Genomic DNA, 57671 nt, shown 5'->3' with positions numbered 1-57671 from the left:
TATTGGGGTTCAATAGAAATGCCGTTGCTATTCCTGATTAAAGGATATACTGCCGCACTTATTGCTGGCATTTTGGGTAGCTTTCTTCTTAACTCAGTAACTGGTGCGAGATTCCTTACTCGTCTCAAGGTCTTTTAGTGAATAAGAAATTAACGTTGCCCAATAGCTTTGCCGTTTCCGTATTTCTGGTTGTGTTGGCTGCATGCCTGAATCTTATATTATGGCGCGCTGATATCTTAGAAATGGCACATAGCATCCCGCTGAAGGGGTTAATGATTATTTGGTATATTTTGGGATGGGGTTTTGCTCCGGGCTGCCTGACCGTGCTCACCATCAATTCAATCAGAGGAAGATTACCTCAGAGGGTGGGTGCGGTAGTTGCCATGCTTATAAGCTTTCTGTTGGTTACAGGGATTTGCGGCTTGGTTTATGCTTACCTGACAAACTCCGCTTTTATGCAAATTGCTATGGGGGGCATGGCTGGTCATCATTCTCCGGTGAATCACGGCACTATTCTTGGTTTTATTACGCAACTACTGCCCAGTTTATGTGCAACGGTTATTTCAATCATGAATGCTTTTTCGATAAAAATGGGAAAGCAGTTTAGGTGATAAAATCTGAATAAATTCTTGGTGGCTAAACCGCTATTATTATGTTGACAGTTTATTACTTGTGAATTAGCGTCCAAAATGTAGCTAGTCGATGGTTCTTCTCCCATCCTGTCATGATGCTCCTTACCCTCTCTGTGTGCTGGATGCAGAGTTCACTGGCGTCGATTCCTCTACCGTCTGATATTGTTAGATTTATTCCTCCAATTACCCTAGTTTTTCGTTACAGTTGTGCCCTTAAGCCCAAAGGGAAAGTTTTGGCTGATGTGTAAGAACGTCAGAAATCGGCAAATAGACGGAAATGAAACCAGCAAATAGACGCTATCAAAACCAGCATTTGGACGATGGAATAGCCGGCAAATAGACGCTGTACAAACCAGCATTTAGACGATAGCATAGCCAACAAATAGACGCAGCAATTTAAGCTTCATTCGCTACATTGAACATAAAAGAACAACCTTGAATAATACACTACACCCAAGATACATAGCACCACAGCTCAAGGCTGCATTGGCGGATACACCAGTGGTGTGTCTGCTTGGTCCTCGCCAAGTCGGCAAAACAACGTTGGCGAAATCTCTAGAGCCTAGGCGGGCTTACCTAACTTTCGATGACAGTACTCTGCTTAACACAGCTAAAGCCGATCCCACTGGTTTTGTACAAAGCTTGCCAGAATGTGTCACTCTGGATGAAGTACAGTGTGTGCCAGAGATCCTGCCCGCCTTAAAAGCAACTATAGACATTCATCGTCGACCAGGACGGTTCATACTAACCGGTTCAGCTAATTTGCTACTTCTGCCTGGAGTACAGGAATCCCTAGCAGGTCGCGTCGAAGTGATCTTTTTGCAGCCACTTTCTGAACAAGAAAAGCAGCATAGTCCAACATCGCTACTCGAACAGCTGATCACTAATAAAATTTCTCCTTCAATCAAAGGGGAACAAATCCTCATTGAAGGCGTATCAGAAGCTGTAGTACAAGGAGGTTATCCAGAGCCGAATACGCGCAGTGAGGCGCGAGCTCGTCAGTGGCATAAACAGTACCTCAACGCCATTATTCAACGTGATGTGAAAGACATTGCAGCGATTCGAGATGAAGACGAATTACTGAGACTCATTAAGATCCTCGCATTGCGTACTGGTAACCTTTTGAACATCAGTGGATTAGCGAAAGATGTAGGTCTTCAGCGAGAAACCGTTGACAAATACATCACCATTCTGGAGCGCTTGTTCTTAGTGAGGCGCTTACCAGCTTGGCATAAAAACCAAGCCAAACGTTTAATAAAAGCTCCTAAAGTTCATGTAGTAGACTCCGGTTTAGCTTGTGCTTTAAATAATCTGAGAGTCGAAGATTGGCAGAACCTTAGTAATGACTTTGGTGCAGTACTTGAAAGCTTTGTGGTACAACAATTGATCTGTCAATCGGGTTGGAGCGAACATGAACTACACTTCTCCCACTATCGTGATAAAGATCAGGTTGAAGTTGATCTGGTTATTGAAGATGGTCGAAGAATCTGGGGGGTTGAAGTTAAAAAAGCGGCCAGCATACAGCCGAAAGACGGTATGGGGTTGGCAAGATTAGCTTCATTGGCTGACAGAGATTGGCAGGGTGGCATCTTACTTTACACAGGTAACAATTGCCTGCCAATTAGCCACATACCGAACACATTTGCAGTACCAATGAATGCTCTTTGGGGGTATTGATATCTACCACGTCCTAAAGGACGTGGTAGATATCTTCAATAGGTTCCTGTTTCTCTTAGTTTCACAGCAGCTTATTTAGTATGTTACTGCACCAGTCACAACGCCTGAGCACATGCCCAGGCGGAACTCCATGCCCACTGGAAGTTATAGCCACCAAGCCAGCCGGTGACGTCCACCACCTCACCAATAAAGTAGAGTCTTTTTACCTGATTAGCTTCCATCGTTTTGGATGAAAGCTGATGAGTATCAATACCGCCCATCGTCACTTCGGCGGTGCGATAGCCTTCCGTACCGTTGGGTTGTACCCGCCATGATTGGAGGTTTACAGCCAACTGTTTTTGCTGATTTGGGGTTAGTTGTTTAAGAGCAATATCTGGGATTTGGCCGAGCGTTTGCAGGCACTCTGTCAGCCGCTTTGGTAATAATTTTGCCAAAGTATTTTTTACGCTTTGGTTTGGATGAGAACTCCGTTCTTCCTCCAGAAAGACTTCCAAATCACTATCTGGAAGTAAGTTAATACTCACAAACTCTCCTGATTGCCAGTAACTGGAAATTTGTAAGATTGCTGGGCCAGAGAGTCCTCGGTGGGTAAACAGGATATTTTCTTTGAACAGAACGCCATTTTCGGCGGTGACAATGGCGGGAACGGACACACCAGAGAGCATATGAAGTTGCTCCAGTAGTGGTTTATGCAGAGTAAAAGGTACAAGGGCGGCGCGGGTTGGCAAGATTTTCATGCCGAACTGTTCTGCAATCCGATAACCAAAAGGCGTTGCCCCAAGACCAGGCATAGATAACCCACCGGAAGCGATAACAAGTGAGCGTGTACTTACTTCTTTTCCGTTAACGATGATAACGAAACCTTGCTCATTTTTTTCTACATGGCTAACTTCGCTGCGCAGACGAATAGTGACCTGACCGGCTTCACACTCTTTCAGTAACATGTCAACTATCTGTTGGGCGGAATCATCACAGAAAAGCTGCCCCAGTGTTTTTTCATGGTAAGCAATGCCATGACGCTGAACCAGTTCGATAAAATCCCATTGTGTATAACGGGCCAGAGCAGATTTGCAAAAATGGGGATTAGTAGAAAGATAAGCTGATGGTTCTGTGTACATATTAGTGAAGTTGCAACGTCCACCACCGGACATCAAAATCTTACGCCCGGCTTTTTTACCGTTATCCAGAACAAGTATCCGTAAACCGAGCTGTCCAGCCTGAGCTGCACAGAACAAACCTGCTGCACCGGCACCAATAATCACCGCATCAAATTTTTCCACTGTTTTTCTCTTTATGACTAAATAATTTAGTGGGGAATTTCCCCTAATATGTTGTATTTTTGATAAGTTTGTAGGGAAAAGTCCTTTATAACTTAAAATTGTCAATTTTTTAAAAGATATGTAATTTAATGATATATAAGGAGTATTCCTATTTCTTATTGTTATCTAGTTGTCATGAAATCAAAAAAAGTTCATATTTCACTTCCCCCGCTAGCATTTGTCACTGATAATGCGCCGCGTTCATGTCCAACTAACTGGCTTAACGTTTATGCTACATCTTTTTACTGGCCTGGATTTTCACACCAGCTTAATGTTAGTACTGGCACTACTGTTTGTGCTATTTTATGAAGCCATTAATGGCTTTCATGATACCGCGAATGCGGTAGCAACAGTTATTTATACCCGTGCTATGCGAGCACAGTTCGCCGTTGTTATGGCTGGGGTATTTAACTTCTTTGGTGTTCTTCTTGGTGGATTAAGTGTCGCTTACGCGATTGTACATTTACTTCCAACCGATCTTCTTCTCAATGTCAGTTCTGCTCATGGCCTTGCTATGGTGTTTTCCATGTTGCTGGCTGCGATTGTCTGGAACCTTGGGACCTGGTATTTCGGTTTACCTGCATCCAGTTCTCATACCCTGATTGGTTCTATCATTGGTATCGGTTTGACCAATGCGATCGTAACCGGTTCTTCTGTGGTTGATGCGTTGAATGTGCCGAAGATGATACAGATTTTCCTGTCGTTGATCCTCTCTCCTTTAATCGGATTGATCATTGCGGGGGCAATCGTGTTTCTACTGCGCCGTTACTGGAGTAGCACCAAGAAACGTAAACGTGTTCATCTGACTCCCGCTGAACGTGAAAAGAAGGATGGTAAGCGTAAACCGCCTTTCTGGACCCGCACTGCGCTGATTTTATCTGCGGTAGGTGTCAGCTTCTCTCATGGGGCGAATGATGGTCAGAAAGGTATCGGTTTGATTATGCTGGTGCTGATTGGTGTAGCTCCAGCGGGATTTGTCGTAAACATGAATGCCAATGGTTATGACATTGCCCGTACCTACGATGCCATTACTCACTTGCAGCAATATTATCAGCAGCATGGCGCAGCGTTATCCCATGCAATTGAACTGACGCCATCGGTCGCTGTTGCGGAAGATGAACCGGAAGGGCGATTCCATTGTGATATTTCGCGTGCTGTCGTTGTTCTTGACCAAACAGAAAGCCTATTAAAGGGCATTCAGAGCTACAGTGAGCTGAGTGCTGAACAGCGTAACAATATGCGTCGCATGTTGATGTGTATTGCTGATACGGCTGAGTCTCTGGCTAAACTGCCGGAAACCCGTGCTGAAGACGCCCGTTTCCTGAATAAATTGCGGAAAGACTTATTACACACCGTTGAGTATGCACCAGTCTGGATCATCATTGCGGTAGCACTGGCTCTGTCTTTGGGGACACTGGTTGGTTGGAAACGTGTTGCAGTCACTATTGGTGAGAAGATTGGTAAAAAAGGTATGACCTACGCACAGGGTGTTTCAGCTCAGATGACTGCTGCTGTTTCAATCGGTGTGGCGAGTTATACCGGGATGCCGGTTTCAACTACACAGGTTCTTTCCTCTGCGGTAGCGGGGACGATGTTGGTTGATGGCGGTGGTGTTCAGGGTAAAACTATCCAGAATATCATGTTGGCTTGGATACTGACGCTGCCGGTTTCAATCGGGTTGTCTGGTACGCTTTACTGGTTCGCGTTGAAACTAATTTAATTGTTTTAATGAATAATTTGAAGGCGGTATGGGTTAACTATACCGCCTTTCTATTTAATACCAAATCAACATAGAAATCAGGCAAATAACAACTAGTCCACTCAGTGCACTGGTCAAAATAAATTGTCTTCTCAACCTTTCACAACGAAGAACAACTTCTGGATCATGATGATCAAGGTAACGTTGTGAATTGATATAGTTCACTAGCCGTATTTGCTTATTAAGTTGCCCATGAGTAGTGAAAAAGCCGTTACCGTCTACTGATTGATAAAGCAAGGGATCAGACTGACGAAGAATGGACAGCAATGCTCGTAGTGAAGAGAAGTAGCGCATCATATTGATAATGCAGACAAGACACAGTGCCCAAAACAGTGCGATTGTACTGAACATAATCCCCTCCTTAGAATGGTTAGCTAGAGCTGTCACAAAAAAGAAAAAATCAAAATTGCAGGTGGTAACACCTTTATATTTATTGTAGGAAAGATAGTCAGATAGTACAAAAAACCTATTCTGGGTAAGTTGGGATAAAACTAGTAGAAAAACGTCATAAACACTCATCTAGTCAGTTTTATCCAACTATGCAACCCTAGAAAGACTGGTTAGTTGTTCGCGTAAATCTATTGAGTTCCAAGAAAGGCCATAAATTCAGAGTAGGATTTTGTTATCCAACAAGTGGCAGGAAGGGCAATTGTGGTATATGTTGTTTGTTTGGTGGATGTTCTTTGCTCAGTCGCTAAATACGATGAGCTGTGATCGAAACAGTACTGGAAGAACATTCTCAGTAGTAATATACCCTATGGATTTCAAGATGCATCGCGACGGCAAGGGAGCGAATCCTCGGGAGCATAGATAACTATGAGACCGGGGTGAGTGAGTGCAGCCAACAAAGAGGCAACTTGAAAGATGACGGGTATAAACACAGGATAGTGGCAATTTGCCCTGCCAACTCACTAACTCGGCATTATGGAAGGAGTTCGCTTATGGCTTACAAACATATTCTTGTTGCGGTTGATTTATCCCCGGAAAGTCAGGTTTTGGTGAGAAAAGCTGTTTCTATGGCTAAACCGGACAATGCCAAAGTCTCCCTGATCCATGTTGATGTTAACTATTCCGATCTCTACACCGGTTTGATTGATGTTAATCTCGGTGATATGCAGCAACGTATCACTGATGAGACCCGCAGTGCGCTGAAAGCTCTCTCCGCAGATTCAGACTATGACATTCAGGAGACCTTGAGTGGTAGCGGTGATCTGGGGCAAGTACTCGTTGATGCAATTAAGAAATATGGCATAGATATGGTTGTTTGTGGTCATCATCAGGATTTTTGGAGCAAATTGATGTCTTCTGCTCGTCAGTTAATTAACACGGTACATGTTGATATGCTGATTGTTCCCCTGCGTGATGATGAATGACAACAGATTGAAAAGTTATTCGATAAAATCGCCTGCTTATGCAGGCGTTTTTTTGGGTGAAATGGAGTGTTGTTTGGTTTATGCCCGGTGCAATCCAGAAATTTTTTTTACCTTTCTGCAAAAAAACTTCTTGAAAGATGAATATAGAACAGTGATATATTCAAAGGGCAAACACAACTTACCTCACATTTTCGACAAAAATAATTATTAGAAAATGACTGGGGTTCCATCACAACTGAAATAGAAATAAGGAATAACTAAATGAGCTGTTTACTATCTTTGTCTTCATTTCTTGGATCGATTCAACGCAGGGATGAATATCAACCAGAATATCTCCAGGCTGTTCGGGAAGTATTCACCTCTCTTTGGCCGTTTCTTGAACAAAACCCAAAATACCGTGAACACAGCTTACTGGAGCGTATGGTGGAGCCAGAAAGGGTTATCCAGTTCCGGGTTTGTTGGGTAGATGATCAAGGTAAAGTTCAGGTAAACCGTGCATGGCGAGTGCAGTTCAACTCAGCCATTGGGCCATATAAAGGTGGTATGCGTTTTCATCCATCGGTGAACCTCTCTATTCTGAAATTCCTGGGCTTTGAGCAAACCTTGAAAAATGCACTGACAACTTTACCAATGGGTGGTGGTAAAGGCGGTTCAGATTTTGATCCTAAAGGAAAAAGCCAGGGTGAAGTTATGCGTTTTTGTCAGGCATTAATGACAGAACTGTACCGCCATTTGGGGCCAGATACTGATGTTCCCGCAGGTGATATTGGTGTGGGGGGCCGTGAAGTGGCTTTTATGTCAGGGATGATGAAAAAGCTTTCTAACAACACGGCTTGTGTATTTACGGGTAAAGGTCTCTCTTTTGGCGGTAGTTTGATTCGCCCGGAAGCAACCGGTTATGGTCTGGTCTATTTCGTCAATGCCATGTTGAAATGTCATGGCATGGGCTTTGAAGGTATGCGCGTATCGGTTTCCGGTGCTGGTAATGTCGCGCAATATACGATTGAAAAATGCATGGCATTGGGAGCGAAAGTGGTAACCGCTTCGGATTCCGGCGGTACCTTAATTGATGAGGATGGGTTCACACCAGAGAAGCTGGCTCATTTTGAAGAGATAAAAAACCAACGCTATGGCCGAGTGGAAGAATATGCCAGAGAGCGGGGTCTGACTTTCTTGAAAGGGTTACAACCGTGGTCTGTGCCGGTTGATATCGCTTTGCCATGTGCCACCCAGAATGAGCTGGATTTGGATGCGGCTAAGGTCCTTATTAAGAATGGCGTTAAAGCTGTTGCTGAGGGGGCGAATATGCCAGCAACTATTTCAGCGACTGAGGCCTTTATTGAAGCAGGTGTGCTATTCGCGCCAGGTAAAGCAGCCAATGCGGGTGGCGTGGCAACATCTGGTCTGGAAATGGCACAAAATGCGGCCCGTTTAGGCTGGAAGGCTGAAAAAGTGGATGCACGTTTGCACCACATCATGCTAGATATTCACCACGCCTGTGTTGAGTATGGTGGCGAGGGCAAACAGATCAATTATGTTCAGGGGGCGAATATTGCTGGATTTGTGAAAGTTGCCGACGCCATGCTTGCTCAAGGTATTCTGTAGGTTAAAAGATATCAGCCGCAATATACGGCTGATGTTTTTAACAAGGATAAATGTCAAAACGGTGGTTTTTCGTGGTGATAGCTGCTGATGCAGCGACGCCAGCTAAGGGTTCTGCATAATCAGGCCGCTTTACCACGACGCGGCGTTTTGCCAAAGCGCGTGCAGGGGATAGCAAACTATCAGCATCTTCATCAGCGCCAACCAGAGATTGGAACACTCGCATCTCTTTTTTCACCAGCGCACTTTTTTGCTTATGTGGATACATAGGATCAAGATAAACGACATCGGGCTGTGACGTAATATCAGCCAGCGCTGTGATGCTAGAGGCATGGAGCAGTGTCATGCGTTCTTGCAACCAGCCACCAATTTCTTTGTCCTGATAACCACGTTGCAGTCCATCATCCAGCAATGCCGCGACCACTGGATGGCGCTCCAGCATTCTTACATGACAACCCAGTGATGCCAGTACAAAGGCATCACGTCCTAGACCTGCGGTAGCATCTACGACTGTTGGCAGATAATCTTTTTTGATCCCTATGGCCTTAGCGATAGCTTCACCGCGTCCGCCGCCAAAGCGGCGACGATGGGCCATTGTACCTGATACAAAATCGACATAGATGCCACCTAGCTTTGGTTCATCTCGTTTGCGAAGTTCAAGGCGTTGAGAGGTAAGGACCAACGCCATAATCGCGCTTTCGTCATGCACCAACCGCCAGCGCTCCGCGAGTTGAGATAAGGCGCTGTTATCAGCGCCTTGTTCACAGATTAAACAGATTTCCACCTTAAATTACCCTTTAATACCGGCCTTGCGCAGCATTGCATCCAGTTTTGGTTCACGGCCACGGAAGCGTTTGAACAGCTCCATGGGCTCTTCGGAACCACCACGGGACAAAATGTTATCAAGGAAAGATTGCCCGGTTTCGCGATTAAAAATACCTTCTTCTTCGAAGCGGGAGTAAGCATCGGCTGCCAACACATCAGCCCACAGATAACTGTAGTAGCCCGCGGCATAACCACCGGAGAAGATGTGGGTGAATGAATGTGGGAAACGACCCCATTCAGGTGAAGGCACTACGGAGACCAATTTCTTCACTTCCTTTAAGGTCTTCATGGTTTGAGGGCCTTTCTTTGGATCGTAGTTAACATGCAGACGGAAATCGAACTGACCAAACTCAAGCTGACGCAAGATCCGCATAGCAGCTTGATAGTTTTTCGCTGCTAACAGATTATCCAACATGGCTTGTGGTAGCGGTTCTTTAGTTTCGTAGTGACCAGAGATAAATGCCAGTGCTTCTGGCTCCCAGCACCAGTTTTCCATGAATTGGCTTGGCATTTCAACCGCATCCCATGGTACACCATTGGTACCGGAGACACCGGCAGTTTCAATCTGAGTCAGCATCAGGTGTAGACAGTGACCAAACTCGTGGAACAGCGTGTTGACTTCATTGTGGGTGAATAGCGCGGGTTTATCGCCAACAGGTTTGTTGAAGTTGCAGTTCAGATAAGCGGCAGGTTTTTGCAGTTCGCCGTTGGAACGACGCATTTTGCTAATACACTCATCCATCCAGGCGCCACCACGTTTATTCTCACGTGCGTACAGATCCATATAGAAGCTACCGCGCAGCTCATTGGTGTCATCGTACAGATCAAAGAAACGGACCTCTGGATGCCAAGTTTCTACATCATGGCGCTCTTTGGCAGTAATACCATAGATACGGCGAACAACCTCGAATAGCCCTTCAACAGCCTTTTGTTCAGGGAAATAAGGACGTAACTGCTCATCGTTGATAGAAAACTCATACTGTTTTTGTTTCTCGCCATAATAAGTCATATCCCAAGCTTCCAGCTTGTGGGCGCAATGATGCCATTTAGCAAAACCTTTTAATTCATCGACTTCTTCTTCGCCCTGTGGGTGCGCGCGTTTTGTCAAATCATTCAGAAAATCCAACACTTCCTTAGGGGTTTGTGCCATCTTGGTTGCAAGGGATTGTTCAGCATAATTTTTGAAACCAAGCAATTGAGCTTGTTCGTGACGCAATGCAAGGATTTCGGCGATCACCTCGCTGTTATCCCATTTACCTGCATTTGGACCTTGATCGGATGCGCGGGTATTGTAGGCGTGGTAAATTTCCCGACGCAGTTCACGGTTATCTGCATAAGTGATAACTGGCTGGTAGCTTGGTGCTTCTAAAGTCAGTAGCCAGCCTTTTTGACCTTTAGCTTCTGCTTGAGCTTTAGCGGCGGCAATCGCGCTTTCAGGCAGACCAGACAGATCTTTCACATTAGTAATTAATTTGGTCCAGCCCATAGTGGCATCAAGCACATTATTGTTGAATTGCGAACTTAAATCTGACAAACGTGCGCTAATCTCGCCATAACGTTTCTGCTTCTCTTCGGGCAGACCAATACCGGATAGTTTAAAATCACGCAGAGCATTTTCGACAACTTTGCGTTGAGGCACAGAAAGCTTCTCGAACTCAGCACTTTCACGTAATGACTTATAGGCTTGATATAGTCCCTTGTGTTGACCTAACCAGGTACTGAATTCGGACAGTAATGGCAAACTTTCTTCATAGACGGCGCGTAATTCTGGGCTGTTTTTAACCGAATTCAGATGATTGACTGGTGACCATGCACGGGACTGTTTATCACCTGCTTCGGCCAGTGGTTGACACAGATTATCCCAGGTAAAAACGGTATTCTCGGCCAATATTTTCTCGACGGTTTGGCGATAATTGGCAATGACTTCCTTTACAGCCGGAACAACATGTTCTGGTTTAATAGAAGAAAATTTTGGTAAACCGGATGGAACGAGTAACGGGTTAGTCATATAAAGCGTCCTTTTATGTGTTGGATACATTGCTGAGCGGAGCAACGCTGTATCGTAATGGGTATCGGCTAATAAGATGTAGGTAAAATTCGACAAACTCAACGTGAATGTTGAGCTTATGAACAATAAAATTTAATGCTTTTTAGGAAATTGAGAATGATTTCAGCAAACGGATTCAGAAGCCAGATAATATGCGCTATGATGAATTGCTTTTCATAATTCTTAGTATTCATATGGAAGATCATCGTCCCCGGTGGGGCGGCTGGACTTCAAATCCAGATGGGGCCGCCAGCGGTCTCTGGCAGGTTCGACTCCTGTGATCTTCCGCCATCCAGACCTTGCAGGCATATTTGGTCAAAGGGTTTGTGATGGATGATGAGCGGTTGAAAAAGATTTTCACGATGGCAGCAGACTATGAACCATCTAATAAAGAAACAACACGTTTCTTTAAGACAATTCAAAACAAATTACATTTTGCTTGTTCTGCGGAAACTTTTTCATTTTGAGAGAACCTTTAAATACTTCCCTTGATCGCGAAAGTAAAATATATACCCAATGGATTTCAAGATGCATCGCGGCGGCAAGGGAGCGAATCCCCGGGAGCATAGATAACTATGTGACCGGGGTGAGGGAGTGCAGCCAACAAAGAAGCAACTTGAAAGATGACGGGTATAAACAATGTTGTTCCTGACAAGGTGATCTCGTCATGATGACTCGCTCTGCATTGAAAAAAGACAAGCAGGTTCCTGAATACCCTCAAAAATTGATGAACTGGGCGATCCGTTGCTTGCGCTTGATCTCGCATATCCAGCAGCACTGATGTCAGTGCTGCATCTCCGGCGAAGGTATGGTCACACAGGCAGACGGTCATAGATGCATTTGGCGGCCTGACGCAGGCTGGGCAGAATTTTTTCCAGCAATACGGATTCGGATGTGCGTGTTGGCTGTGTGGATACATTAATGGCTGCAATAACTTGATCACGTTGATTCATAATGGGAACCGCGATGGATCTTAAGCCCAGTTCAAGCTCCTGATTGACTATCGCATATCCCTGAGCCTGCACCTGTGTCAGAATCCCCAGTAATGCATTACGCTCTACCAACGTATAGGGAGTGTAGCGTTCCAGTGTATAGTTTGCCAGAAAGGCTTGCTGCTCCTCAGGTGTTTTATAGGCTAATAAAACGCGTCCCATCGAGGTGGCAACAGCAGGCAGGCGTGTTCCAATTCCCAGATTGACTGACATAATATGATGTGTCATATATCTGGCTACATAGACGATTTCAGAACCATCCAAGACTGAAACCGAGCAGGACTCCCCGGTTTCGTTACTGACCTGTTCAATAAACGGTTGAACAATGTTCACGATTGGCTGTGACGCTAAATAGGAATACCCCAGTTGCAGCACTTTTGGCGATAGCCAAAAAAGTTTCCCGTCACTCTCTGTATACCCCAACGCGCTGAGTGTAAATAAAAAGCGTCGGGCAGTTGCCCTGCTCAGCCCGGAAAGCTTGGCCACTTCACTTAAAGACAGTTTGTTTGTCGCTCGATTAAAGACCTGGATCACAGAAAGACCACGTGCCAGTGACGTAACGAACTCTTTTGACTCTTCAGGTATTGACATTTTATTAACACGTTCCCAATATCTAATTGGTGTTCGCATGGTGATTTTTTTGTTCTCTATGCGAACACGGAGTGACTTGATGATATAAAAATAAAATCCATTTCAAGGCCTCAATCCATACTTTCGTTAAGGAGATAAAACATCATGTTAGTGCAATATAAAACCGCATTCGCATCAATCGATAATTATCACAAAGGTGGTATCCAGGCTCTGGTTGAAGATCCCAAACGTTACGTTTTTTCCAACATGTATGAAATCGCGGCAACAAGTGCACCCTACGACCGTATCGTTGCTGCGATCAATTTAGACTATACCATTGAGATCGCTCGTGCCGAAGGGACATCGCCCTGGTTTGCCTGTGCGCACGACGAGTTTGTGGTTGCTATGGATTATGATGTTGAGGTGCATTTTGTCAAGCTGACTGATGAATCGGTCGTTGATGAAGAGAAAGAGGGCGCTGTTAAGCTGAATGGCACTCCCGATGGGCAAAAAATGGGATGTATCTACCTCAAACGTGGCCACCAGGCCCTCCTGCCTGAAAAAGTGGCTTATCGCTTCCATGCTGATAAGCCTGCAACTCTGATGATCCAGTCAATTCTCGGTGATGTTTCAGTCCAGAAATGGGCTGATATTTGCCTGAGTTAATTGAATTTGGTGGTTTTTCCCAGCATAACTAAGAGCTGAAAAAATGAATACGAATTTAAAATGTACAATAGATAATTCTGTAACGGGCTATCAAACTTTTACTGCTGGCCATTTTACGTTTGATCGCTGTGAGTACTTTGCCTACATCAGTTGCCCGACAGGGGAACATATGATACCGATCGATGACTACCTCAAGGCTTTGATGCGTGATATTGCCTGGGGATTTTTTTATGGCACTGTTGCGTTTGATGATGTACTGGGCACGACTAATCATTACGGTAACGTCGATTTGTACATGGGGTCATTCCATAAAGAATGGACCCGTGCTGGCCGTGATTATAAAGAGAATTTCAAATCTGACGAGCTGATGGCGATTTTCAAAGCCATGATTTCTGACTGGACCAACACCGGGTTTGATCCCTTCGCTGCACCTCAGGAAACAGGAGTGGCGTGGGGACGCAAAAATGGCAATGAAGATCGTTTAATCGGGCGTAAGCGTGAAGTGGCTAAACGCATGGTTGGCATTCCGGGTGATGCGCCGCTGCGTTCAGATGATAATGGTCATCCGGTTAACCGGGCTTTCATGGATGTGAATCAGGAGCAGCCAGTCGTGAAAGCTGAACCGGGCTTTGAAGGCGAACTGCATGCGTTCAACCTGTTTGGTTATCTCTCCCGTTCGGATATGACCTGGAATCCGTCAGTGGTTTCCGTGGTGCGTCAGAGTCTGTTTTGCCCGACTACCGAAGAGTTTATTCTTCCTATTGACCACGGTAATGACCGTGCCGAATGGTTCATCCAGCTGTCTGATGAAATTGCCTGGGATATCAAGGATGGCAAGAGCAGCAGCCCACTGGCGAAAGTCACCATGCGGGCCGGGGATATTGCTGCCATGCCAGGCGATATTCGCCATCAGGGAATGTCGCCCAAGCGCTCCATGTTACTGGTGTGGGAAAATGGTTCGTCTGAAATCATGGACATGATCAAGGATGGTACCATTCCGATGGTTCCGGTGACGTTCTAATCAGGGTGAGGATATACCCATGCGTATACAGAACAAAATGCTGATAAACGGTGACTGGATAGATGCATCCGACGGTCAGACTATTGAAGTAATGAATCCTCATGATGGCTCACTTATTACCCAGGTTGCTGAAGCAAAAGAAGCCGATGTGGATCGTGCTGTGGCTGCTGCAAAAGCCGCCTACCCCGCATGGGGTAGGTTGCAGGCATCTGAAAGAGGGGCTTTGTTGCTGAAACTGGCTGATAAAATTGAAGAGCATGCAGCAGAACTCGCTCAACTGGAAACTATGGATACAGGACATCCGATCCGCGATACGCTGAATATAGATGTTCCCCGCACGGCATACTGTTTCCGCTATTTTGGTGGAATGGCAGATAAACTTGAAGGCAGCGTAATTCCGGTAGAAGAAGGTTTTCTGAACTATACCACACGAGAGCCCATTGGCGTGGTAGGTCAAATCGTTCCCTGGAACTTCCCTTTGATGTTTACCAGTTGGAAGATGGCGCCAGCTCTTGCGGCCGGTAACACGATTGTGATCAAGCCTTCGGAAATCACGCCTCTGAGTACGCTGCGTATTGCTGAACTAATGATGGAAGTGGGCTTTCCTCCTGGCGTGATTAACGTGGTGGTGGGATATGGGAATAGTGCCGGAGCAAGATTATCGGAGCATGAAGATGTGGGCAAAATTGCTTTTACCGGATCGACAACGACTGGGCAGAGAATTGTTGCCGCCTCAGCGGGCAATCTAAAGAAAGTACAGCTGGAGTTGGGCGGCAAAGGGGCCAATATCATTTTTGAAGATGCCGATCTGACCAAAGCCGTTGGCGGCAGTGCTTGGGCCATCTTTCATAATCAGGGGCAGGCGTGTATTGCCGGATCGCGCATTATCCTGCATGAAAGTATTGCTGATGCTTTCCTGGAGAAGTTCCTGACGCTGGCCGGTTCCATCCGTCTGGGCGATCCTTTGTTACCGGAGACAGAAATGGGACCGGTGACCTCTTTGCAACACAGGGAGCGCGTGTTGGCTTACTGCGATATTGCCCGTTCACAAGGGTGTGAGATTCTGCTGGGCGGTAAGCCGCCAGCGGATCCTGCTCTTGCCAATGGCTGTTACATTGAACCAACCGTCGTCAGGGCGAAATATTCCGATCGCATTGCACAGGAGGAGGTGTTCGGCCCCTTTGTGACGGTCATTACCTTCAAGAACGATGAAGAAGCGCTGGCGATTGCCAACAGCACCGAATATGGGCTGGGTTCGGGGCTATGGACCAAAGACATCAGTCGTGCTCACAGGTTTGCCCGTGATATGCATGCTGGCATGGTGTGGATCAATTGCTACAAGCGCGTCAACCCGGCCAGTCCGTTTGGTGGCGTGGGGCGTTCAGGCTATGGTCGTGAGATGGGGTTTGAAGTGATGCGTGAATATACCCAGGTGAAATCTGTGTGGGTCAATGTTGATGCAAAAATACCGCCTTTTTACCAGAGATAAATTCGCATCGGGGGGAACGCTATGGCAAAAATAATGACACTGAAACAGGCTGTCTGCGAACTGGTACAGGACGGTAATATCCTTGCGCTGGAAGGATTTACTCACCTGATCCCCTTTGCTGCGGGACATGAGATTATCCGGCAACGCAAAAAAGATCTGACATTGATCCGCATGACGCCGGATGTGATTTACGACCAGCTTATTGGCATGGGGTGTGCCAGAAAGATGATTTTCTCCTGGGGCGGAAACCCCGGCGTGGGATCGCTGCACCGCTTGCGCGATGCAGTGGAAAAGGGCTGGCCTCATATGCTGGAGATCGAAGAGCATGCCCATGCGGATATGGCCAATGCTTATGATGCGGGAGCGGCAAATCTGCCGTTTGCCGTTCTGCGTGGCTATCTCGGCTCTGATATTCCCAAGTACACGACGACGATTAAACAGATAAATTGTCCGTTTACGGGGCAGAGGCTGACAGCAGTACCCGCGATCCGTCCTGATGTCACGATGATTCATGCCCAACAGGCTGATAGAAAGGGCAATGTTCTGTTATGGGGCATCATTGGGGTACAGAAAGAGGCCGTACTGGCGGCCCAAAAAGTCATCGTGACGGTGGAAGAAGTGGTTGACGTCCTCAAGCCCGCGATGAACCAGGTGGTACTTCCCGGATGGGTGATTGACGCGATCTGCGTGATCCCCGGCGGGGCGTTTCCTTCATATGCGCAGGGTTACTATAAGCGTAACAATGCGTTCTACCAGAACTGGGACAGCATTGCCCGTGACCGCCGAACTTTCAGCGACTGGATGGAGAAACACGTACTAGGGACGGCAGATTTCGCCGCCTTCAAACTGAGCCTGGAGAAAGAGCAAAAAGGAGAGGTAGCGTGAGCAATACCTATACACCTTCTGAAATGATGACGGTTTGTGCTTCCCGGATGCTCAAAGAGGGTCAAGTGTGTTTTGTGGGGATCGGTATGCCCAGCGCAGCGGCCAATCTGGCGCGCCTGACCCGTACGCCCGATATTGTCCTGATCTATGAATCCGGCACCATCGGCACGAAACCTGACGTTCTGCCGCTGTCCATCGGTGATGGGGAACTGGCAGAAACGGCTGATGTGGTGGTTTCGGTGCCTGAGATGTTTCGTTACTGGCTACAGGGTGAACACATCGATGTTGGTTTTCTCGGGGCCGCTCAGATTGATAAATACGCCAATATCAACACCACTGTGATCGGCGATTATCACTCGCCGACAGTCCGTTTGCCCGGTGCGGGCGGCGCGCCGGAAATCAGCACTAACTGCAAGGAAGTGTTGATCATTCTGAAGCAAAACAGCCGTTCTTTTGTTGAACACGTGGATTTCATCACCTCACCAGGCTACCTGCAAGGCGGAGATTCGCGTGAAAAGCTTGACCTGACCAATGGAGGGCCTCGGGCTGTTATTACCGATTTGGGGATTCTGGAGCCCGATCCGGTGACCAAAGAGCTGGTTATGACTTACCTTCACCCCGGCGTCACGACAGAACAGGTTCTGGAGAATACTGGCTGGCCGTTGCGGATAGCCTCAGTATTAAACACGACGCAACCGCCCACAGAACAGGAACTGAAAGTCTTACGGGATCTCAATGAGCGTACAGAGCGTGCGCATACAGAAGTGGCATCATGATGAATTTTATTTACCAAGCTTTGCCCGGCAGAGTTATCTTCGGTGCCGGTAAAATCGCTGAAACAAAAGCGGAGGCGCAATTGCTGGGGATCACTCGGGCTCTGGTGATCTCAACGCCACAGCAGCTTAATCTGGCAACTGATGTGCAGTCGATATTAGGCGATATTACTGCGGGTATTTATGATAAAGCTGTCATGCACGTCCCGGCAGAAACAGTAGCGGATGTCATGCGCGTTGTGGACGAATTGCGCGTTGACGGTTGCGTGGCAATTGGTGGCGGCTCGACAGTTGGATTGGCAAAGGCGATAGCCCTGCAAACCGCACTACCGATTCTGACAATCCCTACGACTTATGCTGGCTCAGAAATGACGCCGGTCTGGGGTATAACCCGGGACGGGATTAAAACCACCGGGCGCGATGTGAATGTATTGCCAAAGACCGTGATTTATGATCCTCAATTGACCCTCAGCCTGCCAGCTTTTATCTCCGGTCCCAGCGGCATGAATGCGATTGCCCACTGTGTGGAAGGATTGTATTCACAAAATCACAATCCGATCACATCCATGATGGCGGAAGAAGGGATCAGGGCATTGCGCTTAAGCCTGCCTGAGGTTGTGATGCGCCCGGAAGATATCAATGCACGCGCGCAGGCATTGTATGGAGCATGGCTGTCCGGCAGCGTACTGGCTTCTGTAGGGATGGCTATTCACCACAAGCTCTGCCATACGCTGGGAGGCAGTTTCAATCTGCCGCATGCGCAAGTCCATACCGTGATTATTCCTCAGGCAACCGGGTTCAACCAAGCGTATGCCCCGCAGGCAATGCAGGCTATAGGGCGTGCGCTGGGGGTAAAAGCGCAGGATGCAGCCGCTGGATTGTATGATTTGGCAAAAGCAATTGGCGCGCCCGTGGCACTGAAAGATATCGGGATGCAGGAAAAAGATCTGGATAAAGCGGCGAAGATTGCCACAACTCATCCTTATTATAATCCGCGTCCGGTTGACTGCGTGGCAGTCAGGGAATTATTAGAAAAAGCGTTCTGGGGGATTCGCCCAGAATAAAGCCAATTACTGCGGCACTTATTTCTGTCAGAAAGAAATCTTCATTTAGGAACCATGATGAGAGAAGTCTTTATTTGTGATGCGATTCGTACGCCGATCGGGCGCTATGGCGGCGCATTGTCCAAGATTCGTGCAGATGACTTGGGGGCAGTGCCGCTGAAATATTTTCTGCAAAAATACCAAGAGCTGGATTGGTCGGCTGTGGATGAAGTGATTTATGGCTGTGCCAACCAGGCAGGAGAAGATAACCGTAATGTTGCCCGTATGTCGGCACTGTTGGCCGGACTGCCGGTGACGGTTGCGGCGACCACGGTCAACCGCCTGTGCGGCTCTGGCATGGATGCCATCAGCATCGGTGCCCGGGCGATTAAAGCCGGTGAAGCTGATCTCATCATTGCAGGTGGCGTTGAATCAATGTCCCGTGCTCCTTTTGTGATGGGAAAAGCTGAAACCCCATTCAGCCGGGAAGCTAACGGACTGCACGATACGACGATTGGCTGGCGCTTTATCAATCCGCAAATGGCCGAGCTGTATGGTGTGGATTCCATGCCGGAAACAGCAGAAAACGTTGCTGAAACGTTTGGTATCTCCCGTCAGGATCAGGATCTATTTGCTTTTCGCAGCCAGCAAAAAGCCAGAGCGGCCCAGTTATCAGGGCGTTTCAGTTTGGAGATCGTTTCGGTCAGCATGCCACAGAAGCGGGGAGAGTCTCTGGTGGTCGATCAGGATGAGCACTTGCGGCCTGAGACAACGCTGGAAGGACTGGCAAAACTGCGTGCTCCCTTTCGTGCAGGAGGCTCAGTGACGGCCGGGAATGCTTCGGGGGTGAATGACGGAGCCTGTGCGCTGATTCTGGCTTCTGCTGAGGCCGTGCAACGGCATGGATTGACACCACGCGGCAAAGTTATCGCAGCAGCGACGGCGGGAGTGGAACCACACATTATGGGCTTTGGTCCGGCTCCGGCCACGCAAAAACTTTTGCAGAAAACGGGGATTAGCCTTGATGAAGTAGACCTGCTGGAACTCAATGAAGCTTTCGCCTCGCAGGCGCTGGCGACACTGCGTGCTTTGGGGGTGAGGGACGACGATGAGCGAGTGAATCCTAATGGAGGCGCAATAGCTTTGGGACATCCGCTGGGCATGAGTGGTGCCCGACTGGTTACCACCGCCTTGCTGGAACTGTCGTTGAGGCAAAAGCGATATGCCATTTGCACCATGTGCATTGGCGTGGGACAAGGGATAGCTATCCTGATTGAGCGCGTCTGAAAGGAAAAGGAACCGTGTATTTTGTCGTTTTGGCTACTGACAGACCTGCTCGGGAGACGCTGCGTGCCTGCATCTGCCCGGCACACCGGGTATCTGCATTTTTAAAGGATGACCCTTACATGCTGGCGAGGGTATGGAGAAATTATCGTTCGCCCTTGGCTGTTGGGGATTGGTGCTCCATGGGAGGAGTAAAATGAAAGTCTGGTATCAGGAAAAAAATGCGCCTCTGCCAGGAACATACTTGTGTTCTGTTTTTGATATTACACGCGGCGGAGTGATGGAATTTTGCTTTGGGGAACACAGAAAAACGCAGTTTCGCATGTTTATCTACAATGATGCAGGTCGACTGCGGGCATATATGAATGTTTGCCCACATTTTGGTGTGCCTTTGAATGTTCGCCCCGGCGAGATATTTACCTCGGACCGCCGCCAGTTTATGTGTTCGATTCATTATGCCAGATTTAATTTTCATGATGGCCATTGTACAGAAGGACCGTGTGAGGGTATTGGCCTAAAATCGATCCCGCTGACTATTACCGGAGAAAGTGTATTTATTGCGAAATATGATTTACATAAATAACCTGAACTCTGGATAAAAGATGTAACTCAATGCCTGTTCCAAGATCAAAAATTTCGACCAAGAAAAAAGAGAATTTATGAGGAACAGGCATGGATCAATTTGATGATTTAAATGCAACAGGCGTACCATCAATTCGGTGTAGTTACGTAACTTCACCAGACAGCTTTCCGGGTCGGAGTGAACCTAGCATTCCGCCATACATGCCAATTCCGCCAGCTCCGGCTACTGGCTGCGCAACATTTCAAAATTGAGAGACTGCTCCATCAATCATCGCCTTATGTTGTGGATACAATTAGGATTTCTGGAAAGAATATCACACTAATTTGGCTGACAAAGTGAGTCTGATGACATACAGCGAATATGAATTTACTGCTGTAGCCGCTTTAAATTGGGGGGGGGGGTTATGCGGGAAAAGTGAATCTTTTCAACGCAGCCTCCCGACAGAGGCTAAAGGGCTTCCTCTTTCACTCGTTGTTGCCGTAGCAAACACTCACGATATCAAACTCGTTGCAGAGACGCTCGATGCGCTTCAGACAGGCAAGCCGGGTAAAAAGGTTAATCGTTCGATAGCAACAATACGCCATACCAGCAAAAGAAACGAAAATTAACAACAACATCAATATCCTGCTGTTTTAGGCGTTCACTAAAACTTTGTTCCTAGAACAGGATTCCCGTCAATTTCTTATCCAGAATTCGGGTTATTATTAGATAATTAAATTATTCATAGGATTATATACTGTGAAATATTATTGTGTTTTCATTGAAATAGATAGCGTAAATGAAACAATTAGGAAAAAATGAAAAGTAATTTATTGAGCGACCAAGTTATAAATTTCGTGCTATTAGTCAAGATTTTGTCCATACTACATAGACTATTTTGCATGAATATGGGTTTAATAGTGATTATATAATTGGTAGAGTAAAAGGAATATGTATGTCTTATTTTTTTGATACAGCAGTTAATATTGAGGGAAATAAGAAATTAAGAACGCCTCAGATTGAGGCATACATCAAGATTAGAGAGTATTTTAATCAGCCAGATAATAAAGAAGCATTAGTAGTACTACCGACAGGTACAGGGAAAAGTAGTTTAATTTCTATTGCGCCATATGGAGTTTCAAATAAAAGAGTTCTCATCATAACTCCTGGGCTTGTTACTAAAGATAGTATACGAAAAACTCAAGAGGTGTTAGAGGACAATTTCTGGGTGAATTGTGATGTTATATTTAATAGCAAAGATATTCCTGTGGTGAATGAATATCTTCAAGATATCAGTGATGAGCATTTATTTGCTAGTCATATTGTTTACTCTAATATACATCGAATATCAAGTAAGCGTGAGACAAGTCTAATAAGTAGAGTTCCACAGGATTTTTTTGATTTTATTATTATTGATGAGGCTCACCATGCTCCTGCCCAAAGTTGGCGTGAAGTTTTGGGATATTTCCGCGAGGCTAAGATACTTCATGTAACAGGAACACCATATCGAGGTGATAATCAAGAAATTCCTGGAGAAAAAATACATGAAACTCCTCTTTCAGAGGTTATGAAAAATAATTATGTGAAGTGGTTAAGAAAAGAGACGGTTAATGCACATGAGTTGTATTTTTCTATAAAAGAAAATGAGGAAGTTAAATTATCAAAGGAAGAGGTATTGGCATTTAAAGATAAAGAATGGATAGAGAAAAGTGTCGCTCTGTCTGAGGAATGCTCAAAAGATGTTATTGAATATAGCATATTAAAATTAAATGAGTTAAAGAAATTATCTAGTAAAGTTCCCCATAAAATATTAGCTGTAGGTTGTAGTATTTCTCACGCAGAAGATTTATATCATTGGTATAAAGAAAAGGGATTAAATTCTATTATTGTTCATAGTGAAATGTCCTTAGATGAATTACGTAGAGATTTTAGAAATATTGAAAATCATCAATGTGATGTCGTAATTTCAGTTAACATGTTGATGGAGGGTTATGATCATAAATACTTAAGTATTCTGGCTATATTTAGGCCATATATACCCAATGGATTTCAAGATGCATCGCGGCGGTAAGGGAGCGAATCCCCGGGAGCATAGATAACTATGTGACCGGGGTGAGAGAGTGCAGCCAACAAAGAAGCAACTTGAAAGATGACGGGTATAAACACTCAAATAGATGAACAGGCTGTAGAAGCCCTAGCATGTGCGATGCTAAAGCAGATAAGCGTTCATCGGAGCCTGTTGTGTCACCATCAATCTTAAGTTGTATATGTGCGGTTTTTGCATTAATCGCTATGGTTAATTCCGCAGGTTTGTCATCCCACATCATCTCTTTTTGAACTTTATTCTGTTCCACAATTTCAGCGATATTTTGTTTATCCCTTTGATGAAGAGCGAAAAAATCGTGGGTATGATAATTATCGGGTAATGCGATTTTTGTGGATAAAGTGGTTTGCATTTCTTCTCTCCAAAGGTATGGGTGTTTTAGTTAGCACTTTGGATAAAAAAGCACTGAACCTTGTTTTTAAATTTTTTCTGACAGGAACAATATCGTCAATTTGTGGTCTTTGTATATGTCAGTTTAAAGGAGAGATTAATGAAAGCATATTGTTTTAATTTACGACAGAAAATTTTGACATCTGTTCTGCTTTTTTCATGTTATATAGGTTTTGCTTACTCAAATATAAATACGCATAAACAGTTTTTCCGTCATGATGGTAGTGAAATAACTTACTATCTTAAGCAAAGAGGTGGTAAGAATTTATTAGTGCTGATACAGGGCTCTGATTGTAATAGTATCGATAATAATAAGTTTGTGAATAATGCATTCAGTGATATTTATCCCGATAGTGATGTTCTGACTGTGGAAAAATATGGCATTAATGCATCACTCCTTTGGTCTGATGTTGTTGAACGTTCAGATTGTCCTAAGGATTATATGAGTTCGGATACACCGGAACAAAGGGTTAAGGATTATATTCAGATCATTGATTATCTGAAACATCAGAATAAATATAACAAGATCATTATTTTGGGTGGAAGTGAGGGGGCAGTGGTTGCTAATTTAATTACATCACAAGTCAATTATATTGATAGAACTGTGTCACTGAATGGTGGAGGTCGGTATTTCTCTGATGATGTTATTCATAGTATAAAGAGTGAAGCGCTACCAGAATATCTCAATGAAGAGATTAAAGGAATACGAACATGTTTACTTCCGGATTAACGATGTTGCACTTATTATATGAATCCAAGTTTTAATCAACTAGATAATAAAAAGGCATTAGCGCGAATACTTGAAGAAGTTAAGAGGATGATACAATGATCGACTTATTAAAAGTAAACGAGATTATAGAAAGAATGGTAGCTTTTTTTAGTGAGAGGTGTTCAGCCTGATGAACTCATAACTGCTGTTTTTGAGAGTGAATACGATAACATTAAAATCATTAATAAATCTAATGAGTTATTTTTTAATAAAGAAAGTTATTTTATAGTATAGGCAAAATTATTTTCACTTATTATGCTAATGCAATGCAGTATGCAAATTTTAATTTACGCTGAGAAAATTAGGTAATAAATTTTCGTATCCGGTAAAAGATTTCATTAAATTTAAAAGTAAAATTAAAGAGAGATAGTTTTTTATGAGTAATAATGACAAACCTAATGTTGCAGTTGGTGGTTCAATGAATACTAAAATAGGTCCATATGATGTTCATATTGAAGGTGTTCATCCAATTTCATATTATGAAGGTAGTACTCCTTTTGATTCTAATGATCAAGAAATTGAAATTCAGGATAAATTACAATTGCATTCAGAAACAAGTTTTTTGCCAAATTTTTCAGCAACTGGTGGTTACATGAGTTCTGGGCAAATGGTAAAGGCACTAACAGATGGTGCTAAATATGCTCCGATGGGAGGGATTGGCTTTGCTGATATAGTTAATACTTATAAGGATAAATATAACAAAGAGAATTGCCCTATTTGTGAAAAAAAAGATTGCCCGGTTTTAAAAAGAGATTGTGAGAATATATTGAGGGGGATAAAAAAATTTGGCTCAGAGAAAAAAGCATTTTTGATGGGTAATCCAAATATCACCAGACCAATTATGGCTAATAGGTATGTTTTTAATTCAACATTACCTGTTGTAATGAGTTATGTATCTAAGTTTGAAGGAAGAGTTAATTCAAATGTAAATACTCTGAGAGAATTTTTTGATGATCGATTCTTTTTAGAGCAGAAGATAAATTCATTTAGATTACTACCAGTTAAAATTCAAGCTGTTTTACAAATATTTGTTTATGGAAGGGATGCAAGAGATTCAAAATATGATAGATTTTATAATAATCTTAAAGGATCTATAGGAGAAGTAAATTATAATAAAGCCATAAAAGAGCTACATGATAATATGCCGCTGACAGAAAGAAATCTTTTTGTTTTAAATGAATTAATAAAAGCAAATGGTAATATTAATAATGAGGTAGGGAAAATAAAAAAATTAACTACATACCTGGCTGATTTTGATAAAAAATATGGGTATGGAACAGGAGAAGATGCTAGCTATTCTGAAGACTGGTATGGTGCTTATACTGGTGAGAGCAATAACTTGCCTCAGAAAATGAAGGAAATCTTATTTGCGATGCGGCACCCTATTGCAGCCTATGATATTGGGTTCTACGAAAGAGGAGCTACCAATATCACGACTAATGCGGTGCGTTTTTCAACCCAGGGGAATAGTAAAACGAACCCCAATGGTACGTTACTGGATAATAAATATAAGGAAGGCTCCCAGGTCAATGCTTTTCGGCATACACTATGGCAAGCTGCCATTGCTGCTCGGTATGGTGAGGAAGTCGCACTCCATGCAGGCAATGCTCATGAAAGTAATCCTAAAATAGATCTTAACATCCGGCAGTTTGCTGCCCTTAAGGACGCAGATCAGACAATTGATTTACTCAATAACCAGATAGGGCGTAGGATTGGCCTACAGAGCAGGAACTCGTCAATGAAAGCGCAGGCCAAGGCAGTGTTGAATCGCTTTCATAAAGAGGGATTGTATGTTGCCAAGAAAAATGCGATGGGGTTTGAGATTGTCAAAGAAAAAATCACCGATGAGCAGTTTTCTTATATGAACTCGGTATTTGAAAGAGGAAATGAAGATGGCTTTTCACCTGAGTAACTATTGGCGATGCAATTGGAACAGCAGAAAAAATAAAATCATTTTTTTTTCATGCACGTTGCTGATAGTTTTTTTTATGTTCAATAGTAACCGACAGTTTAGCATTGTTAAGAGTATGTTTGATTATGCTGATAAACATTGCCAGCAAAACACAGACTGCTTGGTTAACATCAGCAAAATTACGCCGTTTAAATGGGACACTTTGTATGTTATTGATAGTGGTTGGAATATTGACGAAATTAAGTCTGTCATTGGCGCGGAGTTAAAGGAAAGGACTGATATCTTTTCCAAGATTATCTTTGTTAAGGATGGGCAAGTGGTTTATTTCGAAGAGTATCATTATTATCCGGATTCAGGAGATGAAAAAATCTTGGTTCTCGATTTTGATTATGAAAATCAGGAAAAAGGGCTTATAGCTTATTATCGTGTTCCCAGAGAGGCTCCCAAAATTGTCATAAAAATGAAAGGAGACCCATCAGTAGAAGACAAAATTTACTATTTATTTTCTTCCGTTAATGAGCAGCAGGTTCAGAGGAACCCTTCATCATTCCGAAAACCATCATGATGCCTTGATGTTAAAAAAACGCATCATAATACCCGGTGATATTTGCCGGGTTTACTAAATAATAGCAACAATACACCATACCAATAAAAGAAATGAAAATTAGCAATAACATCAATATTCTGCACTTGATTCTTGTCGCGATGCAATGAGCCATTTAAATAGTTGAATCCCCGTAACAGGGAATAATTAATTGTCTACATACCAATGCCTTTTATAGCGAGTAAATTATCTGCTAATTGCTGAATATCTTGCTCATCTGAGATTGCTAATGTTAATTCACCAGATTCAATTAATTGGCTTAAGCGGAGTAATGCTTTGGCTTTGCTGACAGAAAATCCGCATTGGTGTAATTCATCTTCTGAACGGTTGATGATTTGTCTGGCGGTTGGAAAGCGCCATAGCCCGGAGGAGTGCTGGACTCCCATTGCCTGAATAAATCTCCTGCGAATAGAGATGGCTGCACTGACGCTGATCTGCTGGCCGATAACCGCCCAACTTAATGCTTCAAACGGTGTGGCTGATTGATAAACTCTTAAACCTGATTGTCTGGCAATAAGTGAACCAATAACTGGGTGCCCTTTATATATGCCCTATGGATTTAATTCGATATCTCATTTGGCAATGAAAAATATATATAAATATATCCGTCATCTTTCAAGTTGCCTCTTTGTTGGCTGCACTCTCTCACCCCAGTCACATAGTTACCTATGCTCCCGGGGATTCGCTCCCTTGCCGTCGCGATGCATCTTGAAATCTATTAGGTATAACAAGTTGATGATTAATGATTTGTAATAAATTTAATAATATAATTGCTTGAGATTTATTTTATATTCTTGTTATTATAATAGATGAATGGGATGTAATTATAATATTTACTATAAATCATCACTTGATTAATATACCGCTTGTTATTTCCAGAAAATATAGTACTAAAACGTTATGAATTATTTGTTGCTTCTGAGATGATTTCCTCGGTTTTACCTTTTGTAGCATAGAAGGTAAATATCTGTTTATTTCTCATTATCATTTATCTCTGTCATTATATTTTCTAGAAAAAATTACTGAAATATCCTGCTCATTACAGGATGTAATATCTTTTTTATTTTCTGTTGGGTAATAAAATATTGATTTTAAATTAATTAAATTTATTTTATTATTTTATTGACAATGCATTAATGGCATCTATAGTTATATGTATTAGATAAAGCATCAATATGGCATCAAAAATGCTGTAGATATTATCTAAATGCTGGATAAATTCCTGATAAACACCTTGTTTTCTAGTGAAAATGGTTACCGTTTTGTGTGGGCAAGATAAATAGCTTATTGTATATATTTTTGAATGATATAAGTTATTTATCAATCGGTTAGATTAAATTTTGGAGTTTATGTCATGATAATTAAGAAAGATATTTTGTTAAATGAAGAGCTGATTGTCGATGATGATCTTAAAGTGGGTAAAGTAGAGAAGGTCAATATTGATATTCTGTCACCCAGCTCAGTCATTGTTAGTCTGAATATTTTAGGCGTAGTTGATGATTTTCATCTATTACTAGTTGATGATAAAGATAAAGAGAAGATTGTGCTGCTCTATCTTTCTCTTTTACGTGTTCTTCATGAAAAATTAGATGTAAAAGTAAAAGTCGCAAAAAGTAAACTTACTAAGATAAAATATATAGTAGGTGTTGAAATTTAAGAAGTATTTGTTAAATTTCTAAATGAGCGCGTGAATTAAAATATTTCTTAGGATAACTGGATTTGATTTAAGCAATATAATCAGTTATCAAATACAGTATTGTTACTAATTGAAATTAAATGTAATGTTTATTTGTATGATGAAACTGGTTTTATTCAAATCCTAAATGTACTTTCTATTAAATACACTTAACTACAGGCAGAATGGTAATATTACTGTTCTGCCTGTGTTTATATTGAGGTTCGTTATTATAGAATTAAAAAAACAATGTTATTATAAATAAGCTTTTATTTATCTGTGTTAATATTTATAAAGTCAATAGTTATATAGCAAACAATCACATTAACTCTATTTTACAATGCTTAAATTTAATTTCTTTACAAATTCAAATGTCCATATATTATTGCTCGCAGAAAAATTTATATTATTATTTTAGCGTTATAAAACTACGGTGAAACTATAAAGTTGTTTTTTATATTATTACCTTAATTGAAAGTTTCATGATGAAAAAATAAATTTTATAACAGTTTTTCACTGTTTTAAATAGCCAATATTATGATTTGTTGTTGGGTTTATCAGATCTAAAAAATCATAGTTAATTTGACTTTTTAAACAGAAAGAAATGTAAATCCATAATATTATGTATGATAACATATTGAAATTGAATTTTTTCTAAGAGGTTTATATTGATGGAAATAGGGTCGCAATTAATACAGTTGTTATAGTTTTGAAGCGACATAATATTAAAATATCAGGAGACGACATGCTTGATTCAAATTTAACAGATTGTAATAGTAAGAATTCTTCCCCAGTTTGTTCTTTTAATGAATGGGACCCACTTGAGGAGGTTATTGTCGGTGTAGTCGATGGTGCCAGATTTCCCGGTTGGCATATGGCGATAGAGCCAATATTACCACCGAATCAAGTTGATAATTTTCATCGATATGCAGGTCGGTCATTTCCGCAAGAGCAAATTGATGCAGCATCTAGAGAGTTAGAAGAATTTGTCCATATTCTTGAAGGTGAAGGTGTGACAGTACGTCGTCCGGATCCGCAAGACCAATCTCAGGTATTTGGTGCACCAGGCTGGAGTAGTACAGGGTTTTATTGTGCAATGCCTCGTGATGTGCTGTTAGTTATTGGAAATGATATTATTGAATGCCCACTAGCATGGCGTTCCCGTTATTTTGAGACGGCAGCATACAAGACTTTACTTAAAGATTACTTTAAGAAAGGGGCAAAATGGAGCGCTGGGCCAAAGCCGCAGTTGACCGAGGAACAATATAATTTCGAATGGCATCGGCCTAATGGCAATGAGCGTGTTCCCCTTGCTATAACTGAATTTGAACCAACTTTTGATGCTGCGGATTTTATTCGGTGTGGGCGAGATATCATTGCTCAAAAAAGCCATGTTACAAACGAATTTGGTATTGAATGGCTGCGTCGTCATATAGGTGATGAATATCGTATTCATGTTTTTGAATTTAACGATGATAGCCCTATGCACATTGATGCCACCTTTGTTCCTATGGCACCAGGAAAACTGTTAATTCACCCAGAAAAAGTATTAAAAATTCCTGAATTGTTTAGGAACTGGGATGTATTACATGCGCCGAAACCGGTTATTCCTGATGATCATCCTCTGTATACGACCAGTAAATGGATCAACATGAATATTCTGATGTTGGATGAACAGCGAGTGATTGTTGAAAAGCAGGATGAGCCAATGATTGCTGCAATGAAACGCTGGGGCTTTACGCCAATTCCATGTAATTTCAGGAATTTTAATACGTTCGGCGGTTCCTTCCACTGTGCAACCGTGGATGTAAGACGGCGCGGAACTTTACAGTCTTATCTTGACTAGGAATAAATAATGATGGCTATCTGGAGATATTCCCCTTGGGATGCAGTAATGTTTGCATTAAGTATCTTGCATACGGTAGCCACTATTACGCTAGTTGTGTATTGGAATGGTTTCACTATTATGGGGTGGTTGACTCATGTTATTCTCCTTACATTGATGACAACTTACAACATAGTAGTGATCTCGCATTTTTTTACCCATACTCCTTGGTTTGTTTCTAATACCATGAATATGTTTGTGTCTATATTGAATTCAATGAATATTGGGCAATCTATACAGTCTTATCATTTGTCCCATGTTCGTAATCACCACAAATATAATAACGACCGGGGAGTCGGCGAAAGTGGACCGCAGGATATCTCTTCAACCTTTATCAATGGAAAAGAAAGAGGGGAACATAATACTCTTTGGAATTATTCTATCATTGGTGGAATATTTACTCTTTATAACAGTTTAATTCGTATGTTATGGGCTATATTTATCTGGCATAAACCGCTTAGTAAAGCGGATAAAGGATATGAAAAACTTCTTTCAAGAGTAAAAGTTAGGAGAATAAAAGAGTTGTGGCAATTGAGACTGGATAGATTATTTCAAGCGATGTGGGTGATTATCTTATTCACTTGGTCTTGGGAATGGGCCTTATTTTGCTATCTACCTTCTCTCTATTTTGCCTTTGTTCTGGTTAATATACAAAATTATTATGAGCATTATGGTGCATTGCCGGGAAATAAATTTTCAAATTCAGTGAGTTACTATGGCCGTGTCTATAATTTTTTGATGTTTAATGATGGCTATCACCAAGAACATCATATCTCAGGAAACACGCATTGGAAGCTATTACCTGATTTACGTAGAAAATATTCGATCCAGCTTTTTGCACAGAAGAGAGTTATTAGTCCGGTACCTGCAATACTGGGTTTTTTACATAGACGTAGATCTTTATTGCATAGATCTATACCCAATGGATTTCAAGATGCATCGCGGCGGCAAAGGAGCGAATCCCCGGGAGCATAGCAAACTATGTGACCGGGGTGGGTGAGTGCAGCCAACAAAGAAGCAACTTGAAAGATGACGGGTATATAAATCAAAAATAATGGGTGAGTCTACTATAATGAAAGAAGAATTCGAGATTAGAGGAGCAACACTGGCAGAATCGGAGTTTATGATATACGAAACATCAAACAATATATCTGTACACGCACTTTCTGCCCTTTTAGATGGCCACCTTGCGGCTTGTCGGGTTCGTAATTTTCTTCCGTCAGAACAAAGCAGGAAAATAATTGAGAACTTTTGGTGTTCTTCGGCACGGACTCCTCGTTACGGAGAAGGTATTGAAGGTGTTGAGGGGTACTTCATTGGAGCATCTCATATTGAAAAAGATACCTGCCAATATATTGAAGAAGCAGAAAATTTCCGTTCAGCAATTAATGAGGTGTTTCAAGATACGATCAATCCCATTGATCGTTTTATTGATCAAATAGTTCATTTTAGTAGTAATAACCTACGGGTAATGCGTCCTGCAATGTATCATGGTGTTGCGGCGGGTAATGTAAAAATTGTGTATTGGAATAATTTTGGCAAATTCCTTTTATTACCTCATGATGATCTTGCGCAGTTAAGTGATCCGCGCCAGAGTGATTTTGAGATCCAACAGATTAATCGTGTTATGGCGGTAAATTTTTACGCTGATGTTCCTCAAAATGGTGGACAATTAAAAGTATGGAACATTCAACCTGACGACCAATCGCGTAGTGCCCTTGGTTTAACTTACAGTGGTTTTCCATACCCGTCGGAATTATTGGAAGATCATGCAAGTATGGTGATTAATATTGAGGCGGGAGATTTGGTATTACTGAATGGGAACTTGGTCCATGCGGTACTGAATGGCAATACTATCTCTGCACCAGAACGGCGTTTACTAGTGACCTGTTTTATGGGATTACAGCAAAATGGTGATCTTATTTGGTGGACCTAACGCAACATGCTTACAGATATTTATCCATAACGAAATGGAATATGCGTCTCTGTTTAGAAATAGCCCATGTCAATGTTAGAAGAGATAGACTAGGCCACTACTCGCATGAACACACTTGCCAGGTTAGTATTAGCCGAAGCGTATGTGTTCATGCGTTTCACTTTCATTTTTCCTCCTGCTATTCTACCTCCTTATATTATCCATAACAGTGTAATATGATTACCTTTGAGAGCGGGGTGATATTTAGTCAGTGTCAGATTTGGCTAGCTGCGTTGGCTTGGGTACATTAAATGTAAAACAGGGTGTGGATTCTCTATGATTTCTAAAGCTCAATGGATCTCTTATAGTTCAACGTTGATTTTTGTTTTATTGTGGAGCAGTGGTGCAATTTTTTCTCGATGGGGACTCGATCATAGTACCGCATTTGCCATTCTTACGATGCGTTTTACTATTGCGCTTATTTTTTTGATATTTCTAGGATTATTATTCAGGCATAAGGGCTATTATTTACCTGAACATGGTACTCGCAAACAGATTGCGGGTACCGGTGTTTTGTTAATTGGCGGCTATTCTATTTGTTACTTTTTTGCTTTGGATAACGGGATCACGCCTGGCGTTTTGGCTACAGTGATGGGGATTCAACCGATTATCACATTGTTGGTGATCGAACGTCATTTCTCGGTTGTACGTTTAGCGGGTTTGTTATTAGCATTATTGGGCTTGGTATTAGTGGTGTATCAAAGCTTAGTGCTGTCTCGGTTTTCTATTGCTGGTATTACTTTTGCCTTAGCAGCATTGGCTTGTATGAGTATTGGTGCGATTTTACAGAAACGAATTCATCAAGCTCCTTCTGCGGTTTTACCCCTGCAATATAGTGTTAGTCTACTACTTTGTTTATTGTTTGTTCCTTTCCAACCTTTTGAATTTCAATTGGTGCCTGGTTTTATTATTTCATTATTATGGTTAGGGTTAGTTATCTCTGTTGTGGCTCAATTATTACTTTACCGACTCATTCAGGCAGGTAATTTAGTGAATGTAACCAGTCTTTTTTATCTCGTCCCTGGTGTAACCGCGGTAATGGATTATTTATTTTTAGGAAATTCGTTACCTGCTCTAAGTTTGTTGGGAATGGTAGCCATTTTATCAGGACTTGTATTAGTCTTTCGTACAAAGAAAGGTTCCCTTGCCACTGAATAAATCTGGATTACTGGGCTTACAATGAGTCCGGTAATTGCTTTTTTATGAATGCCGAAATCAGTACTAGCACGAATTCATCTATTCCGACGAGTAACCGCAGTTACTTTCTGTTTCTCTTTATACCCGTTATCTTTCAAGTTGCCTCTTTGTTGGCTGCACTCGCTCACCCCGGTCACATCGTTATCTATGCTCCCGGGGATTCACTCCCTTACCGTCGCGATGTATCTTGAAATCCATAGGGTATATATATTAAATGATAATCATTATTACTTGGATGTTGATTATTTCCGTCTTACAGTACTGCCCGCATATATCGTATTACTAGATTGCATATATGTGCCCTGTTTGTATAACATTAAATTATTAGGAAATTAATGATGGAATCGATGATATCTACAGATAATATTCATTTATTTATCAAGAAAATAGATGAACTGGTTAATATTGAAAATGAAAAAAAAGGGGGAGCTCTCGCAGTCGCTATTATCCACGATGATAAGATAATTTATCAGCGTCATATCGGGCAAGCTAGCATTGAACATGCTGTGGCTGTAAAACCTAATACTAAATTCTATTTAGCGAGTGCCTCAAAACAATTCACGGCTTTTTGCATAGCCTTGCTGGAGAAAGAAGGAAAGCTCAACGTCAAGGATAAAGTCAGACAATATTTTGATTATTTACCCGCGCATTTTTCTGATATTACCATTGAGCATCTTATTCACCACACCAGTGGGTTACGGGATATATTTTTACTTTATAGTCTGGCGGGTAAAAACTCAAGTTTTGACTACTGCCATGCCGATTTAGTGAGAAAATTGATCCAACGACAACAGACATTTAACGCCCCCATTGGGGAATATTATATTTATAGCAACACGGGCTATTATTTGCTGGGGGAAATCGTCAGCATAGTTTCAGGTAAGTCATTAAAGAAATATGCAGAAGAAAATATTTTCGCTCCATTAGAGATGAAAGATACCATTATCTGTGATGATATAACCGAGATTATCTCTAATCGGGCGATGGGTTACACTTATCATGAGAATTCGCAACAGTGGATAAGAAGTGATATTAACAATTCTGTGATCGGTAGTGCAGCGGTTCACTCCACCGTGAATGATTTATGTCGTTGGGCTAGAGCGTTTTATTCGCCATCTATTGTTCAGGATCTACTGCCTCAATTATCCCGTACACCAGATTTAACCAATGGCAATCGCAACAATTATGCTTACGGTTTGATTATCGACCAACGTGAAGGGCAAAGGATAATACAACACAGTGGTACCTATGCCGGCTTTCGAGCGAATATTTGTATTTTACCGGATGCTAAATTAGGTATGGCGATGACTGCTGCAACCGATGTTGATGTTGGTAAATGGACGGATCGGTATCTTGATATATTGTTTAATACCAATGTTGAGCCAGAAAAACCGCATTGCCTAACCAGTGATATCGATATCACCGGTATTTTCCGAGGGATAGAGCCTTATCCTTATATTATTACCAAAGAAGATGTTTATTTTTTAGGTAATTTATTTACAAAAGGTAACCAAATTATTTTTAACGCTGACGGTACATTCCAAGAACAAGGAAGTAAAATCCAGTTCAGATCCGTCATTGACAATGACAGTGTTATCGCACTGGAACATATTGATGAAAATGGTAACGTTTTTTATTTGAAAAAGATGAACGATGAAGAGAGGGTCGATATTAAGCTATTTTCAGGGCGCTATTATAGTCACGAAACAGAGTCGATAATTAATATTATATCGTCTGGTGATGATATTTATATTGATGGGATTATCCATCCTGTAAAAAAAGAGGCTTTGCGACATATTTATGGCAATAGTTATTTCTCACCCAGTACTGAGTTTGTTGTTGATTTTGAATTAGATCCTGATACCAATAAATCTCGTCTTTATATCGGCAATTCACGTTGCTTGAATGTGGAATTTGTTGCAGTTTAATTCACAGGTTAGTACGTGGAAATTTAGATCAGCGTTTCGTTAGCAGGATAGAATGAATGTTATTGAGGGCCTAAAGATACTTTATATTAGATGAACCTTGTTCCAGACAGAACTATTATATTTATGTTCTGTCTGTTTTTTATAAATATGAGGAGATTAATGATGAAACTGACAATATCCACAGATAATATTAAATTATTTCTCAAGAAAATAGATGAATTAGTTGATATTGAGAATAAAAAAGAGGGTGGCGCTCTCGCCGTTGCGGTTACCCACGGCAATAAAACGATTTATCAGCGTCATATCGGGCAAGCTAGCATTGAACATGCTGTGGCTGTAAAACCTAATACTAAATTCTATTTAGCGAGTGTTTCAAAACAATTCACGGCTTTTGGCATAGCTTTATTGGAGAAAGAAGGAAAGCTCAGCGTCAAGGATAAAGTTAGACAATATTTGGATTATTTACCCGCGCATTTCTCTGATATTACTATTGAACATCTTATTCATCACTAGTGGGTTACGGGATATATTTTTACTTTATGGTCTGGCAGGTAAAAACTCAGATTTTGACCACTGCCATGTTGATTTAGTAAGAAAAATGATCCAACGACAACAGGCACTTAACGCCCCCACTGGGGAATATTATCTTTATTGCAACACGGGCTATCATTTGCTAGGGGAAATTATCAGCGTAGTTTCAGGTCAGTCGTTGAAAAAATATGTAGAAGAAAATGTTTTCACTCCATTAAAGATGAAAGATACCATCATCTGCGATGATATAACCGAGATTATCTCTGACAGGGCGATGGGTTACGCTTATAATAAGGATTCACAACGGTGGATAAGAAGCGATATCAACAATTTTGTGGTGGGTAGTGCAGGGGTTCACTCCACAGTGAATGATTTGTGTCGTTGGGTTAGAGCGTTTTATTCGCCATCGATTGTTCAGGATCTATTGCCTCAATTATTCCGTACACCAGATTTAACCAATGGCAATCGTAACAATTATGCTTACGGTTTGATTATCGACCAACGTGCAGGGCAAACGATAATACAACACAGTGGTACCTATGCTGGATTCAGAGCTAATATTTGTATTTTACCGGATGCTAAATTAGGTATCGTGATGACCGCTGCAATAGGTGTTGATGTTGCTAAATGGGTGGATCGGTATATTGATATATTGCTTAACACCGATGTTGAGCCAGAAAAACCACATTGCTTAACTAGTGATATTGATATTACCGGTATTTTCCGAGGGATAGAGTCTTATCCTTATGTTATTATCAAAGAAGATGTTTATTTTTTAGGTAGTTTATTCGAAAAAGGAAATCCGATTACTTTTAACTCTGACGGTACATTCCAAGCGAAAGAAGGTAAAACCCGGTTCAGACCTATCATTGAAAATAACAATGTTATCGCACTGGAACAGATTAATGAAAATGGCAATGTTTTTTATTTTAAAAAAATGAACAATGAAGGTATTATTGATATTCAGCTATTGTCAGGGCGATATTATAGTAATGAAACAGAGGCGATAGTTAATATTATACCGTATGGTGAAGGTATTTATATTGATGGGATTGTCTATCCTGTAAAAAAAGAGGTTTTGCAGCATATTTATGGGAATAGTTATTTATCTCCAGGAACTAATCTTATTATTGATTTTGAATTTGATCCAGATAAAAATAAATGTCGTCTCTATATCAGTAATTCTCGTTGCTTGAATTTGGAATTCATTGCAGTTTAATGGACAGGTTAGTAAATACAAATTTAGAATAGTATTTCGCTAGCAAGATAGGATTGATGCTATTATGAGAGTATGGAGATCTTTTCTATTAGATACACTTAATTCTAGGCAGAACGGTTATATTTATGTTCTGCCTGTTTTTGTAAATATTAGATCCAAAATGATTTCTGAAAGAAAATAATGTTTATAAAATTTAGATAATTTTAATTTTCATCCGCAGTTACTTTATATTGTCATTCACACATTAAATGATAGTCATTATTACTTGGATATTTCTTGTTTACGTCTTACAGTACTGCCCGCATATGTACTGCTATCAAGTTGTATATATATGTTCTGTTTTGTAACCTTAAATAGGGAAATTCATGATGGAATCGATGATATCTAAAGATAATATTCATTTGTTTATCAATAAAATAGATGAGCTGGTTAATATTGAAAATGAAAAAAAAGGTGGAGCTCTCGCAGTCGCTATTATCCACGATGATAAGATAATTTATCAGCGTCATATCGGGCAAGCTAGCATTGAACATGCTGTGGCTGTAAAACCTAATACTAAATTCTATTTAGCGAGTGCCTCAAAACAATTCACGGCTTTTTGCATAGCCTTGCTGGAGAAAGAAGGAAAGCTCAACGTCAAGGATAAAGTCAGACAATATTTTGATTATTTACCCGCGCATTTTTCTGATATTACCATTGAGCATCTTATTCACCACACCAGTGGGTTACGGGATATATTTTTACTTTATAGTCTGGCGGGTAAAAACTCAAGTTTTGACTACTGCCATGCCGATTTAGTGAGAAAATTGATCCAACGACAACAGACATTTAACGCCCCCATTGGGGAATATTATATTTATAGCAACACGGGCTATTATTTGCTGGGGGAAATCGTCAGCATAGTTTCAGGTAAGTCATTAAAGAAATATGCAGAAGAAAATATTTTCGCTCCATTAGAGATGAAAGATACCATTATCTGTGATGATATAACCGAGATTATCTCTAATCGGGCGATGGGTTACACTTATCATGAGAATTCGCAACAGTGGATAAGAAGTGATATTAACAATTCTGTGATCGGTAGTGCAGCGGTTCACTCCACCGTGAATGATTTATGTCGTTGGGCTAGAGCGTTTTATTCGCCATCTATTGTTCAGGATCTACTGCCTCAATTATCCCGTACACCAGATTTAACCAATGGCAATCGCAACAATTATGCTTACGGTTTGATTATCGACCAACGTGAAGGGCAAAGGATAATACAACACAGTGGTACCTATGCCGGCTTTCGAGCGAATATTTGTATTTTACCGGATGCTAAATTAGGTATGGCGATGACTGCTGCAACCGATGTTGATGTTGGTAAATGGACGGATCGGTATCTTGATATATTGTTTAATACCAATGTTGAGCCAGAAAAACCGCATTGCCTAACCAGTGATATCGATATCACCGGTATTTTCCGAGGGATAGAGCCTTATCCTTATATTATTACCAAAGAAGATGTTTATTTTTTAGGTAATTTATTTACAAAAGGTAACCAAATTATTTTTAACGCTGACGGTACATTCCAAGAACAAGGAAGTAAAATCCAGTTCAGATCCGTCATTGACAATGACAGTGTTATCGCACTGGAACATATTGATGAAAATGGTAACGTTTTTTATTTGAAAAAGATGAACGATGAAGAGAGGGTCGATATTAAGCTATTTTCAGGGCGCTATTATAGTCACGAAACAGAGTCGATAATTAATATTATATCGTCTGGTGATGATATTTATATTGATGGGATTATCCATCCTGTAAAAAAAGAGGCTTTGCGACATATTTATGGCAATAGTTATTTCTCACCCAGTACTGAGTTTGTTATTGATTTTGAATTTGATCCTGATACCAATAAACCTCATCTCTATACCAGTAATTCACGTTGTTGGAAGGTAGAATTCGTCGCAGTTTGATTTATACCCGTCATCTTTCAAGTTGCCTCTTTGTTGGCTGCACTCGCTCACCCCGGTCACATAGTTTGCTATGCTCCCGGGGATTCACTCCCTTGCCGCCGCGATGCATCTTGAAATCCATAGGGTATATATTTATGTTCTGTCTGTTTTTTGTAAACATCAGCTCCCATAGTTACTTTATATTGCCATTCACACATTAAATGATAATCATTATCACTTGGATGTTTCATGTTTACATCTTAAAGTACTGCCCGCATATGTATTGCTATCAGGCCGTATATATATATTTTGTTTGATAACCTTAAATAAGGAAGTTCATGATGGAATCTACTATAGCCACAGATAATATTAAATTATTTCTCAAGAAAATAGATGAACTGGTCAATATTGAGAATAAAAAAAAGGGTGGTGCTCTCGCTGTTGCTGTTACCCACGGCAATAAAATCATTTATCAGCGTCATATTGGACAAGTTAGCATTGAACATGCTGTTGCTGTAAAGCCTAATACTAAATTCTATTTGGCGAGTGTTTCAAAACAATTCACGGCTTTTTGTATTGCTTTGCTGGAAAAAGCAGGAAAGCTTTGCGTCAAGGATAAAGTTGGACAATATTTGGATTATTTCCCCACGGAATTTTCTGATATTACCATTGAACATCTTATTCACCATACCAGTGGATTACGGGATGAGTTTTTACTTTATGAGCTGGCAGGTAAAAATTCGGACTTTGATCACCGCCATATTGATTTAGTCAGAAAACTGACTCAACGGCAACAAGCGCTTAACGTTACGCCGGGGGAATATCATCTCTATTGCAATACGGGCTATAATTTGCTGGCGGAAATAGTTAGAGTGGTTTCAGGTAAATCATTAAGAGAATATGCGGAGGAAAATGTTTTTGCCCCATTAAAGATGAAAGATACCTTTTTCTATGATGATATAAACGAAATTATTCCTGATCGGGCAATGGGCTACACTTATAACGTGAACTCTCATCAGTGGATAAGAGATGATCTTAACGATACGGTGGTCGGTGGTTCAGGGCTTCATTCTACGGTAAATGATTTGTGTCGTTGGATCAGAGCATTTTATTCACCATCCATTGTTCAGGATCTGTTGCCTCAATTATCCCGTACCCCGGATTTAACCAATGGTAACCGTAACAATTATGCTTACGGTGTGATTATCAGCCAACGCGAAGGACAAAAGATAATACAACATGGTGGTTCCTATACTGGTTTTAAATCCCATGTTTGTATTTTACCGGATGCTAAATTAGGTATCGCGATTACCGCTGCAACAGGTGTTGATGTTTCTGTATGGGTGGAACAGCATATTGATATCTTATTTGACACCGATATTAAGCCGGAAGAACCGCATTGCCTAACCAGTGATATCGATATCACCGGTATTTTCCGAGGGGCGGAGCCTTATCCTTATATTATTACCAAGGAAGAGACTTATTTATTAGGTAATTTATTCGAAAAAGGTAACCCGATTATTTTTAACGCTGACGGTACATTCCAAGAGAAAGGCGGTAAAATCCGGTTCAGACCCATCATTGAAAATGACAGTGTTATTGCATTAGAACAGATTGATGAAAATGGCAATGTTTTTTATCTTAAAAAGAGGGTTGATGACGGTAGTATCGATATTCAGCGATTGTCAGGGCGTTATTATAGCCATGAAACAGAAGCAACGATCACGGTTTCTGCTTCTGGCGATGGGATTTATATTGATGGGGTTGTTTATATTGGTAAAAAGGAAGTCTTACGGCGGATTTATGGGAATAGTTATTTTTCTCCCAGTACTGAGCTGATTATTGATTTTGAATTAGATACTGAAACTAATAAACCTCATCTCTATATCAGTAATTCACGTTGTTGGAAGATGGAATTCGTCATAGTTTAATTTATAAAGTGATATTGCTATCAGATCATATATATACCGGTCATCTTTCAAGTTGCTTCTTTGTTGGCTGCACTCACAGTTATCTATGCTCCCAGGGATTCGCTCTCTTGCCGCCGCGATGCATTTTGAAATCCATAGGGTATATATTCTGTTTTATAACCTTAAATAAGGAAATTCATGATGGAATTGACGATATCTAGAGATAACATTAAGTCTCTTGTTAATAAAATAGACAATTTAATTGATATTGAAAATAAAAAAAATGGCGGCGCCCTCGCGGTTGCTGTTACCCACGGAAATGAAACTGTTTATAAGCGTTATATCGGGCAAGCCAGTATTGAACATGCTGTTGCTATCACCCAAAATACGAAGTTCTATATGGCGAGTGTTTCAAAGCAATTCACCGCTTTTTGTATTGCCTTGCTAGAAAAAGAAGGAAAGCTCAACGTCAAGGATAGAGTTGGAAAATATGTGGATTATTTCCCGGCACATTTCTCTGGTATTACCATTGAGCATCTTATTCATCATACCAGTGGGTTACGGGATAAATATGCTCCTTATGGCTTGGCGGGTAAAAACTCAGATTTTGACCACCGCAGTATAGATTTATTGAGAAAGCTGATTCAACGGCAACAAAAGCTTAATTTTATGCCTGGAGAATATCATCTCTATAGCAATATGGGCTATAATTTGTTGGCAGAAATCATCAAAGTGGTTTCGGGTAAATCGTTAAGAGAATATGCGAAAGAAAATATCTTTATTCCATTAAAGATGAATAATACCTCTTTCTATGATGATGTTACTGAGGTTATCTCTGACCGGGCGATAGGTTATGTCTATAACGAAGCTTCAAATCAATGGATAAGATCGGATCACAACGATTCAACTATAGGTAGTGCGGGGCTTCGTTCTACAGTGAGTGATTTGTGTCGTTGGATGAAAGCATTTTATTCACCATCGATTGTGCGGGATATGTTGCCTCATTTATCTCGTATGCCAAATTTAGCTAATGGCAATCGTAACAATTATGCTTACGGTTTGATGATCAGCCAACGTGAAGGGCAAAAGATAATACGGCATGATGGTTCCTATGGTGGTTTTAAAGCTGAGGTTTGTGTTTTACCCGATGTTAAGTTAGGAATCGCGATTACTGCTGCAACAGGTATTAATGCTGTTGAGTTTACTAATCAATGCCTTAATGTATTATTTAACACTGATATGACTGAGCCAGAGCATTGCCGAACCAGTAATATTGATATTATCGGTATGTTCAAGGGGGCTGATCCCTATCCTTATATTATTACCAAGGAAGATTGCTATTTATTAGGTAATTTATTCGAGAAAGGTAATCCGATTATCTTTAACGCCGATGGAACATTCCAAGAGAAGGGGGGAGATATCCGGTTCAGACCGATCATTGAAAATAACAGTGTTATCGCACTGGAACAGATTGATGAAAATGGCAATGTTTTTTATTTGAAAAAGATGACTGATAAAGGTGATATTGATATTCAGCGATTATCCGGTCGCTATTATAATCACGAAACAGAATCAATGCTCAATATTGAAGTATCCGGTGATGAGATTTATATTGATGCGGTTATCTTGCCTGGAAAAAAAGAGGCTTTAAGGTGGGTTTACGAGAATAGTTATTTCTTACCCAGTATTGAATTTATTATTGATTTCGAATTTAATCTTGATACGAATGAGCCTCGTCTCTATTTAAATGATGCACGTTGTTGGAAGATAGAATTCGTCCCAGTTTAGTTTAATTGATAGGGTTGTAAATATGAATTAAGAGCCGTGCTTTTCTGGAAGGATGAAAAAATTAGATTGAGATCATAAAGATATTTTCTATCTAATCTATTTATTTTCAGGCAGAACTATTATGACGATGTTCTGCCTGTTCGACATGATTTTGATATTTTAATTGCTTCATGGATTGTTTTTGGTTTATATTCTCATCGTCCTTGATACGTTAAGGATACACCTTTCTTCTAATTAGAGATATAATTTAGTCTTTATTATAATAGAAGGGGGGTGAATTTATGAAAAAGGGTAAATTATGTGATGTTAATTCATATTTTCTAATCTGGTGTTAGAGGAAAAGTTTAAATAAGAATGTACAGGATATAGTAAATAATAAGTCTATATTTAGCTACGAAATTATATTTGTCTGAATGTTATTGCCCATTTTTTACAAATGTAATTAACGGCTATTTTAAATAGAGTAAAACGATAATAGGAAGAAATACTTAACATGATTAACATACCCTATGGATTTCAAGATGCGTCGCGACGGCCAGGGAGCGAATCCCCGGGAGCATAGAGAACTATGTGACTGGGGTGAGTGAGTGCAGCCAACAAAGAGGCAACTTGAAAGATGACGGGTATATAAATAAAACATATCCATTTGAGGGTGATCAGATGATGCCTTGTGATTTTGATTCTGAGGTCGTTATTGCGTTAGTTGGTGCTGTAGGAACGGATCTGGAAATAATTAGAGATTCTATAACACAGAAACTTAATGCGTTCAGGTATGATGTACAGGAGATAAGAATATCTTCTGAAATTATTTCGGTATTAAGAGATATTCCCTCAACAAGGGATAATTATGAAAGGATAAGTTGCTTAATGTCGGAGGGTAATTATTTAAGAGAGTCTAGTCAGGATAGTTCTATATTGGCATTGGCTGCGGTGGCAGAAATAAATAAAAGAAGGGAGAAGAAGCATTTCTCATCAATACCATCTATTAGGAGGGCATATATTATAAATTCTCTTAAACACCCGGATGAAGTCAATGCACTAAGGGAGATTTATGTAAATGGGTTTTTCTTGATAGGTGTATATACGAGTGAATCTCAGAGATTAAGAAATCTTATCGTTGATAAATGTATTGATGAAGTAAAAGCCAGAGAATTGATTAATCGTGATTCCAATGAAGGGAATAAGTGGGGGCAGCGTACCAGAGATACTTATGAGTTATCAGATTTCTTTATAAATTATGATGGAAATAAAAATAGGGCTGATAATAATATATGGAGAATTTTAGATCTTATTTTTGGTAACCCATATGTCACGCCAACCTTTGATGAATACGCTATGTTCATGGCTTTTTCTGCTTCTCTGCGATCAGCAGATCTTTCCCGTCAAGTTGGTGCGGTATTAACCAAAGATAAGAATATAATTTCAACTGGAGCTAATGATGTACCACGATTCGGTGGAGGGTTATATTGGCCTGATTATGTACGAGATGCAATTGAAGATGTTGAAAATGGTAGAGATTATAAAGTAGGTGAAGATTCAAACGCTAAAGAGAAAAGATTAATTATTGAAGATATACTTGAAGATATTGAAGAGGAACAAAAAGAAAAGTTTAGAGAATGTCTCCTAAATAGCAAGATAAAGGATATTACCGAATATGGCAGGGTTGTACACGCTGAGATGGAAGCAATCTTGGCATGTGCAAGAAGTAACATTAGCACTCATAATGGGATATTATACTGTACTACATTTCCTTGTCATAACTGTGCAAAACATATCGTTGCTAGTGGTATACGGCGAGTTGTCTATATTGAGCCTTATCCTAAAAGTAAAGCTTTTGATTTTCATCCTGATTCTATTTCAACACCTGAAGAGTCTTATGATAATAAAGTGATTTTTGAACCATTTGTGGGTGTTGGACCTCGCTGTTTCTTTAATTTGTTTTCAACAAATCTGGGGATAGGATATAAAATAAAAAGAAAAAATAAGGGTGGCAAAGTTATTAAGTGGCATAGAAAGGATGGAAGGCTGAGAATGAAGATGCTATCATTATCTTATATAGAAAAAGAAACCGAATCAGCAGCTAACGTAGATAACTTAATAAAGGAGTTAAAAAAATGACTAAGAGAGAGGAGTTTTTAGCTTATTTAAGTGAAGCGAGTAAAATAGTTGAACAATGGCCAGATTGGAAGAAAGGTGGATTGAGAACCTATCGTAACTCGCAGACATCTGGTGAAAATAAATCTAAGGACTATACGACAGGTGAGGCTGAAAATAAGTTGGCATAACCTACTCTTATTTATTGAAAAATATAAAGATCGATAAGAATTTTCTGTTTTTATCCCAAATTTATATATTAATAAATCAACTAAAATAATAAATTAAAATTTTAGTTTAAAATGAGCCTGTACATATACCCTATGGATTTCAAGATGCTTCGCGATGGCAAGGGAGAGAATCCCCGGGAGCATAGCAAACTATGTGACTGGGGTGAGCGAGTGCAGCCAACAAAGAGGCAACTTGAAAGATGACGGGTATAAAGTTGTAGTCAATCGCTTTAACATGGCTTTATCTAAATAAAGTAACCCTTTTTAGGGTTACTAGTAAATATAGTGAATAACGTAAATGCATTACTTATTCTCAAAAAACGCTCGCCTTAAACCTAATTCCAGACCGCGAATTTCTGCCAAACCTTTTAATCGACCAATACAGGAATAGCCGGGATTAGTCTGTTTTTTCAGGTCATCAATTATTTGATGGCCGTGATCAGGGCGCATAGGTATTAAACGATTATCTCCAGCCTTCTTACGGCGATATTCTTCACGCAGGATTTCCATCACGACATTATACATATCCACATCACCTGCCAGATGAGCGGCTTCATGGAAAGTTTTGCTGTTTTCTTCCCGTTGGGTGGAGCGCAGGTGAGTGAAATAGATTCGGTTGCCATAGCGTTTAATTATCTCAACCAAATCATTATCACCACGAACGCCATAGGAGCCGGTACACATCGTAATTCCATTAGTCGGGCTTGGTTCAATGGTGGTCAGCCATTCAATATCTTCAATGGTGGAAATAATACGTGGTAAGCCCAGAATAGGACGCGGCGGATCATCCGGGTGAATTGCCAGACGTAAACCGTATTCTTCACATACAGGAACAATCTGGTGCAGGAAATAAGCCAAATGTTCACGCAGTTTATCGCGGGTAATATCTTTGTAGCGATCTAATTGCGCCTGAAATTCTGCTAACGTATAGCCCTCTTCGGCTCCCGGCAGACCGGCAATAATATTCGTGGTGAGTTTCTTAATATCAGCCGCAGACATGTTGTCGTAATAGACTTTTGCCTGAGCTTGCTCTTCAACGGTGTAATCAGCTTCTGCATTTGGTCGTTTGAGGATATAGATTTCAAATGCGGCGAAGGCAATTTGGTCAAAACGCAGGGCCTTAGAACCATCAGGGAGTGAATATTCCAGATCGGTGCGTGTCCAGTCCAGCACGGGCATAAAATTATAGCAGACGGTATCAATGCCACATTCCGCCAAATTTTTCAGTGAAGTTTTGTAGTTATTAATCCATTGCGGATAGTGACCGGTCCGGGTTTTAATCTCTTCATGGACAGGCACACTTTCAACAACTGACCAGATAAGCCCCTTATTTTCGATGAGGGTTTTACGGGCCAAGATTTCGTTTTTGTTCCAAACATGGCCGTTAGGAATATGGTGTAATGCGGTAACGATGCCGGTTGCACCAGCCTGACGGATATCATCTAAAGAAACAGGATCATTTGGGCCGAACCAACGCCAAGTTTGTTCCATTGTTATTTACCTTATATACAAACGCCAGAATAAAAACTTATTTACAGGGATATGAATTAAAGAGATAACCGTCGAAATAGGGATCGTCAATATCAGACAATTCCAGTAAACGTAATTTCACATTCTCCAAATGTTGCCACATTGCTTGTTTGGCTGCCGCCGGATCTTTTTTGATCATGGCGGATAAAATGATCTGATGGTCATGCAGCCATTCTTTACGATAATCTTTATCGGTAATTCGAGTATGCAGTTTCTGCCACATAGGATTATTTTCCCGCCATGTCCAAGATTGTTTAAGCAGTTCAACTAACATGCTGTTATGGGTTGCTTCCGCAATTGCCAGATGGAATTCTCTGTCACCGGATTCATCTTCACCGGAGGCTAAATCTTCGGATTCCTTTTGCAATGCTCGACGCATATTAGCAATGTTATTTGGTGTCACTTGCAGGGCGGCAAATTCGGCAATATTACTTTCCAGTAATTGGCGAGCTTGTAATAGCTCAAAAGGTCCCGCTGCGTTAACTGAACATGAAGAGGAAGTTGACAGGTGAGGGCGGTTAATAATATAGATCCCGGAACCTTTGCGGACTTCAATAAGGCTTTCTAGTTCGAGCATAATTAATGCTTCACGCACAACGGTTCTGGAAACTCTTAATAATTCGGCAAGCTCTCGCTCCGGTGGTAAGCGATCCCCGATACGATATTGCTGGTTGGCAATCATCTCTCTTAATGAAATGCCAACTTCTTGGTAAGGACGTTTTGGCTCAAGTAAATGCTTCATGGTGTCACTATTGTTGTCGTGATTATCGATGGTATTGTGTAAATAATAGTCAAAAATAGAAATTGGTCAACCAAAAATGCCACTTAAAGATGAAGGCCAAATGGCCTTCGCCAATGATTATCTGACTGCGCGGATGCGCTCTACCATACGGTAAAGCATTGGATCGCTTTTCTTAATATCGTCGTACATTGGTTTGACCGCTTCTTCAAACGATTTTTGATCCACATCGACGAACTGGACCCCAATTTTCTCTGCATTTTGGCGCTCTTTCTCCTCTGATTTTTCCCATAGTTTGGTCATATATTGAGAAGAGTTAATGGCCGAGTTTATAAGGATTTTTTGTTGTTCTGATGACAGCTTATTTAGCGATTTAGTAGAAATAACAAGGACGTCTGGCACCATAGTATGGTTATCCAGCGAGAAGTATCTGGCAACTTCACTGTGACGGCTCAGGCTAAAAGAGGGAATATTATTTTCTGCGGCATCGACCACACCTTGTTGTAGAGCAGTATACAGTTCGCCGTAAGCCAGTGGTGTTGGGTTACCGCCTAAATTTTTCACCATTGCAATGGCTGTTGGGCTAGGCTGAACCCGAATTTTCATGCCTTTTAGGTCCTCAGGTGTGCGGATAGGCTTTTTGGCGTAGAAGCTACGAGCGCCCGCTTCATAGTAGGTTATACCAATAAAGCCACGGTTTTTGCTGGATGTCAGAATCTCTTTACCAATCTCGCCGTTTTTAATTTTTTCGTAATGGGCTTTATCGCGAAACAGATAAGGTAAGTTAAAAGCAGAATAAGTGGGCGAAAAAGCTTCCAATTCTGCGGCATTGGATTTGACTAAATCCAATGCACCATTTTGCATCAGTTCCATCGATTCCCGCTGGTTACCCAATTGTGCGTCTGGATAGATCCGAATACGAACATCACCATGCGTTTTTTGGCGAACTTCATCTGCAAACTGAGTCATTGCCTTGTGCACTGCATGATCGCGGTTATGGTTATGGCTGAGTTTTAATGTTGTTACTGCCATAACTTGTGACGCGCCTAAAGCAAATACCGCACCGATTACAGTAGATAAAATACGCTTAGAATTGCTCATTGTTCGTTCTCCAATTGTTGTAAATAGGTTACGGGCACAACTGAACTGACGGTCAAACCATAAGCATCACTTCGGATTTCGTCAAAAAGTAAAAGTGATTTGGTTGACCAATATCACAAAATAATCGGGCAAACGGGTGAACCAGTCAGTTTGTGATCCCGCTCACTGGATGTTTTTTTGACCTGGATCTTATAATCCAAGCAACGTAAAGCTTCCTTTACTGATTTTGGTCAGACAGTTTGCCCTATTTGGTCGATCAAATAGGCGCATGTTGAGACCAATAAGGACAAAGCCCCGTGAAAAACCTTGTGTATTGCATCAATAAAGGTTTGGCATTTTTTACCGTCAGCCTTTCCGTTTTTTTGGTGTTTTGTGTCACATGGCAGGTGGTTTCCCGCTATGTGTTTGGTACGCCGAGTACGGTAACCGATGAACTTGCTCGTTATCTGTTTATGTGGGTTGCCATGATTGGCGCGGCATATACCACAGGTCAACATCGCCATTTAGCTATCGACCTGTTAACGATGAAACTTAAGGGAATAGGCAAAAATAGTGTGGGTTTGGTGATCCAAGCCGCGATCGTGCTGTTTGCTTCGATCGTGCTGGTGTATGGCGGATCAGTGCTAGTGATTTCAACCCTTGAAACCGGGCAGATCACGCCCGCGCTGGGATTACCGATGGGATATGTCTATTTATGTCTGCCAATTAGCGGTGTTCTGATGATCTGCTATGTGCTAGTAGACATTGTTGCTCTTATTCGGAATTTTTCAGGTAAAGACGCGGTTATTTCTGAAAATCAATAAAGTCACCAGGCAGAAGAGGATGGGCTTATGGATTGGCAAGTGGTTTTAGCGTTGTTCGGTAGTTTTGCCGTGTTGCTGGCACTGGGTGTACCGGTATCCTTTGCGATTGGTTTGTCATCATTACTGGCAATTATGATGACTTTGCCAATGGAAGCGGCTATTACCGTGGTTGCTCAACGTATGGCAGTCGGTGTTGATAACTTCTCTCTGCTCGCTATCCCGTTCTTTATTCTGGCGGGAAATATTATGAATCAGGGGGGAATCGCTTCCCGTCTAATTAATCTGGCGAAAGTCATGGGCGGCCGTTTGCCCGGTTCTCTGGTGCACGTCAATATTATGGCGAATATGTTTTTCGGTGCGATTTCTGGCTCAGCGGTGGCATCGGTTGCGGCGGTCGGCGGAACGATGGCGCCAATACAGAAAAAAGAGGGTTATGAACCGGAATATTCTGCCGCTGTAAACATTGCTTCCTGTCCTGCCGGTTTGTTAATCCCGCCAAGCAATACTTTGATTGTTTATTCACTGGTTTCTGGTGGCACATCAATTGCCGCACTGTTTTTGGCGGGTTATATTCCCGGTATTTTGATGGGTCTATCTTTGATGGTTGTGGCGGCAATCATTGCCAAACGCCGTGGTTATCCGGTATCGCCCAAGCCGACATGGAACGAGTTTTTCACCACATTGGTTCGCGCATTGCCTTCTCTGATGCTGGTTGTGGTTATTATGGGAGGGATCATTGCGGGTATTTTTACCGCCACAGAAGCCTCGGCGATTGCCGTGTTATACAGCTTTGTATTGGCAGTATTGATTTATCGTGAAGTCAGTATCGCCAAACTACCCAAAATCATTCTGGATTCTGCGGTGACCACTTCCATTGTTTTGTTGCTGATTGGTGCATCAATGGGTATGTCTTGGGCAATGGCGAATGCGGATCTGCCCTATTTGATCGCTGATGCGCTAATGGCGGTTTCTGAAAACCCACTGGTTATTCTGCTGGTCATTAATATCATTCTGTTGCTGGTCGGAACTTTTATGGATATGACACCGGCGATTCTGATTTTTACGCCGATTTTCCTGCCAGTAGCACAGAATATGGGCATTGATCCGGTACATTTCGGTATCATTATGACCTTCAACCTGGCTATTGGTATCTGTACACCACCGGTAGGGAGTGCGTTGTTTGTGGGGTGTGCTATCGGTGAGGTCAGCATTAATAAGGTATTGAAACCTTTAGTCCCCATGTATTGCGCTTTGGTTATCGCGTTGATGCTGGTGACCTTCATACCGCAACTGAGCTTGTGGTTGCCTCAGATGTTACTGAATGACTAAGCATTCAGGTAATCCGCGTCATTAAACAGGAATTGTTCTATGATCCGTAATATAGCCAACAGCAAAATTAATCCCGCTATTTCTCTGCCTTTTTATGATCGTCAGAAGTTGGTTGCCCGTATTGTCCATCTGGGATGTGGTGCTTTTCACCGTGCACATCAGGCGGTTTTTACTCATCATATGCTGGAAAAAACGGGCAGTGATTGGGGAATTTGTGAAGTCAGTTTATTCTCCGGTCATCGGTTGATTCAGCAACTTAAAGGGCAGGAGTGCTTGTGTACCATTGCGGAGAAAGGGGCAGAAAAAACCGAGTTAAAAATTATCGGCTCTATGATTGATGCCTTGCACCCTGAGTTTGTGGGTCAGCAAGGTATTCTGGAAACGATAGCGCAGCCGCAAGTGGCGATTATTTCTCTGACGATTACCGAAAAAGGGTATTGCATCGATGCAGCCAGCGGCAAGCTGGATGTGAATAATGCATTGATTCAACGGGATTTAGCTAACCCAACCGAACCAACATCTGCTATTGGTTACATTGTCGAGGCGCTCCGTCTGCGTTATGAACGTAATTTGCCGCCATTGACGGTGATGTCCTGCGATAATGTCAGAGAAAATGGCAAAGTTGCCCGTGAAGCGGTGGTGAGTTTTGCCCGTTTGCGTGATGAAAAGTTAGCCCAATGGATTGAACTGAATGTGACTTTTCCATGCACAATGGTTGACCGTATTGTTCCTGCGGCTACGCCAGAATCGTTGGCGGAGATAGCCGCACAGCTAGGTGTATACGATCCCGGTGCAATTACCTGTGAACCTTTCCGTCAATGGGTGATTGAGGATAACTTTGCCAATGGCCGCCCAAACTGGGATGTGGCAGGAGCCCAATTCGTTCAAGATGTGGTGCCTTTTGAAACCATGAAATTGCGGATGCTAAACGGTGGCCACTCATTTTTAGCCTATCTGGGCTATTTGGCAGGATATACATATATTGCTGACACAATGGCGAACCCCGATTACCGGCAAGCTGCCTTGGATCTGATGCTGAAAGAACAAGCGCCAACTTTGACGATGCCGGTAGGAACCGATCTTTTCCAGTATGCTCATCGGTTGATTGAGCGTTTTAGTAACCCTAACCTTAAACATCAAACTTGGCAGATAGCAATGGATGGCAGCCAGAAATTACCACAACGTATGTTTGATTCTGTGGCTTATCATCTGGCAAATGGCGGCGATTATCGTCATTTAGCTTTGGGTATCGCCGGGTGGATGCGTTATGTCAGTGGAAAAGATGAACAAGGCAAATTGATTGATGTGCGTGATCCACTCGTTGAGCAATTTAAATCTATTTATCAGCAATATGGGTTATCTGCTGATGTGGTACCCGCGTTGTTGGCGATTTTTGGTAACCCAGTGTTAGCTAATCCGCATTTTGTCCGGGTGGTTAGCGAAGCTTATCAATTATTATTGGATTGCGGCGCTCGTCATGCTGTGGCGGCACTTTGATTTGGCTGACAGGAAAAAGAGATGAAAAATTTTATGGGTGAAGATTTTCTGCTGAACAATGAAATTGCCCGTCAGCTATATCATGAACATGCCGCCGATATGCCGATTTATGATTATCACTGTCATCTTAATCCACGAGAAATTGCTGAAAATCGCCGATTTGATAACCTTGGTCAGATTTGGTTAGAAGGGGATCACTACAAATGGCGGGCTATGCGCTGTGCGGGTATTGATGAATCGTTGATTACCGGCAAGCAAACCCGTGATGCTGAAAAATATCAGGCATGGGCAAAAACAGTACCGTTGACATTGGGAAATCCGCTTTATCACTGGACACATCTAGAATTACGTCGTCCATTTGGTATTACAGGGAAATTGTTCGGGCCACACACTGCTGATGAAATCTGGCATCAATGTAATGAAAAGCTGGCAACACCGGCGTTTTCAGCGCGTGGCATTATGCAGCAAATGAATGTGCGTATGGTTGGAACCACGGATGATCCGGTCGATTCTCTGCAATATCACCGCCAAATCGCGACAGATGAGAGTTTCGATATCGAAGTATTACCAAGCTGGCGTCCTGATCGGGTATTTAAAATCGAGCTGGCGGGTTTCATTGACTATATCAAACAGCTTGAAGCCGTGGCTGATGTATCGATTGTTGCTTTTGCTGATGTGTTGAACGCGTTGGAGCGTCGGCTTGAGCATTTTGTTGTTCATGGCTGCCGGGCTGCTGATCACGGCATAGAAAATCTGCGCTATGCTCCCATTCCGAATGAAGCGGTATTAGATAGCATCCTGCAAAAACGGCTGGCAGGGAACACTCTCTCTGATCTTGAAATTGCGCAGTACACCACGGCGATTCTGGTATGGCTTGGCCGGCAATATGCCGCCCGTGGTTGGGTGATGCAAATGCATATTGGCGCTATTCGCAACAATAATAGTCGGATGTTCCGCTTACTTGGCGCGGATAGTGGCTTTGATTCCATTGGTGATAACAATATCGCTTGGCCGTTATCTCGCTTGCTGGATAGTATGGATGTGACGGATGAGTTGCCGAAAACGATTCTTTACTGTCTGAATCCACGAGATAACGAAGTGATTGCAACGATGGCCGGTAACTTTCAAGGTGGCGGTATCGCCGGTAAAGTGCAGTTTGGTTCGGGCTGGTGGTTCAATGATCAGAAAGATGGCATGTTGCGTCAGCTTGAACAACTTTCCCAACTTGGGCTGCTGAGTCAATTTGTTGGTATGTTGACCGATTCCCGTAGCTTTCTTTCATACACGCGGCATGAATATTTTCGTCGCATTCTGTGTAATGTGTTAGGGCAATGGGCAGAAAAGGGCGAAATTCCTAACCACAAAGCCATATTAGGACAGATAGTTGAGGATATTTGTTTTAATAACGCCTGCCGTTATTTTGCCTTGCCGGGAGAAAACCCATGAAGCAGATTGCCCTCCTTGGTGAATGTATGATTGAACTTAATGGCGCCCCTTTTGCTACCATGCATCAGGCTTTTGGTGGTGATGTCCTGAACAGTGCAATTTATTTAGCGCGTGCAAGCCAACAGAAGATTGCCGTTCATTTTGTGACTGCGTTGGGCTTGGATTCGCTCAGTGAAGGGATGATCACACGTTGGCAAGACGAGGGTATTCGCACCCATCTGGTTTTGCGTGATCCGGTTCGCCAACCGGGACTGTATTTGATTCAACTTGATGGACAGGGAGAACGGACCTTTCTGTACTGGCGTAATGATTCTGCTGCCCGTTATATGGTGCGTCATCCTGATTTCTCTTCGGTTATGCAAGCATTACAGCAGATGGATGCCATTTATCTCAGTGGCATCAGCTTGGCTATCTTGCCTGTCGATGATCGTGAAAAACTACTAAACTTGCTGGCTGAACTGGCTGCTCAAGGAAAAACCATCATTTTCGACAGTAATTACCGCCCGGCATTGTGGCAAAGTGTGGCGGAAACCCAAGTTTGTTATCAGAAATTACTTGCCTTTACCTCTCTGGCACTGGTGACAGATGACGATGAATGTAAGCTGTGGGGCGATAAATCGGTTACAGCCACCATGATTCGCCTTAAACAAGCAGGAGTTAAAGAAGTCGTTATTAAAGCGGGGGCTGCCGGTTGCTATTATCAGCATTTGGTACAGGATACTCCGATTGAGCTGATCCCAACGGTGCCGGTTGTTAACGTGGCCGATACCACGGCGGCGGGAGACGCCTTTAATGCTGGGTTTCTGGTAGGATTTCTGACGGATTGCCCGATACAACACGCGGCAATTATGGGGCATCGTCTGGCTGGTACCGTTATTCAGCATAAAGGGGCGATTATTCCAATCAGTGCAACTCAAGCAGTGACTGACAGTTTCTTTTAACAGCGGAGAGAAAATTGATGAAACAGATGATTGAACAGTTACGCCAGTTAAAAATTGTACCTGTGATTGCTGTTGACCGAGCGGAAGATATTATTCCGTTGGGTAAAGCATTGGCTGACAACGGCTTGCCGGTAGCCGAAATTACTTTCCGTTCTACGGCAGCGGCGGAAGCTATTCGTTTGTTGAGAGCAGCTCAGCCGAATATGCTGATTGGTGCAGGTACTGTTTTGAATCGTGATCAGGTGGTTGCTGCAAAACAGGCTGGCGCCGATTTTATGGTTTCGCCGGGTTTTAATCCAAATACGGTCAAAGCTTGTCAGCAATTGAATATTCCTATCATTCCAGGTGTGAATAATCCAAGCGCGATCGAAGGTGCAATGGAATTGGGGCTAAAACTGCTGAAATTCTTCCCGGCAGAACCTTCCGGCGGTTTGCCAATGATTAAAGCGATATTAGCACCTTATACTGAACTGCAAATTATGCCGACTGGGGGAATCGGACCAAACAATATTCGCGATTATCTTGCTGTACCGCGTATTGTGGCGTGTGGTGGTTCATGGATGGTTAGTCAAGCGCTGGTGGAGAACCGAAATTGGCAGGAAATCGGTCGCCTGACGCGTGAAGCGGTGGATTTGGTGAATACTTAAGGAATATACCCTATGAATTTCAAGATGCATCGCGGCGGCAAGCAGTCACTTCTGTTTGCCTAATGGAAGCATCAGTGTGTATGGCTCCAACGGTGACTGGGCGAAGCCAAGACGCGTATAGAACGTTCGAGCGCTCTCATCAAGTGCGTGGACGATTATAGCCGAAATGCCCACCTGTTCTGCCGTGCTGGCGACACGCTTCCAAGCATCTTGGAGAAGCAATGCCCCGAGCTTCTTCCCCTGATATTCCACATCGACAGCCAGACGGCCGAGAAGCACTACAGGGATAGGATCTGGCATATTGCGTTTAAGCGATGGTGTAGATTCAATATGATTAATTGAACCGGCGCTTAGACAATAATAACCGATAACGTCTTTTGTGCCTTCCTTGCAAATAACAAATGTGCGGCTCGCGCCGAGCTTATTATTTTTTAAAGCCCGGCGTGAAAGCCATTCGTTTAATGTTTCATGCTGGCAATAAAAATCATTTATATTATGTTCAGCCGTTAATATTTCAGGTGTGCTTATTCCCACGGCGCTTTATATCCCATCAGTTTTTTAAAACCTTCATTATCAGAAAGCGGTTGCTCCAGCATCTGCATGAACATATGGTATTTTTCGTCGTTAACGAAAAAGTGGCGCTGATCGAGTATGGCATCTTCGGCTGCGCGGCAGGCAGCATCCAAGATGAAATCAGTTCGGGTTTTTGAGAGCAGGTTTGCTGCATGGTCAATAAGCTCCCGCTGGAAGGCTTTCGCCCGGATGTTGATTGGGGTTTCTTTAGGTTGTGTTCTCATAAATCACCTGTGTAGCAAATTGGTAGACAGTCATTATAGCAGTTGTATAACTAATAGATATACATTTAGCGTCTCCATTTGAAATCTTATGAAACGTAAGCATGCTGGGTTACCCAAAATATAGTGGCTGGTCTTCTGCTGACTGGCGTCGGCCTAATTTATATGAACGTCAGACACCAGAACAAACTTTGTTAGAATTACTGACAGTGAGCTTGATACCTGAAAATATCTTAATGCGGTTGAAACTTAAGTTTGGGGTTAAATTTGAACAACTAGAAAACCTTGATCGAATGATTTTAGCGACAGTGGCTGTAGAAGGATGGATTAGGTTATGTCCCTCAATTAAATTATGGCCTTAAGAAAAAGGTCGTAACGAGCCATAACATGTTTTTTCCGAAAGTCAGAGCCAGATAGATTATTCTATCTCAGCCTATTGCGGGACACAGCCTAGTATTAAATGGTTAGATACCATTCTTTTTTCAAATGCATTAAGTGAGAAATTAAAACTCACTCCAGTATATTTTCAAAAAGGAAATAAAATTATTAGAAAAAAAGACAAAAACTTAGAGATCTTTATAAATACAAACGCTAATGGCTATCGTTTACCTACCTTAAATGAATGGCATGTTGCAGCAAGGGGCGGAAAGCCTGCCTTACGATTAGGAAGATATGGATACTATCACTCTGGAAGCAATGATTCTAAGAAGGTGGCATGGTATCCAGAGTTTAATACAAGTAATTTTGGAACACAGGTTGTAGGTAAATTATCTCCAAACGACTTAGATTTATACGATATGAGTGGAAATGTTTCTGAATGGGTCTATGATAGTTATGAACTTGGTACAGTTAAGTTGTACTATTTTTGTGGTGGAAGTTATCTTTCCCATGCAAACAGCTTATCCAGTTGTGATAACCATAGTTCAGGATATATTATGCCAGATGTTGGATTTAGATTAGTTAGGAGCTATTTAAATGAAAAATAAATTTTACCTTATTTTTATTTTACTTTTCTCGTTTGAGGCATTTTCTCATTGCGGAAATAAGGTAAATCTAAAGGATGGAATCAATCTTATAGATTTGAATGGTGATGGAAAAAAAGATGTAATTTTTTATGCCAAATTTGAAAACAATACATCTCATCCAAGTAACACATTAACTGTTTTTATAAAAAATAAAAATGGGAAATTTAATATAGTTCCACTCCCAAATGATACTGGTTTTACTTGGTTTGATTTTAAATTATCTGCTTCTGAAATAAAAATACAAGATTACGAGCTAAGGGTAAAAAATGGAGTTTATTATATTATTTTTTTTCGCAAAAAAAATAATGATGATGACATATTTGGAGAATACCCAGTAGAATTTATTAAATATGATATAAAATATAACAATGAAGTGCCTGGTATTTCAAATTATTATTGGGATTATACTAAATCCTATCTTACAAAGAAAAAATATAAAAATGTTAGTGATGCCATGACAGAATATAATATGGAGTGTAGTTTATGAAATTTTTTTTATTTTTTTTTGTTTTTTTATCTTTTTTTTGTCATTCAGGAGAAAATGAATCTTTTAGAAAAAAAATACAAAAAAAAATTGACGATAAAATATTATTATGCCTAGGTGAGACTGAATGGCCAGTATCAATTAATGAAGATTCTATATGGGCTAATGCGAACATGGAATCTCTTGTTGATGCTGGATTAGTAAAGTTGGATTTTAAAAGAGGAAAAAATAAATTATGGAATTTAACCAATTTAGGGAAAAAAGAATTTAATAAAAATGGTGATTTTTGTTACGGTAGAATGATGTTAAAAGACATTCTAAATATAAATTACATAAATAAAAAAAGAGGATTTATAGTTTTTAACTACTATGTACACTTATTACCTGAATGGGCTAAGAACAAATCAATAAGGTTTGCATATTCTTATCTAGATAATATTATCACAGGCATTGACAATGAAAAATATCAAATTGAATTTGAAAAATCTGACACTGGGGTTATTAAAATAATAAGTGATCCTATTCAACTTGAAATTCTTTACTAATTTTAAGCAATAATCATATACAGGCTCTTAAGCAGTAACTGTATATTTTAGATAGAAAAAAGGCTTCATTTATGATCTGATAATCGTCGCCAAACTAATACCAAAACCACGGATGAAGCCTGT

53 protein-coding genes, 1 tRNA gene and 5 pseudogenes (1 of these 59 running past the window's edge) are annotated in these 57671 nt (G+C 41.5%); 44 read left to right on the top strand and 15 right to left on the bottom strand.

The window, feature by feature from the left end; genetic code table 11:
• The 3 genes from SLS51_RS10625 to SLS51_RS10615 all read left to right on the top strand — a co-directional run.
• Nucleotides 1–138, top strand: the 3' portion of a protein-coding gene (locus tag SLS51_RS10625) for a hypothetical protein (protein WP_323838101.1). It extends 360 nt beyond the left edge of the window; the window shows 138 of its 498 coding nt (coding positions 361–498); its start codon lies off the left edge, out of view; its stop codon occupies nt 136–138.
• A complete protein-coding gene (locus tag SLS51_RS10620; RefSeq protein ID WP_323838099.1) occupies nt 138–611 on the top strand; it encodes a hypothetical protein in 474 nt (157 codons plus the stop codon). Before SLS51_RS10625 ends, SLS51_RS10620 begins: the two co-directional genes overlap by 1 nt.
• 456 nt (nt 612–1067) lie before the next feature.
• Entirely contained in the window at nt 1068–2309 is a 1242-nt protein-coding gene (locus tag SLS51_RS10615) for an ATP-binding protein (RefSeq protein ID WP_323838097.1), read from the top strand.
• Between the two features lie 95 nt (nt 2310–2404).
• Here the strand turns inward: SLS51_RS10615 and SLS51_RS10610 are convergent, their stop codons facing one another.
• On the bottom strand, nt 2405–3589 hold the full coding sequence (locus tag SLS51_RS10610) for a BaiN/RdsA family NAD(P)/FAD-dependent oxidoreductase (RefSeq protein WP_323838095.1): 1185 nt from the start codon (nt 3587–3589) through the stop codon (nt 2405–2407).
• A gap of 268 nt (nt 3590–3857) precedes the next feature.
• Here SLS51_RS10610 and pitA point away from each other — a divergent pair, with 268 nt between their 5' ends.
• A complete protein-coding gene (gene pitA, locus SLS51_RS10605; protein ID WP_323838093.1) occupies nt 3858–5348 on the top strand; it encodes an inorganic phosphate transporter PitA in 1491 nt (496 codons plus the stop codon).
• Between the two features lie 54 nt (nt 5349–5402).
• Here pitA and uspB read toward each other — a convergent pair whose 3' ends face one another.
• Nucleotides 5403–5738: a universal stress protein UspB gene (gene uspB, locus SLS51_RS10600; protein ID WP_036812627.1), complete on the bottom strand. Its 336-nt coding sequence runs from the start codon at nt 5736–5738 to the stop codon at nt 5403–5405.
• A 590-nt stretch (nt 5739–6328) separates the two neighbouring features.
• On the opposite strand from uspB, the gene uspA reads away from it, so the two are divergent.
• Together uspA and gdhA are read left to right on the top strand one after the other, a co-directional pair.
• Nucleotides 6329–6760 (top strand): universal stress protein UspA, encoded by a 432-nt coding sequence (gene uspA / locus SLS51_RS10595; RefSeq protein WP_105399517.1) that lies wholly within the window; start codon nt 6329–6331, stop codon nt 6758–6760.
• Between the two features lie 261 nt (nt 6761–7021).
• Nucleotides 7022–8365 carry an NADP-specific glutamate dehydrogenase gene (gene gdhA, locus SLS51_RS10590; protein WP_323838090.1) on the top strand — a complete coding sequence of 448 codons (1344 nt, stop codon included), beginning with the start codon at nt 7022–7024 and terminating at the stop codon, nt 8363–8365.
• A 37-nt stretch (nt 8366–8402) separates the two neighbouring features.
• Here gdhA and rsmJ read toward each other — a convergent pair whose 3' ends face one another.
• The gene (gene rsmJ / locus SLS51_RS10585; protein WP_323838088.1) at nt 8403–9146 is read right to left on the bottom strand and encodes a 16S rRNA (guanine(1516)-N(2))-methyltransferase RsmJ; all 744 of its coding nucleotides are present in this window, start codon (nt 9144–9146) and stop codon (nt 8403–8405) included.
• 6 nt (nt 9147–9152) lie between these two features.
• Complete coding sequence (gene prlC / locus SLS51_RS10580) at nt 9153–11195, bottom strand: oligopeptidase A (RefSeq protein WP_323838086.1); 2043 nt, start codon at nt 11193–11195, stop codon at nt 9153–9155.
• 235 nt (nt 11196–11430) lie between these two features.
• Between prlC and SLS51_RS10575 the strand changes: the two genes are divergently transcribed.
• Nucleotides 11431–11525: transfer RNA gene (locus SLS51_RS10575), tRNA-Sec, on the top strand.
• Nucleotides 11522–11689, top strand: a pseudogene (rhuM, locus tag SLS51_RS10570) (RhuM family protein); the annotation flags it as partial. The gene SLS51_RS10575 and the pseudogene rhuM, both read left to right, overlap by 4 nt.
• A 68-nt stretch (nt 11690–11757) precedes the next feature.
• On the opposite strand, the gene SLS51_RS10565 reads toward rhuM, so the two are convergent.
• Both SLS51_RS10565 and SLS51_RS10560 read right to left on the bottom strand, forming a co-directional pair.
• Nucleotides 11758–12066 (bottom strand): hypothetical protein, encoded by a 309-nt coding sequence (locus SLS51_RS10565; RefSeq protein WP_323838084.1) that lies wholly within the window; start codon nt 12064–12066, stop codon nt 11758–11760.
• Complete coding sequence (locus SLS51_RS10560; protein ID WP_323838082.1) at nt 12047–12817, bottom strand: IclR family transcriptional regulator; 771 nt, start codon at nt 12815–12817, stop codon at nt 12047–12049. Before SLS51_RS10560 ends, SLS51_RS10565 begins: the two co-directional genes overlap by 20 nt.
• Nucleotides 12818–12961: 144 nt before the next feature.
• Between SLS51_RS10560 and SLS51_RS10555 the strand changes: the two genes are divergently transcribed.
• The 8 genes from SLS51_RS10555 to SLS51_RS10520 all read left to right on the top strand — a co-directional run bounded on the left by SLS51_RS10555 (nt 12962) and on the right by SLS51_RS10520 (nt 20540).
• Nucleotides 12962–13462 (top strand): cupin domain-containing protein, encoded by a 501-nt coding sequence (locus tag SLS51_RS10555; protein ID WP_323838080.1) that lies wholly within the window; start codon nt 12962–12964, stop codon nt 13460–13462.
• 43 nt (nt 13463–13505) lie between these two features.
• Nucleotides 13506–14483, top strand: a complete 978-nt coding sequence (locus SLS51_RS10550; RefSeq protein WP_323838078.1) for a hydroxyquinol 1,2-dioxygenase — start codon at nt 13506–13508, stop codon at nt 14481–14483.
• A 19-nt stretch (nt 14484–14502) separates the two neighbouring features.
• On the top strand, nt 14503–15972 hold the full coding sequence (locus SLS51_RS10545; protein WP_323838076.1) for an aldehyde dehydrogenase family protein: 1470 nt from the start codon (nt 14503–14505) through the stop codon (nt 15970–15972).
• 21 nt (nt 15973–15993) lie between these two features.
• The gene (locus tag SLS51_RS10540; protein WP_323838074.1) at nt 15994–16857 is read left to right on the top strand and encodes a CoA transferase subunit A; all 864 of its coding nucleotides are present in this window, start codon (nt 15994–15996) and stop codon (nt 16855–16857) included.
• Nucleotides 16854–17633, top strand: coding sequence for a CoA-transferase subunit beta (locus SLS51_RS10535; RefSeq protein WP_439126872.1), 780 nt, complete (start codon nt 16854–16856; stop codon nt 17631–17633). Before SLS51_RS10540 ends, SLS51_RS10535 begins: the two co-directional genes overlap by 4 nt.
• Nucleotides 17630–18694 (top strand): maleylacetate reductase, encoded by a 1065-nt coding sequence (locus tag SLS51_RS10530; protein ID WP_323838072.1) that lies wholly within the window; start codon nt 17630–17632, stop codon nt 18692–18694. Before SLS51_RS10535 ends, SLS51_RS10530 begins: the two co-directional genes overlap by 4 nt.
• Nucleotides 18695–18751: 57 nt before the next feature.
• A complete protein-coding gene (gene pcaF, locus SLS51_RS10525; protein WP_323838196.1) occupies nt 18752–19960 on the top strand; it encodes a 3-oxoadipyl-CoA thiolase in 1209 nt (402 codons plus the stop codon).
• Nucleotides 19961–20153: 193 nt separating this feature from the next.
• Nucleotides 20154–20540 carry a Rieske (2Fe-2S) protein gene (locus SLS51_RS10520; RefSeq protein WP_323838070.1) on the top strand — a complete coding sequence of 129 codons (387 nt, stop codon included), beginning with the start codon at nt 20154–20156 and terminating at the stop codon, nt 20538–20540.
• Nucleotides 20541–20636: 96 nt separating this feature from the next.
• On the opposite strand, the pseudogene SLS51_RS24650 reads toward SLS51_RS10520, so the two are convergent.
• Nucleotides 20637–20756 (bottom strand): annotated as a pseudogene (locus tag SLS51_RS24650) (DUF4145 domain-containing protein); the annotation flags it as partial.
• A 209-nt stretch (nt 20757–20965) separates the two neighbouring features.
• Here SLS51_RS24650 and SLS51_RS10515 point away from each other — a divergent pair.
• Both SLS51_RS10515 and SLS51_RS10510 read left to right on the top strand, forming a co-directional pair.
• A pseudogene (locus SLS51_RS10515) lies at nt 20966–21097 on the top strand (IS5/IS1182 family transposase); the annotation flags it as partial.
• A 377-nt stretch (nt 21098–21474) separates the two neighbouring features.
• Entirely contained in the window at nt 21475–22590 is a 1116-nt protein-coding gene (locus tag SLS51_RS10510) for a DEAD/DEAH box helicase (RefSeq protein ID WP_323838068.1), read from the top strand.
• Between the two features lie 28 nt (nt 22591–22618).
• Here the strand turns inward: SLS51_RS10510 and SLS51_RS10505 are convergent, their stop codons facing one another.
• Nucleotides 22619–22975, bottom strand: a complete 357-nt coding sequence (locus tag SLS51_RS10505) for a hypothetical protein (protein ID WP_323838066.1) — start codon at nt 22973–22975, stop codon at nt 22619–22621.
• A gap of 138 nt (nt 22976–23113) precedes the next feature.
• Between SLS51_RS10505 and SLS51_RS10500 the strand changes: the two genes are divergently transcribed.
• From SLS51_RS10500 to SLS51_RS10490, 3 genes are all read left to right on the top strand, one after another.
• Nucleotides 23114–23743: a hypothetical protein gene (locus SLS51_RS10500; protein ID WP_323838064.1), complete on the top strand. Its 630-nt coding sequence runs from the start codon at nt 23114–23116 to the stop codon at nt 23741–23743.
• 415 nt (nt 23744–24158) lie between these two features.
• Nucleotides 24159–25694 carry a DUF6973 domain-containing protein gene (locus SLS51_RS10495; RefSeq protein ID WP_323838062.1) on the top strand — a complete coding sequence of 512 codons (1536 nt, stop codon included), beginning with the start codon at nt 24159–24161 and terminating at the stop codon, nt 25692–25694.
• Between the two features lie 115 nt (nt 25695–25809).
• Nucleotides 25810–26259 (top strand): hypothetical protein, encoded by a 450-nt coding sequence (locus SLS51_RS10490; RefSeq protein WP_323838060.1) that lies wholly within the window; start codon nt 25810–25812, stop codon nt 26257–26259.
• A 194-nt stretch (nt 26260–26453) separates the two neighbouring features.
• On the opposite strand, the gene SLS51_RS10485 is transcribed toward SLS51_RS10490, so the two are convergent.
• Nucleotides 26454–26744, bottom strand: coding sequence for a DNA glycosylase family protein (locus SLS51_RS10485; protein ID WP_323838194.1), 291 nt, complete (start codon nt 26742–26744; stop codon nt 26454–26456).
• 908 nt (nt 26745–27652) lie between these two features.
• Between SLS51_RS10485 and SLS51_RS10480 the strand changes: the two genes are divergently transcribed.
• The 9 genes and pseudogenes from SLS51_RS10480 to SLS51_RS10440 all read left to right on the top strand — a co-directional run bounded on the left by SLS51_RS10480 (nt 27653) and on the right by SLS51_RS10440 (nt 38666).
• Entirely contained in the window at nt 27653–27955 is a 303-nt protein-coding gene (locus SLS51_RS10480; RefSeq protein ID WP_323838058.1) for a Cro/Cl family transcriptional regulator, read from the top strand.
• A 763-nt stretch (nt 27956–28718) separates the two neighbouring features.
• Nucleotides 28719–29819 (top strand): amidinotransferase, encoded by a 1101-nt coding sequence (locus SLS51_RS10475; protein WP_323838056.1) that lies wholly within the window; start codon nt 28719–28721, stop codon nt 29817–29819.
• Between the two features lie 9 nt (nt 29820–29828).
• A complete protein-coding gene (locus tag SLS51_RS10470) occupies nt 29829–30833 on the top strand; it encodes a fatty acid desaturase family protein (protein WP_323838054.1) in 1005 nt (334 codons plus the stop codon).
• A 97-nt stretch (nt 30834–30930) separates the two neighbouring features.
• On the top strand, nt 30931–31794 hold the full coding sequence (locus tag SLS51_RS10465) for a 2OG-Fe(II)-dependent halogenase WelO5 family protein (RefSeq protein WP_323838052.1): 864 nt from the start codon (nt 30931–30933) through the stop codon (nt 31792–31794).
• A 315-nt stretch (nt 31795–32109) separates the two neighbouring features.
• Nucleotides 32110–32991 (top strand): DMT family transporter, encoded by an 882-nt coding sequence (locus SLS51_RS10460; protein ID WP_323838050.1) that lies wholly within the window; start codon nt 32110–32112, stop codon nt 32989–32991.
• A gap of 44 nt (nt 32992–33035) precedes the next feature.
• Nucleotides 33036–33221 carry a hypothetical protein gene (locus SLS51_RS10455; RefSeq protein ID WP_323838048.1) on the top strand — a complete coding sequence of 62 codons (186 nt, stop codon included), beginning with the start codon at nt 33036–33038 and terminating at the stop codon, nt 33219–33221.
• A gap of 144 nt (nt 33222–33365) precedes the next feature.
• Nucleotides 33366–34958, top strand: coding sequence for a serine hydrolase domain-containing protein (locus tag SLS51_RS10450; protein WP_323838046.1), 1593 nt, complete (start codon nt 33366–33368; stop codon nt 34956–34958).
• A gap of 159 nt (nt 34959–35117) precedes the next feature.
• Nucleotides 35118–36708: pseudogene (locus SLS51_RS10445) on the top strand (serine hydrolase domain-containing protein).
• A gap of 365 nt (nt 36709–37073) precedes the next feature.
• Nucleotides 37074–38666, top strand: coding sequence for a serine hydrolase domain-containing protein (locus tag SLS51_RS10440; RefSeq protein ID WP_323838044.1), 1593 nt, complete (start codon nt 37074–37076; stop codon nt 38664–38666).
• Between the two features lie 68 nt (nt 38667–38734).
• Here the strand turns inward: SLS51_RS10440 and SLS51_RS10435 are convergent, their stop codons facing one another.
• Nucleotides 38735–38896: a hypothetical protein gene (locus SLS51_RS10435; RefSeq protein WP_323838042.1), complete on the bottom strand. Its 162-nt coding sequence runs from the start codon at nt 38894–38896 to the stop codon at nt 38735–38737.
• 87 nt (nt 38897–38983) lie between these two features.
• On the opposite strand from SLS51_RS10435, the gene SLS51_RS10430 reads away from it, so the two are divergent.
• From SLS51_RS10430 to SLS51_RS10415, 4 genes are all read left to right on the top strand, one after another.
• Nucleotides 38984–40576: a serine hydrolase domain-containing protein gene (locus SLS51_RS10430; protein ID WP_323838040.1), complete on the top strand. Its 1593-nt coding sequence runs from the start codon at nt 38984–38986 to the stop codon at nt 40574–40576.
• Nucleotides 40577–40753: 177 nt separating this feature from the next.
• Nucleotides 40754–42343 carry a serine hydrolase domain-containing protein gene (locus SLS51_RS10425; RefSeq protein ID WP_323838038.1) on the top strand — a complete coding sequence of 530 codons (1590 nt, stop codon included), beginning with the start codon at nt 40754–40756 and terminating at the stop codon, nt 42341–42343.
• Between the two features lie 609 nt (nt 42344–42952).
• Nucleotides 42953–44461: an anti-phage dCTP deaminase gene (locus tag SLS51_RS10420; RefSeq protein WP_323838036.1), complete on the top strand. Its 1509-nt coding sequence runs from the start codon at nt 42953–42955 to the stop codon at nt 44459–44461.
• Nucleotides 44458–44628 carry a hypothetical protein gene (locus SLS51_RS10415; RefSeq protein WP_323838034.1) on the top strand — a complete coding sequence of 57 codons (171 nt, stop codon included), beginning with the start codon at nt 44458–44460 and terminating at the stop codon, nt 44626–44628. Before SLS51_RS10420 ends, SLS51_RS10415 begins: the two co-directional genes overlap by 4 nt.
• 342 nt (nt 44629–44970) lie before the next feature.
• On the opposite strand, the gene uxuA is transcribed toward SLS51_RS10415, so the two are convergent.
• From uxuA to SLS51_RS10400, 3 genes are all read right to left on the bottom strand, one after another.
• On the bottom strand, nt 44971–46158 hold the full coding sequence (gene uxuA / locus SLS51_RS10410) for a mannonate dehydratase (RefSeq protein ID WP_323838032.1): 1188 nt from the start codon (nt 46156–46158) through the stop codon (nt 44971–44973).
• Nucleotides 46159–46195: 37 nt separating this feature from the next.
• Nucleotides 46196–46939: an FCD domain-containing protein gene (locus SLS51_RS10405; RefSeq protein WP_323838030.1), complete on the bottom strand. Its 744-nt coding sequence runs from the start codon at nt 46937–46939 to the stop codon at nt 46196–46198.
• A 117-nt stretch (nt 46940–47056) separates the two neighbouring features.
• Complete coding sequence (locus tag SLS51_RS10400) at nt 47057–48037, bottom strand: TRAP transporter substrate-binding protein (RefSeq protein WP_323838028.1); 981 nt, start codon at nt 48035–48037, stop codon at nt 47057–47059.
• Between the two features lie 296 nt (nt 48038–48333).
• Between SLS51_RS10400 and SLS51_RS10395 the strand changes: the two genes are divergently transcribed.
• The 6 genes from SLS51_RS10395 to SLS51_RS10370 are packed head-to-tail and all read left to right on the top strand — an operon-like array spanning nt 48334 to nt 54700.
• On the top strand, nt 48334–48840 hold the full coding sequence (locus SLS51_RS10395) for a TRAP transporter small permease (protein ID WP_323838026.1): 507 nt from the start codon (nt 48334–48336) through the stop codon (nt 48838–48840).
• A 27-nt stretch (nt 48841–48867) separates the two neighbouring features.
• Nucleotides 48868–50169, top strand: coding sequence for a TRAP transporter large permease (locus SLS51_RS10390; RefSeq protein WP_323838024.1), 1302 nt, complete (start codon nt 48868–48870; stop codon nt 50167–50169).
• Between the two features lie 39 nt (nt 50170–50208).
• The gene (locus SLS51_RS10385; RefSeq protein ID WP_323838022.1) at nt 50209–51666 is read left to right on the top strand and encodes a fructuronate reductase; all 1458 of its coding nucleotides are present in this window, start codon (nt 50209–50211) and stop codon (nt 51664–51666) included.
• Between the two features lie 21 nt (nt 51667–51687).
• Nucleotides 51688–53112 carry a glucuronate isomerase gene (uxaC, locus tag SLS51_RS10380; protein WP_323838020.1) on the top strand — a complete coding sequence of 475 codons (1425 nt, stop codon included), beginning with the start codon at nt 51688–51690 and terminating at the stop codon, nt 53110–53112.
• Entirely contained in the window at nt 53109–54053 is a 945-nt protein-coding gene (locus SLS51_RS10375; protein ID WP_323838018.1) for a sugar kinase, read from the top strand. Before uxaC ends, SLS51_RS10375 begins: the two co-directional genes overlap by 4 nt.
• A gap of 17 nt (nt 54054–54070) precedes the next feature.
• Nucleotides 54071–54700: a bifunctional 4-hydroxy-2-oxoglutarate aldolase/2-dehydro-3-deoxy-phosphogluconate aldolase gene (locus SLS51_RS10370; RefSeq protein WP_323838016.1), complete on the top strand. Its 630-nt coding sequence runs from the start codon at nt 54071–54073 to the stop codon at nt 54698–54700.
• A 45-nt stretch (nt 54701–54745) separates the two neighbouring features.
• Here the strand turns inward: SLS51_RS10370 and SLS51_RS10365 are convergent, their stop codons facing one another.
• Entirely contained in the window at nt 54746–55234 is a 489-nt protein-coding gene (locus SLS51_RS10365; RefSeq protein WP_036815118.1) for a GNAT family N-acetyltransferase, read from the bottom strand.
• Complete coding sequence (locus tag SLS51_RS10360) at nt 55225–55497, bottom strand: type II toxin-antitoxin system TacA family antitoxin (RefSeq protein WP_011144582.1); 273 nt, start codon at nt 55495–55497, stop codon at nt 55225–55227. The genes SLS51_RS10365 and SLS51_RS10360 overlap by 10 nt, the downstream gene beginning before the upstream one ends.
• Before the next feature lie 101 nt (nt 55498–55598).
• Between SLS51_RS10360 and SLS51_RS10355 the strand changes: the two genes are divergently transcribed.
• The 4 genes and pseudogenes from SLS51_RS10355 (at nt 55599) to cpmH (ending at nt 57548) form a co-directional block, all read left to right on the top strand.
• Nucleotides 55599–55856: a hypothetical protein gene (locus SLS51_RS10355; RefSeq protein ID WP_323838012.1), complete on the top strand. Its 258-nt coding sequence runs from the start codon at nt 55599–55601 to the stop codon at nt 55854–55856.
• A 90-nt stretch (nt 55857–55946) separates the two neighbouring features.
• Nucleotides 55947–56480 (top strand): annotated as a pseudogene (gene cpmF, locus SLS51_RS10350) (carbapenem biosynthesis protein CpmF); the annotation flags it as partial.
• Nucleotides 56470–57006 (top strand): carbapenem biosynthesis protein CpmG, encoded by a 537-nt coding sequence (cpmG, locus tag SLS51_RS10345; RefSeq protein ID WP_011145247.1) that lies wholly within the window; start codon nt 56470–56472, stop codon nt 57004–57006. The pseudogene cpmF and the gene cpmG, both read left to right, overlap by 11 nt.
• Nucleotides 57003–57548 (top strand): carbapenem biosynthesis protein CpmH, encoded by a 546-nt coding sequence (gene cpmH, locus SLS51_RS10340; RefSeq protein ID WP_323838009.1) that lies wholly within the window; start codon nt 57003–57005, stop codon nt 57546–57548. The genes cpmG and cpmH overlap by 4 nt, the downstream gene beginning before the upstream one ends.
• The last annotated feature ends 123 nt before the right edge of the window (nt 57549–57671 follow it).

The sequence above is a fragment of the Photorhabdus africana genome (assembly GCF_035181445.1).
GTDB lineage: Bacteria > Pseudomonadota > Gammaproteobacteria > Enterobacterales > Enterobacteriaceae > Photorhabdus > Photorhabdus laumondii.
This window is presented reverse-complemented; position numbering and strand designations above follow the sequence as displayed.

What these genes read in the sequence shown, in the direction of transcription:
- SLS51_RS10385 (WP_323838022.1), top strand. Translation starts at nt 50,209, where the DNA reads ATGATCCGTAATATAGCCAACAGCAAAATTAATCCCGCTATTTCTCTG.
- SLS51_RS10450 (WP_323838046.1), top strand. Translation starts at nt 33,366, where the DNA reads ATGATGGAATCGATGATATCTACAGATAATATTCATTTATTTATCAAG.
- SLS51_RS10375 (WP_323838018.1), top strand. Translation starts at nt 53,109, where the DNA reads ATGAAGCAGATTGCCCTCCTTGGTGAATGTATGATTGAACTTAATGGC.
- uxaC (WP_323838020.1), top strand. Translation starts at nt 51,688, where the DNA reads ATGAAAAATTTTATGGGTGAAGATTTTCTGCTGAACAATGAAATTGCC.
- SLS51_RS10460 (WP_323838050.1), top strand. Translation starts at nt 32,110, where the DNA reads ATGATTTCTAAAGCTCAATGGATCTCTTATAGTTCAACGTTGATTTTT.
- SLS51_RS10520 (WP_323838070.1), top strand. Translation starts at nt 20,154, where the DNA reads ATGAAAGTCTGGTATCAGGAAAAAAATGCGCCTCTGCCAGGAACATAC.
- SLS51_RS10390 (WP_323838024.1), top strand. Translation starts at nt 48,868, where the DNA reads ATGGATTGGCAAGTGGTTTTAGCGTTGTTCGGTAGTTTTGCCGTGTTG.
- SLS51_RS10540 (WP_323838074.1), top strand. Translation starts at nt 15,994, where the DNA reads ATGGCAAAAATAATGACACTGAAACAGGCTGTCTGCGAACTGGTACAG.
- SLS51_RS10475 (WP_323838056.1), top strand. Translation starts at nt 28,719, where the DNA reads ATGCTTGATTCAAATTTAACAGATTGTAATAGTAAGAATTCTTCCCCA.
- uxuA (WP_323838032.1), bottom strand. Translation starts at nt 46,158, where the DNA reads ATGGAACAAACTTGGCGTTGGTTCGGCCCAAATGATCCTGTTTCTTTA.
- SLS51_RS10480 (WP_323838058.1), top strand. Translation starts at nt 27,653, where the DNA reads ATGATAATTAAGAAAGATATTTTGTTAAATGAAGAGCTGATTGTCGAT.
- pcaF (WP_323838196.1), top strand. Translation starts at nt 18,752, where the DNA reads ATGAGAGAAGTCTTTATTTGTGATGCGATTCGTACGCCGATCGGGCGC.
- SLS51_RS10430 (WP_323838040.1), top strand. Translation starts at nt 38,984, where the DNA reads ATGATGGAATCTACTATAGCCACAGATAATATTAAATTATTTCTCAAG.
- SLS51_RS10560 (WP_323838082.1), bottom strand. Translation starts at nt 12,817, where the DNA reads ATGTCAATACCTGAAGAGTCAAAAGAGTTCGTTACGTCACTGGCACGT.
- SLS51_RS10425 (WP_323838038.1), top strand. Translation starts at nt 40,754, where the DNA reads ATGATGGAATTGACGATATCTAGAGATAACATTAAGTCTCTTGTTAAT.
- SLS51_RS10360 (WP_011144582.1), bottom strand. Translation starts at nt 55,497, where the DNA reads ATGAGAACACAACCTAAAGAAACCCCAATCAACATCCGGGCGAAAGCC.
- SLS51_RS10555 (WP_323838080.1), top strand. Translation starts at nt 12,962, where the DNA reads ATGTTAGTGCAATATAAAACCGCATTCGCATCAATCGATAATTATCAC.
- SLS51_RS10490 (WP_323838060.1), top strand. Translation starts at nt 25,810, where the DNA reads ATGTTTGATTATGCTGATAAACATTGCCAGCAAAACACAGACTGCTTG.
- uspA (WP_105399517.1), top strand. Translation starts at nt 6,329, where the DNA reads ATGGCTTACAAACATATTCTTGTTGCGGTTGATTTATCCCCGGAAAGT.
- SLS51_RS10400 (WP_323838028.1), bottom strand. Translation starts at nt 48,037, where the DNA reads ATGAGCAATTCTAAGCGTATTTTATCTACTGTAATCGGTGCGGTATTT.
- pitA (WP_323838093.1), top strand. Translation starts at nt 3,858, where the DNA reads ATGCTACATCTTTTTACTGGCCTGGATTTTCACACCAGCTTAATGTTA.
- SLS51_RS10470 (WP_323838054.1), top strand. Translation starts at nt 29,829, where the DNA reads ATGATGGCTATCTGGAGATATTCCCCTTGGGATGCAGTAATGTTTGCA.
- gdhA (WP_323838090.1), top strand. Translation starts at nt 7,022, where the DNA reads ATGAGCTGTTTACTATCTTTGTCTTCATTTCTTGGATCGATTCAACGC.
- SLS51_RS10565 (WP_323838084.1), bottom strand. Translation starts at nt 12,066, where the DNA reads ATGACCGTCTGCCTGTGTGACCATACCTTCGCCGGAGATGCAGCACTG.
- uspB (WP_036812627.1), bottom strand. Translation starts at nt 5,738, where the DNA reads ATGTTCAGTACAATCGCACTGTTTTGGGCACTGTGTCTTGTCTGCATT.
- SLS51_RS10495 (WP_323838062.1), top strand. Translation starts at nt 24,159, where the DNA reads ATGAGTAATAATGACAAACCTAATGTTGCAGTTGGTGGTTCAATGAAT.
- SLS51_RS10510 (WP_323838068.1), top strand. Translation starts at nt 21,475, where the DNA reads ATGTCTTATTTTTTTGATACAGCAGTTAATATTGAGGGAAATAAGAAA.
- SLS51_RS10465 (WP_323838052.1), top strand. Translation starts at nt 30,931, where the DNA reads ATGAAAGAAGAATTCGAGATTAGAGGAGCAACACTGGCAGAATCGGAG.
- SLS51_RS10405 (WP_323838030.1), bottom strand. Translation starts at nt 46,939, where the DNA reads ATGAAGCATTTACTTGAGCCAAAACGTCCTTACCAAGAAGTTGGCATT.
- SLS51_RS10505 (WP_323838066.1), bottom strand. Translation starts at nt 22,975, where the DNA reads ATGCAAACCACTTTATCCACAAAAATCGCATTACCCGATAATTATCAT.
- SLS51_RS10500 (WP_323838064.1), top strand. Translation starts at nt 23,114, where the DNA reads ATGAAAGCATATTGTTTTAATTTACGACAGAAAATTTTGACATCTGTT.
- cpmH (WP_323838009.1), top strand. Translation starts at nt 57,003, where the DNA reads ATGAAATTTTTTTTATTTTTTTTTGTTTTTTTATCTTTTTTTTGTCAT.
- SLS51_RS10545 (WP_323838076.1), top strand. Translation starts at nt 14,503, where the DNA reads ATGCGTATACAGAACAAAATGCTGATAAACGGTGACTGGATAGATGCA.
- SLS51_RS10530 (WP_323838072.1), top strand. Translation starts at nt 17,630, where the DNA reads ATGATGAATTTTATTTACCAAGCTTTGCCCGGCAGAGTTATCTTCGGT.
- SLS51_RS10455 (WP_323838048.1), top strand. Translation starts at nt 33,036, where the DNA reads ATGAATGCCGAAATCAGTACTAGCACGAATTCATCTATTCCGACGAGT.
- cpmG (WP_011145247.1), top strand. Translation starts at nt 56,470, where the DNA reads ATGAAAAATAAATTTTACCTTATTTTTATTTTACTTTTCTCGTTTGAG.
- SLS51_RS10355 (WP_323838012.1), top strand. Translation starts at nt 55,599, where the DNA reads ATGCTGGGTTACCCAAAATATAGTGGCTGGTCTTCTGCTGACTGGCGT.
- SLS51_RS10415 (WP_323838034.1), top strand. Translation starts at nt 44,458, where the DNA reads ATGACTAAGAGAGAGGAGTTTTTAGCTTATTTAAGTGAAGCGAGTAAA.
- SLS51_RS10550 (WP_323838078.1), top strand. Translation starts at nt 13,506, where the DNA reads ATGAATACGAATTTAAAATGTACAATAGATAATTCTGTAACGGGCTAT.
- SLS51_RS10440 (WP_323838044.1), top strand. Translation starts at nt 37,074, where the DNA reads ATGATGGAATCGATGATATCTAAAGATAATATTCATTTGTTTATCAAT.
- SLS51_RS10370 (WP_323838016.1), top strand. Translation starts at nt 54,071, where the DNA reads ATGAAACAGATGATTGAACAGTTACGCCAGTTAAAAATTGTACCTGTG.
- SLS51_RS10435 (WP_323838042.1), bottom strand. Translation starts at nt 38,896, where the DNA reads ATGAAACATCCAAGTGATAATGATTATCATTTAATGTGTGAATGGCAA.
- prlC (WP_323838086.1), bottom strand. Translation starts at nt 11,195, where the DNA reads ATGACTAACCCGTTACTCGTTCCATCCGGTTTACCAAAATTTTCTTCT.